Origin of the sequence: Bradyrhizobium sp. UFLA01-814 (genome assembly GCF_046718885.1) — a bacterium.
In the GTDB taxonomy this organism is placed as follows: Bacteria; Pseudomonadota; Alphaproteobacteria; order Rhizobiales; family Xanthobacteraceae; genus Bradyrhizobium; species Bradyrhizobium elkanii.
In genome coordinates this window covers 1-55810 of sequence record NZ_JAQOSR010000013.1, presented here as the reverse complement: position 1 = coordinate 55810, position 55810 = coordinate 1, and the positions used below count along the sequence as shown (strand labels likewise).

Annotated in this window: 59 protein-coding genes (1 of these 59 cut by a window edge); 28 read left to right on the top strand and 31 right to left on the bottom strand. The window is 65.5% G+C overall.

Annotation, left to right across the window (positions count from 1 at the left end; genetic code table 11):
- The 4 genes from PMN64_RS06565 to PMN64_RS06550 all read right to left on the bottom strand — a co-directional run.
- Positions 1-725, bottom strand: partial view of a Cj0069 family protein gene (locus tag PMN64_RS06565; RefSeq protein ID WP_411780118.1) — the 5' portion only. 364 nt of this gene lie to the left of the window's left edge; only the first 725 of its 1089 coding nucleotides appear in the window; it begins with the start codon at positions 723-725; its stop codon lies beyond the left edge, outside the window.
- Positions 726-873: 148 nt separating this feature from the next.
- Positions 874-1944: a nickel/cobalt efflux transporter gene (locus PMN64_RS06560; protein WP_411780117.1), complete on the bottom strand. Its 1071-nt coding sequence runs from the start codon at positions 1942-1944 to the stop codon at positions 874-876.
- A gap of 5 nt (positions 1945-1949) precedes the next feature.
- Positions 1950-2228: a metal/formaldehyde-sensitive transcriptional repressor gene (locus tag PMN64_RS06555; RefSeq protein ID WP_016847064.1), complete on the bottom strand. Its 279-nt coding sequence runs from the start codon at positions 2226-2228 to the stop codon at positions 1950-1952.
- A gap of 99 nt (positions 2229-2327) precedes the next feature.
- Entirely contained in the window at positions 2328-2684 is a 357-nt protein-coding gene (locus tag PMN64_RS06550; RefSeq protein WP_240536796.1) for a hypothetical protein, read from the bottom strand.
- Positions 2685-3069: 385 nt separating this feature from the next.
- On the opposite strand from PMN64_RS06550, the gene PMN64_RS06545 reads away from it, so the two are divergent.
- The 7 genes from PMN64_RS06545 (at position 3070) to PMN64_RS06515 (ending at position 9451) form a co-directional block, all read left to right on the top strand.
- Positions 3070-3888, top strand: a complete 819-nt coding sequence (locus PMN64_RS06545; RefSeq protein ID WP_411780116.1) for a chromate resistance protein ChrB domain-containing protein — start codon at positions 3070-3072, stop codon at positions 3886-3888.
- Positions 3885-5276, top strand: coding sequence for a chromate efflux transporter (gene chrA / locus PMN64_RS06540; RefSeq protein ID WP_411780115.1), 1392 nt, complete (start codon positions 3885-3887; stop codon positions 5274-5276). Before PMN64_RS06545 ends, chrA begins: the two co-directional genes overlap by 4 nt.
- 58 nt (positions 5277-5334) lie before the next feature.
- Complete coding sequence (locus PMN64_RS06535) at positions 5335-5568, top strand: hypothetical protein (RefSeq protein WP_411780114.1); 234 nt, start codon at positions 5335-5337, stop codon at positions 5566-5568.
- Positions 5569-5640: 72 nt separating this feature from the next.
- The gene (locus PMN64_RS06530; RefSeq protein ID WP_411780113.1) at positions 5641-5946 is read left to right on the top strand and encodes a hypothetical protein; all 306 of its coding nucleotides are present in this window, start codon (positions 5641-5643) and stop codon (positions 5944-5946) included.
- Between the two features lie 46 nt (positions 5947-5992).
- Positions 5993-6937, top strand: a complete 945-nt coding sequence (locus PMN64_RS06525) for a DUF1259 domain-containing protein (RefSeq protein ID WP_411780112.1) — start codon at positions 5993-5995, stop codon at positions 6935-6937.
- 251 nt (positions 6938-7188) lie between these two features.
- A complete protein-coding gene (locus PMN64_RS06520; RefSeq protein ID WP_411780111.1) occupies positions 7189-8616 on the top strand; it encodes a hypothetical protein in 1428 nt (475 codons plus the stop codon).
- 25 nt (positions 8617-8641) lie between these two features.
- Entirely contained in the window at positions 8642-9451 is an 810-nt protein-coding gene (locus PMN64_RS06515) for a hypothetical protein (RefSeq protein WP_411780110.1), read from the top strand.
- On the opposite strand, the gene PMN64_RS06510 is transcribed toward PMN64_RS06515, so the two are convergent.
- The 3 genes from PMN64_RS06510 to PMN64_RS06500 form a co-directional block, all read right to left on the bottom strand.
- Positions 9452-9742 (bottom strand): hypothetical protein, encoded by a 291-nt coding sequence (locus tag PMN64_RS06510; RefSeq protein ID WP_304497455.1) that lies wholly within the window; start codon positions 9740-9742, stop codon positions 9452-9454.
- Positions 9743-9851: 109 nt separating this feature from the next.
- Positions 9852-10541 carry a glutathione S-transferase family protein gene (locus PMN64_RS06505; RefSeq protein WP_411780109.1) on the bottom strand — a complete coding sequence of 230 codons (690 nt, stop codon included), beginning with the start codon at positions 10539-10541 and terminating at the stop codon, positions 9852-9854.
- Positions 10542-10564: 23 nt separating this feature from the next.
- Positions 10565-10690 carry a hypothetical protein gene (locus PMN64_RS06500; protein ID WP_411780108.1) on the bottom strand — a complete coding sequence of 42 codons (126 nt, stop codon included), beginning with the start codon at positions 10688-10690 and terminating at the stop codon, positions 10565-10567.
- A 242-nt stretch (positions 10691-10932) separates the two neighbouring features.
- On the opposite strand from PMN64_RS06500, the gene PMN64_RS06495 reads away from it, so the two are divergent.
- The 3 genes from PMN64_RS06495 (at position 10933) to PMN64_RS06485 (ending at position 13766) form a co-directional block, all read left to right on the top strand.
- Positions 10933-11865, top strand: a complete 933-nt coding sequence (locus PMN64_RS06495; RefSeq protein WP_411780107.1) for a transcriptional regulator GcvA — start codon at positions 10933-10935, stop codon at positions 11863-11865.
- A 90-nt stretch (positions 11866-11955) separates the two neighbouring features.
- Positions 11956-12930 carry a magnesium transporter CorA family protein gene (locus tag PMN64_RS06490; RefSeq protein WP_411780106.1) on the top strand — a complete coding sequence of 325 codons (975 nt, stop codon included), beginning with the start codon at positions 11956-11958 and terminating at the stop codon, positions 12928-12930.
- Positions 12931-13049: 119 nt separating this feature from the next.
- Positions 13050-13766, top strand: a complete 717-nt coding sequence (locus PMN64_RS06485; RefSeq protein WP_411780105.1) for a dihydrofolate reductase family protein — start codon at positions 13050-13052, stop codon at positions 13764-13766.
- A 6-nt stretch (positions 13767-13772) separates the two neighbouring features.
- On the opposite strand, the gene PMN64_RS06480 is transcribed toward PMN64_RS06485, so the two are convergent.
- A complete protein-coding gene (locus PMN64_RS06480) occupies positions 13773-14489 on the bottom strand; it encodes a TetR/AcrR family transcriptional regulator (protein WP_411780104.1) in 717 nt (238 codons plus the stop codon).
- A 223-nt stretch (positions 14490-14712) separates the two neighbouring features.
- Here PMN64_RS06480 and PMN64_RS06475 point away from each other — a divergent pair, with 223 nt between their 5' ends.
- Together PMN64_RS06475 and PMN64_RS06470 are read left to right on the top strand one after the other, a co-directional pair.
- The gene (locus PMN64_RS06475) at positions 14713-15978 is read left to right on the top strand and encodes an HlyD family secretion protein (RefSeq protein WP_411780128.1); all 1266 of its coding nucleotides are present in this window, start codon (positions 14713-14715) and stop codon (positions 15976-15978) included.
- Positions 15978-17576, top strand: a complete 1599-nt coding sequence (locus PMN64_RS06470; RefSeq protein WP_411780103.1) for a DHA2 family efflux MFS transporter permease subunit — start codon at positions 15978-15980, stop codon at positions 17574-17576. The genes PMN64_RS06475 and PMN64_RS06470 overlap by 1 nt, the downstream gene beginning before the upstream one ends.
- Before the next feature lie 54 nt (positions 17577-17630).
- On the opposite strand, the gene PMN64_RS06465 is transcribed toward PMN64_RS06470, so the two are convergent.
- The 9 genes from PMN64_RS06465 to coxB form a co-directional block, all read right to left on the bottom strand.
- Entirely contained in the window at positions 17631-18182 is a 552-nt protein-coding gene (locus PMN64_RS06465) for a GrpB family protein (protein ID WP_411780102.1), read from the bottom strand.
- Positions 18183-18243: 61 nt separating this feature from the next.
- Positions 18244-19014 (bottom strand): SURF1 family protein, encoded by a 771-nt coding sequence (locus PMN64_RS06460; protein WP_411780101.1) that lies wholly within the window; start codon positions 19012-19014, stop codon positions 18244-18246.
- Entirely contained in the window at positions 19011-19397 is a 387-nt protein-coding gene (locus PMN64_RS06455; RefSeq protein ID WP_026191934.1) for a DUF983 domain-containing protein, read from the bottom strand. Before PMN64_RS06455 ends, PMN64_RS06460 begins: the two co-directional genes overlap by 4 nt.
- A 64-nt stretch (positions 19398-19461) precedes the next feature.
- Entirely contained in the window at positions 19462-20358 is an 897-nt protein-coding gene (locus PMN64_RS06450; RefSeq protein WP_028338984.1) for a cytochrome c oxidase subunit 3, read from the bottom strand.
- A gap of 55 nt (positions 20359-20413) precedes the next feature.
- On the bottom strand, positions 20414-21043 hold the full coding sequence (locus tag PMN64_RS06445) for a cytochrome c oxidase assembly protein (protein ID WP_411780127.1): 630 nt from the start codon (positions 21041-21043) through the stop codon (positions 20414-20416).
- A 5-nt stretch (positions 21044-21048) separates the two neighbouring features.
- Positions 21049-21213, bottom strand: coding sequence for a hypothetical protein (locus PMN64_RS06440; RefSeq protein ID WP_018269059.1), 165 nt, complete (start codon positions 21211-21213; stop codon positions 21049-21051).
- A 37-nt stretch (positions 21214-21250) separates the two neighbouring features.
- Entirely contained in the window at positions 21251-22189 is a 939-nt protein-coding gene (locus PMN64_RS06435; RefSeq protein WP_411780100.1) for a heme o synthase, read from the bottom strand.
- A 64-nt stretch (positions 22190-22253) separates the two neighbouring features.
- Positions 22254-23870 carry a cytochrome c oxidase subunit I gene (ctaD, locus tag PMN64_RS06430; RefSeq protein ID WP_028338987.1) on the bottom strand — a complete coding sequence of 539 codons (1617 nt, stop codon included), beginning with the start codon at positions 23868-23870 and terminating at the stop codon, positions 22254-22256.
- A gap of 81 nt (positions 23871-23951) precedes the next feature.
- On the bottom strand, positions 23952-24791 hold the full coding sequence (coxB, locus tag PMN64_RS06425; protein ID WP_028338988.1) for a cytochrome c oxidase subunit II: 840 nt from the start codon (positions 24789-24791) through the stop codon (positions 23952-23954).
- A 282-nt stretch (positions 24792-25073) separates the two neighbouring features.
- Between coxB and PMN64_RS06420 the strand changes: the two genes are divergently transcribed.
- Together PMN64_RS06420 and PMN64_RS06415 are read left to right on the top strand one after the other, a co-directional pair.
- Positions 25074-25364, top strand: coding sequence for a hypothetical protein (locus tag PMN64_RS06420; RefSeq protein WP_411780099.1), 291 nt, complete (start codon positions 25074-25076; stop codon positions 25362-25364).
- Between the two features lie 12 nt (positions 25365-25376).
- Entirely contained in the window at positions 25377-25925 is a 549-nt protein-coding gene (locus PMN64_RS06415; RefSeq protein ID WP_411780098.1) for an invasion associated locus B family protein, read from the top strand.
- Positions 25926-26060: 135 nt separating this feature from the next.
- Here PMN64_RS06415 and PMN64_RS06410 read toward each other — a convergent pair whose 3' ends face one another.
- From PMN64_RS06410 to PMN64_RS06400, 3 genes are read right to left on the bottom strand one after another with little or no spacing between them, the layout of a single operon-like run.
- Positions 26061-26663, bottom strand: a complete 603-nt coding sequence (locus tag PMN64_RS06410) for a redoxin domain-containing protein (RefSeq protein ID WP_411780097.1) — start codon at positions 26661-26663, stop codon at positions 26061-26063.
- Positions 26664-26698: 35 nt separating this feature from the next.
- The gene (locus PMN64_RS06405) at positions 26699-27217 is read right to left on the bottom strand and encodes a hypothetical protein (RefSeq protein WP_411780096.1); all 519 of its coding nucleotides are present in this window, start codon (positions 27215-27217) and stop codon (positions 26699-26701) included.
- A 10-nt stretch (positions 27218-27227) separates the two neighbouring features.
- Complete coding sequence (locus PMN64_RS06400; RefSeq protein WP_411780095.1) at positions 27228-27620, bottom strand: DoxX family protein; 393 nt, start codon at positions 27618-27620, stop codon at positions 27228-27230.
- A gap of 134 nt (positions 27621-27754) precedes the next feature.
- Between PMN64_RS06400 and PMN64_RS06395 the strand changes: the two genes are divergently transcribed.
- From PMN64_RS06395 to PMN64_RS06375, 5 genes are all read left to right on the top strand, one after another.
- Entirely contained in the window at positions 27755-28210 is a 456-nt protein-coding gene (locus PMN64_RS06395) for a winged helix-turn-helix transcriptional regulator (RefSeq protein ID WP_411780094.1), read from the top strand.
- A gap of 271 nt (positions 28211-28481) precedes the next feature.
- Positions 28482-29906, top strand: coding sequence for a metalloprotease TldD (gene tldD / locus PMN64_RS06390; RefSeq protein ID WP_016847098.1), 1425 nt, complete (start codon positions 28482-28484; stop codon positions 29904-29906).
- Positions 29906-30676 carry a signal peptidase I gene (gene lepB, locus PMN64_RS06385; protein WP_411780093.1) on the top strand — a complete coding sequence of 257 codons (771 nt, stop codon included), beginning with the start codon at positions 29906-29908 and terminating at the stop codon, positions 30674-30676. Before tldD ends, lepB begins: the two co-directional genes overlap by 1 nt.
- A gap of 109 nt (positions 30677-30785) precedes the next feature.
- Entirely contained in the window at positions 30786-31133 is a 348-nt protein-coding gene (locus PMN64_RS06380) for an MmcQ/YjbR family DNA-binding protein (RefSeq protein WP_411780092.1), read from the top strand.
- Positions 31130-31696, top strand: a complete 567-nt coding sequence (locus PMN64_RS06375; RefSeq protein WP_411780091.1) for a nucleotidyltransferase family protein — start codon at positions 31130-31132, stop codon at positions 31694-31696. The genes PMN64_RS06380 and PMN64_RS06375 overlap by 4 nt, the downstream gene beginning before the upstream one ends.
- A gap of 52 nt (positions 31697-31748) precedes the next feature.
- On the opposite strand, the gene PMN64_RS06370 is transcribed toward PMN64_RS06375, so the two are convergent.
- The 3 genes from PMN64_RS06370 to PMN64_RS06360 form a co-directional block, all read right to left on the bottom strand.
- On the bottom strand, positions 31749-32303 hold the full coding sequence (locus PMN64_RS06370) for a PAN domain-containing protein (protein ID WP_411780090.1): 555 nt from the start codon (positions 32301-32303) through the stop codon (positions 31749-31751).
- A 143-nt stretch (positions 32304-32446) separates the two neighbouring features.
- On the bottom strand, positions 32447-33817 hold the full coding sequence (locus tag PMN64_RS06365; RefSeq protein ID WP_212054777.1) for a glutamate--cysteine ligase: 1371 nt from the start codon (positions 33815-33817) through the stop codon (positions 32447-32449).
- 93 nt (positions 33818-33910) lie between these two features.
- Positions 33911-34435 carry a MarR family winged helix-turn-helix transcriptional regulator gene (locus PMN64_RS06360; protein WP_028338998.1) on the bottom strand — a complete coding sequence of 175 codons (525 nt, stop codon included), beginning with the start codon at positions 34433-34435 and terminating at the stop codon, positions 33911-33913.
- A gap of 130 nt (positions 34436-34565) precedes the next feature.
- Between PMN64_RS06360 and gstA the strand changes: the two genes are divergently transcribed.
- Positions 34566-35183, top strand: coding sequence for a glutathione transferase GstA (gene gstA / locus PMN64_RS06355; protein WP_028338999.1), 618 nt, complete (start codon positions 34566-34568; stop codon positions 35181-35183).
- Positions 35184-35417: 234 nt separating this feature from the next.
- Positions 35418-35726, top strand: coding sequence for a hypothetical protein (locus PMN64_RS06350; protein ID WP_244435780.1), 309 nt, complete (start codon positions 35418-35420; stop codon positions 35724-35726).
- Positions 35727-36244: 518 nt separating this feature from the next.
- On the opposite strand, the gene PMN64_RS06345 is transcribed toward PMN64_RS06350, so the two are convergent.
- From PMN64_RS06345 to PMN64_RS06330, 4 genes are all read right to left on the bottom strand, one after another.
- A complete protein-coding gene (locus PMN64_RS06345) occupies positions 36245-38458 on the bottom strand; it encodes a 3-hydroxyacyl-CoA dehydrogenase NAD-binding domain-containing protein (protein ID WP_411780089.1) in 2214 nt (737 codons plus the stop codon).
- A gap of 18 nt (positions 38459-38476) precedes the next feature.
- Positions 38477-39685, bottom strand: coding sequence for an acetyl-CoA C-acetyltransferase (locus tag PMN64_RS06340; protein ID WP_283065077.1), 1209 nt, complete (start codon positions 39683-39685; stop codon positions 38477-38479).
- Between the two features lie 138 nt (positions 39686-39823).
- Positions 39824-41611 (bottom strand): acyl-CoA dehydrogenase C-terminal domain-containing protein, encoded by a 1788-nt coding sequence (locus PMN64_RS06335; protein ID WP_411780088.1) that lies wholly within the window; start codon positions 41609-41611, stop codon positions 39824-39826.
- A gap of 108 nt (positions 41612-41719) precedes the next feature.
- On the bottom strand, positions 41720-42136 hold the full coding sequence (locus tag PMN64_RS06330) for a nuclear transport factor 2 family protein (protein ID WP_229191371.1): 417 nt from the start codon (positions 42134-42136) through the stop codon (positions 41720-41722).
- A 164-nt stretch (positions 42137-42300) separates the two neighbouring features.
- On the opposite strand from PMN64_RS06330, the gene PMN64_RS06325 reads away from it, so the two are divergent.
- From PMN64_RS06325 to PMN64_RS06305, 5 genes are all read left to right on the top strand, one after another.
- Complete coding sequence (locus PMN64_RS06325; protein WP_411780087.1) at positions 42301-42888, top strand: PadR family transcriptional regulator; 588 nt, start codon at positions 42301-42303, stop codon at positions 42886-42888.
- A 373-nt stretch (positions 42889-43261) separates the two neighbouring features.
- Positions 43262-46759: a hypothetical protein gene (locus PMN64_RS06320; protein WP_411780086.1), complete on the top strand. Its 3498-nt coding sequence runs from the start codon at positions 43262-43264 to the stop codon at positions 46757-46759.
- 115 nt (positions 46760-46874) lie between these two features.
- Positions 46875-47717, top strand: a complete 843-nt coding sequence (locus PMN64_RS06315; RefSeq protein ID WP_411780085.1) for a hypothetical protein — start codon at positions 46875-46877, stop codon at positions 47715-47717.
- Between the two features lie 265 nt (positions 47718-47982).
- Positions 47983-48912 (top strand): sulfite exporter TauE/SafE family protein, encoded by a 930-nt coding sequence (locus PMN64_RS06310; protein WP_028339007.1) that lies wholly within the window; start codon positions 47983-47985, stop codon positions 48910-48912.
- Positions 48909-49691, top strand: a complete 783-nt coding sequence (locus PMN64_RS06305) for a TIGR02186 family protein (protein ID WP_411780084.1) — start codon at positions 48909-48911, stop codon at positions 49689-49691. Before PMN64_RS06310 ends, PMN64_RS06305 begins: the two co-directional genes overlap by 4 nt.
- A 1-nt stretch (position 49692) precedes the next feature.
- Here PMN64_RS06305 and PMN64_RS06300 read toward each other — a convergent pair whose 3' ends face one another.
- Positions 49693-51003, bottom strand: coding sequence for an aspartate aminotransferase family protein (locus PMN64_RS06300; RefSeq protein WP_411780083.1), 1311 nt, complete (start codon positions 51001-51003; stop codon positions 49693-49695).
- Between the two features lie 147 nt (positions 51004-51150).
- On the opposite strand from PMN64_RS06300, the gene PMN64_RS06295 reads away from it, so the two are divergent.
- Positions 51151-51642, top strand: a complete 492-nt coding sequence (locus PMN64_RS06295; protein ID WP_411780082.1) for an Lrp/AsnC family transcriptional regulator — start codon at positions 51151-51153, stop codon at positions 51640-51642.
- 14 nt (positions 51643-51656) lie between these two features.
- On the opposite strand, the gene PMN64_RS06290 is transcribed toward PMN64_RS06295, so the two are convergent.
- The 3 genes from PMN64_RS06290 to PMN64_RS06280 are packed head-to-tail and all read right to left on the bottom strand — an operon-like array spanning position 51657 to position 54730.
- Positions 51657-52988, bottom strand: a complete 1332-nt coding sequence (locus PMN64_RS06290) for an NRAMP family divalent metal transporter (protein ID WP_411780081.1) — start codon at positions 52986-52988, stop codon at positions 51657-51659.
- Between the two features lie 57 nt (positions 52989-53045).
- Positions 53046-53810 (bottom strand): MBL fold metallo-hydrolase, encoded by a 765-nt coding sequence (locus PMN64_RS06285; RefSeq protein ID WP_411780080.1) that lies wholly within the window; start codon positions 53808-53810, stop codon positions 53046-53048.
- Positions 53807-54730 carry a DMT family transporter gene (locus PMN64_RS06280; RefSeq protein ID WP_411780079.1) on the bottom strand — a complete coding sequence of 308 codons (924 nt, stop codon included), beginning with the start codon at positions 54728-54730 and terminating at the stop codon, positions 53807-53809. The genes PMN64_RS06285 and PMN64_RS06280 overlap by 4 nt, the downstream gene beginning before the upstream one ends.
- A gap of 98 nt (positions 54731-54828) precedes the next feature.
- Between PMN64_RS06280 and PMN64_RS06275 the strand changes: the two genes are divergently transcribed.
- The gene (locus PMN64_RS06275) at positions 54829-55692 is read left to right on the top strand and encodes a LysR family transcriptional regulator (RefSeq protein WP_304497488.1); all 864 of its coding nucleotides are present in this window, start codon (positions 54829-54831) and stop codon (positions 55690-55692) included.
- Positions 55693-55810 lie beyond the last annotated feature (118 nt).

Here is a 55810-nt window from a genome sequence, read left to right as displayed (position 1 = left end):
AAGCCCGCGACCTTCGATCCGCTGACATAGCAACGGATCATGCCCTCGGGCAGGCGCGGCTGGAATGCCTGATCGACGATACAGCCGCCCCAGCCGAAATACGGCTCGCAGCGCGCCATGAAGTCAACCAGCGACATCTCCTCCGGCCGGCTGCCACGCAGCGCATGAAGCACGCGAATCGTCGCGTCGGTGTTCGGCACGGTTTCCACCTTCCAGACGCCCTGCCCGCCATTGCCGCGGTTCTGCTTGAGCACGCGCGGACCGCCCGCGCGCAAGCGCGCGGGAAATTCGGCGCGGAACGCATCGACCGTGGCGTATCGATGGGTGTCGGCGCCCCAGCCCAGGCGACGCGTCCGGTACAGCACGTCCTTGACGCCCATCTTGAGGATGACGTCGGGATGCGCGCTGACCCACGGTCCCTTCGCCGCGACCTCGCGCAGCAGCGGATCGAGGGCCGCGCGCGTCTTGCCCTGATGGATCGGATCGACCCAGACGAGAACGCCGTCCATGGTCAGCAATTGGTCGCGAACGGCATCGGCGAATGTCTCGTCATAGACGACGGGAACGGCCTCGATGCCGGAGGCGGCGAGCGCTTCGAAGACGCGGGCAAAACGGCTGTTTTGCGCCGTCGCCTCTCGGCGCGACGCGGCGTCGCCACGCGACAGGATAGCGATCCTGCAACGACGATTTTCGGAACGAAGAAGTGTGTGTGGTTCGGTGTCCATGTGAAAGCTCCACGACGGTGAATGTCGCGCAGAGCTTGGACCGAGGTCTCACGGGGAGTCTGCCTTGTCCCCTTGAGGCAAATCTAGACCACCTCGCGCAGGTTTCAAGATGCAAGCGGGGCGAAGTGGATCAGGCCGTGATCCCGGATCACGCCGTGATCCCGTGCAACCCGAGCCAGCCCGTGTAGAGGCCGACGAGCACGATCAGCGCCGCCGACACGTAGGGAGCGCGATGGGCAAAGCGGCTGAAGCCGGCCCAATGGCGCTCGACATGACGCAGGCTCAGCGCGGCCGCAACACCGGCGGAGACCATGGTGATCGCAAGCCCGATGCCGAAGCAAAGCACCAGCACGAAGCCGAGGCTGAACTGCTTGAGCTGGAGACAGAGCAGCAGCACGGTGATCGCCGCCGGACACGGAATCAGCCCGCCGGTCAGGCCGAACAGGATGATCTGCCAGGTCGTGACGGTGCGCCCGGCAAAGCGCTTGCGGATGTCGGCTGCGTGCGCGCGCGCATGCGCGTCGTCCTCGTCGCCGAGATCCATATGCGCATGGTCGTGTTCCTCGAACAGGACTTCCGCCGTGTCCGCCCGCACCAAGACGCGCGCCTTGAACGCATGCGGCTCCGGAATTTCGTCGATGCTTTCCAGATAGCCGTTGTGGCCGGCGAAACGAAAGCGTTGCTCGCTGCCGTCGGGACGGATCGTCACGACGACAACGTCGCCGGCCGCCGGCAGCACACCGGCCTCGCTGCGCAACCGCCAGCGCGGCGGCACGCCTTCCTCGAAGACCTCGAGCGACAGCGCTTGTCCGGCCAGGACCAGCCGGCGCGTTTCGTCGTGATGATGGTGATGATCGTGATCGTGTTCGGCAGCCTGCTCGCGCCAGGTGCGCCAGGCCATCCAGGCCGCGATCGCGATGATGATCACCGCCGACACCAGTTGCAGCCAGGCCTCGCTGCGTTCTCCGGACCATTGCTGGCCGAAATGAAGCCCTGCGAGCGCGACAATCCAGACGATGGCGGTGTGCGAGATCGTCGCCGCCAGGCCGAGCAACACCGCCTGCACCACGGTGCCGCGGATCGCGATGATGAAGGCCGCCATCATCGTCTTGGAGTGGCCGGGCTCGAGCCCGTGCAGTGCGCCGAGCAGGATCGCGCTGGGCACGAACAGCCACGCATGCGCGCTGCTCTGCTGGAGCAGCTGAGACAGGTCGGTCATGGCACTCACTTCAAATAGGTACGAACGACGTCGATCAGGTCCGCGGCGCCCTGCGCCTTCTCGGGATCCTTTTCACGGGCAGGATCCACGACGTGGTGGCGGATGTGATCCTCGAGCAATTCCGCGGTCAGCCCGTTGATGGCGCCGCGAACCGAGGCCACCAGCATCAGCACGTCGGCACAACCAATCTCGGACTCCAGCGCGCGCTCGACAGCCTCCAGCTGGCCCTTGATGCGGCGAACCCGGCCGACGAGCTTGGACTTGTGCTTGATGGTATGCGACATGATTGTAATATAGGGGGGTACCCTATATTGGTCAACCACGCTGTCGGCCGGCTGGGCGCGCATCGAGGCATGGCGGGCGCGGGATGTCAGCGACGGGCGTCAGCCCATGCTTCCAGGCATGAAGCAACGCGCCTTCGGGTGACCGTCTATGTAGTAGGGCCACACGATGGGTCGGCCGGACAGGTTCGGCCCGGGCACGACGGCTTCGTTCGGAACGTCAACCCACTCACCATCGATGCGCACCCGATAATGGCCGTTCCTGGTTTCCCAGTCGACGTCGTCAATGTGCTGCGCATCCGTGCCATCGCAGCAGGGCCCCTTGCTGCTGTGCAAGCCCTCATACCAACCGTTCAAGTCGGGGTGCTGATGATCGTGGGCGAGAGCGCCGCCGGTTGTTGTGATGAGCAGCATGGCGACAAGCGCAACAGGCGTCGCATGCCAATAATGACTGTCCATCAATCGGCATTGCTCCAATGAATGCAGGCGGGAGCGCGACACGTTCGCAGTGTCCGGCGTCTACCTGAGCTGGTCCCTGCCACCGCGCAACTCGGCAACGAATTGTATGTTCCTATTCGCAACTCGCCGGAGATGGAGAGGTGACCCATCGGCGCGAGCCAGCTTCGGTTGGCGATTGAAGGGGGCAGCCTGCCGCTCCTGCGGCGGACGTTCGTTCCAAACTGCCCGATGAAGTTTTCGTGACTGTCGATCGGCGATTGCTGCGGATTCGGCAAAGTCCGGTTGACAGCCCGGAGATCAGGGTTTTTGATGCGGCTACGGGGATGTGCGATCTCCCCGCGAGGCGACATGCCCAAGAATCGCGTCCTGTCACCAAGGGCGCACCATGTCGTCATACACATCGATCTCATCCGAAAAATTGTCCCGTCTCATCGGCACGGCCAAGGCGCCGACGCTCGTCGACGTTCGCCTCGATGAAGATTTCGCCGCCGATCCGCGCCTGATCCCGGGCGCGGTCCGCTACTCCCATCGCGATGTCCAGGACTGGGCTTCCCGCCTCACCGGCCAGTCCGTGGTCGTGGTCTGCCAGAAGGGGCAGAAGCTTGCCGAAGGCACCGCCGCCTGGCTCCGCTGCAGCAACATCACGGCCGAGATTCTCGAGGGCGGCCACCTCGGCTGGCGGGAAGCGGACCTTCCCACCGTTCCCGCCGACAAGATTCCGAAACGCGACGGGCGGGGCCGCACCGTCTGGGTGACGCGATCGCGGCCGAAGATCGACCGCATCGCCTGTCCATGGCTGATCCGCCGCTTCGTCGATCCCGCGGCGGTGTTCCTGTTCGTCACATCGGCGGAGGTCGAGGCGGTCGCCGAACGGTTCGACGCCACGCCGTTCGACATCGAGAACGTGTTCTGGAGCCATCGCGGCGAACTCTGCACCTTCGACGTGATGGTCAAGGAATTCGGCCTCGCGACGCCGGCGCTGGAGCGGCTCGCGACCATGGTGCGGGCGGCCGATACCGCGCGGCTCGAGCTTTCGCCGGAGGCGCCCGGGCTGCTCGCCGCCTCGCTCGGCCTGTCGCGCATGTTCGACGACGACCTCGAGCAGTTGAGCGCCGGGCTGCTGCTCTACGACGCCTTCTACCGATGGTGCCGCGACGCGACCAAGGAGACGCACAACTGGCCGACCAGCAAGGTGAAGCCATGACCGACGTCGCAACGACAGCGAAGGCGCGCGGGCACGAGCCCGCGCACGGCATCTCCTTCAACGAGGCGCTGCTGGTCTGGATGCGGGTCGCCATCCTGAGCTTTGGCGGACCGGCCGGCCAGATCGCGGTGATGCATCGCATCCTGGTCGAGGAGAAGAACTGGATATCGGAGGGGCGTTTCCTGCACGCCCTCAACTACTGCATGCTGCTGCCGGGGCCGGAGGCGCAGCAGCTGGCGACCTATATCGGCTGGCTGCTACACCGGACGCTCGGCGGCATCGTGGCGGGCGGGCTGTTCATCCTGCCCGGCGTCTTCGCCATCATGGGCCTCAGCTATATCTACGCGGCATACGGCAATGTCGGGTTTGTCGAGGCGCTGTTCTTCGGCCTGAAGGCCGCGGTGCTGGCCATCGTGATCCAGGCCGTGGTGCGGGTCGGCAAGCGCGCGCTGCGCAACCGGGTGATGATCGCGCTCGCCGCGATCGCCTTTGTCGCGATTTTCTTCTTCGCCGTGCCGTTTCCGCTGATCATCGGAGCCGCCGCGGTTACAGGGCTGGTCGGCGCACGCCTCGGCAGGCCGGAATTTGCGGCAATCGAGCATGGCGGCGAGAATTCCGCCGTGATCGACAGCATGCTCGGTGAAGCGGTGCCGGATCATGTCCGTCCCAACGCATCGCGCACCTTGCGGGTCGGCGCCATCTGGCTCGCGCTCTGGCTGGTGCCGGTGTTCACCCTGCTCATTGCGCTCGGGCCCGGCGACGTGTTCACGCAGATCGCGATCTTCTTCAGCAAGATGGCGATGGTGACGTTCGGCGGCGCCTACGCCGTGCTCGCCTATGTCGCGCAACAGGCCGCCGACTATTATCACTGGGTCAGCCCGCGCGAGATGCTGGACGGGCTCGGCATGGCCGAGACCACGCCCGGCCCGCTGATCATGGTGGTGCAGTTCGTGGGCTTCATGGCCGCGTTCCGCGAGCCGAGCGGGCTGTCGCCGATGCTTGCCGCCACGCTCGGCGGGCTGCTCGCGACCTGGGTGACGTTCACGCCGTGCTTCCTGTGGATCTTCGTCGGGGCGCCCTACATCGAGGCGCTGCGCGGCAACAAGGCGCTGGCGGGCGCGCTTTCGGCGATCACCGCCGCCGTGGTCGGCGTGATCCTCAATCTGTCGATCTGGTTCGCGCTGCACACGCTGTTTCGGCAAACCTCGCCGGTGCATGGGCTTGGCCTGTCGTTCGACGCGCCGGTGCCCGATAGCGTCGACTGGCCGGCGCTGGCGCTGTCCATCGCCGCCGCGATCCCGATCTTCCGCTTCAATGTCGGGATGCTCAGTGTCCTCGCCGCGTCCTGCATCACGGGCGTGCTGCTGCGCCTCGCGGGCATCATCTGAGCGGAGCGGCACGCATCGGAAGAACCTGGGGCAGCACAACACAACCAGGAGAACAACCATGCAGAGACGAAGACTCTCCCACTTGATTCTCGCACTGACGATCGTGGGTGCGGCCATGCCGGCCCATGCCCTGACGCAGGACGAGCTGGTCGCGAAACTTCGCGCCGCCGGCTACGCCCAGGTCACCGACGTCAAGTCGACGGCCGAAGGCACGACGGCGAAGGCGATGAAGAACGGCAAGCCGGTGCGGCTCGTGATCGACAGCAGCGGCCAGGTCCAGGAGCGGGACTGAGCTTGCGCGCGCGAAAGCCGCCGACCGATCGATGGAGAGACAATCATGATGAGAGCTATTGTGGCCCTGTGCATGGCGGTGCTGTGGCCGGGCGCAACCCTGGCAGTACCGGCCGCCCTCGACGAGCAGCAGGACGCGGCCGTCACATTGCAGGCGGCGACGGTCCATCCGCAGGCGAGCGAGACGCTGCGCGGCGTCGTCGATCGCGTCGATGAACGCAACGACGCGCTGCTGATACAGCTGTCTCCGGACCGGATCGAATCGTTCAAAGTTCAGGACGGCCTGATCTTCAATGCCGTCCGCTTCGGCGATCCCGTCGAAATCGCGGTGCAGAGCATCGCCGGGTTCCGAACCATCGTCGGGCTCTCGAAGCAATAGAGCCGGGCTCCGACGCATCGAAAACCAGGTTCAAGGGAGCAATCCAATGCGACACACGATTTCGGCGCTGATCGGCGTCGGTGCGTGCCTCTTCGCCACGGGCGGAAGCGCGCAAAAGATCGACTGGCAGGTGTTCACCGAGCCGTTCGTCTCGTCGGCCCATGCGCAGGCGATCGACTGGCAGAAGGTCGACGACGTGCTGGGCAGAAAACCCGCCGTCACCGGCGACGTGCATCGCTACGGCTTTCCGCGGAGCGATCTTGCGGTGACGCTCGACGGCGTCACCATCAAGCCGGCGCTGGCGCTCGGTGGCTGGGTCGCCTTCAAGCCCATGCACGACGGCGTCATGGCGATGGGCGACCTGGTGCTGCTCGAATCCGAGATCAACCCTGTGATGCTGAAGATGATCGGAAACGGCCTGCAGATCACGGCCGTGCACAACCATTTGCTTGGCGCGAGCCCGGCCACCTTCTACATGCACGTCGCCGGCCACGGCGACCCGGTTAAGATCGCCGCCGCGATCCGGGATGGCCTCGCGGAAAGCAAGACGCCGCTCACGGCAGCGGCGACGGCCGCGCCGCCGCCGGCCATCGATCTCGACACCGCTCAGCTCGACCAGATCATCGGCGTCAAGGGCCAGGCCAATGGCGGCGTCTATCAGTTCAACGTGCCCCGCCGCGATCCGATCACCGAACAGGGCATGGCATTGAGCCCGGTCGGTCCGATGGGCGTCGCCATCGGCATCAACTTCCAGCCGACCGGCGGCGGCAAGGCGGCGATCACCGGTGATTTCGTACTGACGAATGACGAGGTCAACCCCGTCATCATGGCGCTGCGGACGCACGGCATCGACGTCACCGCGCTGCACAGCCACATGCTGGATGAACAGCCGCGCCTGTTCTTCATGCATTTCTGGGCCAATGACGACGCCATCAAGCTCGCCAAGGGCCTGCGCGCCGCGCTGGACAAGACGGCCACGACAAAAAGCTGACTCTGGTCTTGGAGGGATCAACGATGCGAAGCCTCACGATCATGTCCATGGTTGTCGTCGGAGTTCTCGTGGGGATGGACGCTGCGATCGGCCAGACCAGCTGTCGGGTCTGCGCCGATCAGCAAAAGGCGTGCATGAAGAACTATGCCGGGCCGACCTGCGAGTCCGAGTATCAGATGTGTAAGAAAGCCTGCAAGAAATGACAGGGGCGCCCTTGCAACCGGCGTGGGTGCTAACCGGGCTGAAGTGAGATGCTGACGACGCGAACGCTGCTCAGGAGTGCCCAGGCGACGCTGCGCGTTGCCGCCATATTGCTTGCGATCGCGCTGACATCGGCTCGGCCGGCGCCGGCGGACGATGGCAAGATCGTTGTCTTTGTCTGCCTGCACGGCGTAGTGAACAGCCAGATGGCGGCGGCCTATTTCAACAAGGCTGCCCAGGAGCGCGGATTGCGATTCAGGGCGGTCTCACGCGGCATCGACCTTTATCGGTCGGTGCCGGTCAGGGTCCAAGATGGCCTTGCACTCGATGGTCTGGAGGCGGCCAACGCGCCGCAACAGCTGACCGTGGACGACACGGCCGCGGCGGACCAGGTGGTGGCGTTCGATCAGATCCCCGCCGAGCGGCACGGACGGGCCGACGTGACCTACTGGTCCGGCATTCCCTTGGGTATCGATGATTATGAGTCGGCTCGGGATCAGATCGTCCGGCGCATCGACGCCCTCATTCCGACGCTGGCAGCGGCAACTGAATCGGCAGGAGACAAAACGCCCCTTCAGCTCGAAACGAAAATCCTGCTCGGCGATGTCCGCGGTCGGATTGATCACCTGGCGGTCGACCTGAACCGGCAGCGACTGTTCGTGGCCGAGCTCGGCAATGACAGCGTCGGCGTCGTCGATCTGGCTGCGCGCAGTTTGCTTCGAACCATTACCGGATTGAGCGCCCCCCAAGGCGTCGGCTATGAGCCGTCGACCGACACCCTCTACGTCGCCAACGCCCGCGACGGATCGGTGCAGCTGTACGAAGCCAACGAGTACAAGGCGACCGGGCGAATCGAACTCGGCAGCGACGCCGACAATATCCGGGTCGACGCGGCGGCCAAGCGCGTCATCGTCGGCTATGGCGATGGTGGCCTGGCGGTCGTCGACCCATCCACCCGGACAAAGGTTCGGAGCCTACTCCTTAAGGCACATCCGGAAAGCTTCCAGCTTCAGCCCGATAGTGGGCGCATCTTTGTCAATCTGCCTGACGCGCGAGCCGTCGCGGTGGTGGACGTTGCTTCCGGGAAACAACTCACCAGCTGGCCGTTGGACAAGGGCGGTAATTTCGCGATGGCCATCGATCACGAACGAAGTCGCGTTCTCCTGGTGTATCGCAGCCCAGCCGAGCTTGCAGCCTTTTCGACCGACGGCAAGGTGATTGCAGCCACCGGTACTTGCGGCGATGCCGACGACCTCTTTGTAGATGCAAAGCGCGGACGCATTTATGTGAGCTGCGGCGGTGGATACGTCGACGTATTTGAGATTGATGAAGCGGCCTATCGACTGATCGCGCGCCTGCCGACGGCGACGGGCGCACGAACATCGCTCTTTGTGCCGGAGATGGACCGTATGTTTGTTGCGGTCCGCGCGGGGCCTGCCGGACCGGCGGCAATCTGGGTGTTCAAGCCAATGCCTTGAGATCGACTTTGTGGGGAGACGGCGCATGTGGAAACGCAGCCGGGGCTTTCGCAGCTCGAGACGCCTTGCGCCTCGCTTCATGGTCGCTCTTGGACTGATCGCCTGGTCTGACCCCGCCTCGGCCTATCGCCCCTTCGATGCCACCGATGCCGCCGTTGCCAAGAAAGGTGAGATGGAGGTCGAGCTGCAGCCGGCCGGACGTTTGCGTGATGAGAGTGGAACGAGCCTGATCGCGCCGGCCTGGGTTCTCAACTACGGTTTGAGCGAGAGTTGGGAAGCCGTCTTCGAAGGCCAGGGACAAACGTCGCTCTCTCCGCCCGGGCTGACCAGCCTGACTGCAGCCGGAGCGTTTCTCAAGCACGTGGTCGTACCCGGTAGCCTGCAGGACAAGACCGGTCCGAGCATTGCGACCGAATTTGGCGTCCTTCTTCCTGACAGTACCGGCAATTCGGGCGTTGGCGTAAGCTTGGCCGGCATCGTCTCGCAGCGCTGGGATTGGGGCACCATTCACCTGAATGCCGAGACAGCCATCACTCGCGACCATCATGGCGACGTGTTCGTGGGTGCTATTGTCGAAGGACCGATGACCTGGACGGTGCGCCCCGTCGCCGAGATCTTCTACGAGAACGAGTTTGGCAAGGAGGAGACGTTCTCGGGGTTGGTCGGGCTGATCTATCGTGTGCGCGACGACCTCAGCTTCGACATCGCGGTCCGGCACGCGCTCACAGGAGGCCATCCGGTAAACGAGATACGTGCGGGATTGACCTTCGGCTTTCCGCTTTCCTTCTTCGAAGGTCACGCCGCGCACCAAGCGTCGCCAATTCCGCCTCGATAGCTACTGGCGGTCCCGGTTCTCTGGATGGGCTCGCCAGTCTCGACCGACAGTCTGATGGCTGTCGTCAGGTGTTGCCTGGCCGGCGTGGTCCTTCTCGCCGCCTTGAGCCTTCCAGTCACGCCCGATCTTGACGTCCTCGGCGCGACTGCGATCCTGCTCGCGGGTTTGCTCCGACTGCTGAGGCGGCTGGGCCTGTTGGACAGGCGTAGACTGTGCTTTTGCATCGCTTCCGGCGAATGCGAAGGTCATTGCGACCGCGGAGATGAACGCAACCGATATGGAATTCTTCATGGTGTTGTCCCTTCCTCTTGCTCTGCGCTAACGCTCCGTCATCGCCTTTGTTCGGAAACAAACGGGTTTCTGGCCCGGAACCGGGCGCTCTGCACGCGAACAGAGACGGTCAATATTTCGGCCGGTGCGAAGTAGCCCATTCGCGCGCGTGTTCGATCGGCACCCGTTGCACGGCGGCGCGAACCTTTTGCGTTGCGGGCAGATTGTCCATGCGTTCCCGCCAGCGGCAGAATGCCGGGAATTTCGGATACATCGACTGCCCTTCGGCAGTGAGGCTGAAGGCGAACGTGCTCGGCAGCAGATAGAAATCCGCAATCGAGAGTTCGTCCCCGAGCAAAAAATCCTTGTCGTGCGCAAGCTGGCGCTCGGCCACCGCAAGCCCGGTCTCGACCTTGGGCAGCGCATGTGCCACGACCTTCTCGTCCGGGGCAATGCCGAGCTCCGGGAAAACCAGACGCTCATGCGTCACGTGATAGATCATGTAGGGGTAGTAATAGTTGTTAACAGCGCTGATCCACTGGTTCATACGCGCCCGCGCCTTGATGTCTTTCGGTGTCAGCGATACGCCGCCAAAGGCCTCGTCGACATACGCGGCGATTGCGCTCGTCTCGTAGACGGTGAGATCGCCGTGTTTCAGAATTGGGACACGGTTGAACGGGTGCAGCGCCAGGTGATCGGGCTTGCCCATGACCGGTTCAAGGTCGTGGAATTGGTAAGCTACGTCCTTGTGCGTGAGGATCAAGCGGACGATGTTGACAAAACTGCTGCGTGGGAAACCGTAGACGATCGGATCGGACATCCGTTTCTCCTTTCTGTTTGGTCTCAGCGCCAGAACGGCCTGGAGGCCTCGCGCAGCGCCTCTTCGCGCGTCAGGCCGAGATCGCGAAGCAGATGCGGGTCATCGGCAATCGCGCGCAGCGCCATGCGCTGAAACGGCCGGTCAAGCAAGCTCCACCATCCGGGGCGCGGAGCGCCTGGCGACGTTCCTGAGCTGGATTGATGATGTGGAGTGGCCGGGTCGGCGGCGGGCACCGGCGGGATCGACCATGTATCGGTTAATAGGACGGACATGACGGGGCTCCAAATTGCTTGAAAATGCTGCACTGGAGCTGTTCAATAATGGCGCGGGGCGGTTTCCCGCAAAGCATCGTTTCTCGTGCCTGCCCTAATTTTTCTCATGAAGTATTGCGATGCGCCCACGCCTGCCGCAGCTCAATGCCCTGAAGGCCTTCGAGGCGGCCGCGCGCCACGAGAGTTTTACGCGCGCGGCCGAAGAGCTTTGTGTCACGCAGGGCGCGGTCAGCCATCAGGTGAAAGCGCTGGAAGCGGAGCTCGCGATCAAGCTGTTCAACCGCGAGCGCCAGCGCCTGATCATCACCGAGGCCGGACGCGACTATCTCGCTGTCGTGCGCGACGCACTCGATCGCATCGCGATCGGCACCGAGCGGCTGTTGCAGCGGCAGAATACCGGTGTGCTCACGGTTTCGACCTCGCCGGATTTTGCGGCGAAATGGCTGGTGCACCGGCTCGGCCACTTTGTTGAGGCGCATAGCGGCATCGACCTGCGCGTCTCCGCCACGCTGCACCACGTCGACTTCGCGCGCGAGGAAGTGGATCTCGCGGTACGCCATGGCGACGGCAACTGGCCGGGGCTTGACGCGGTGCGGCTGAGCCCGGAGCAGCTATTTGCCGTGTGCAGCCCAAAGCTATTGTCCGGCAAGCGACGCCTGAACAACCCCGCTGACATCCTGAAGTTTCCGCTGATCCATATGGACAGTCGCGCCGACTGGAAGAACTGGCTTCAGGAAGCGGGACTTGACGATGCTGCCGCTACGCATGGCCCGGTCCTCAATCGCGCCAGCATGGTGATTGATGCCGCCATCAATGGGCAAGGCATTGCGCTGGCGCGCACCACGCTGGCGGCATGGGACCTCATCAACGGTCATCTGGCGCGGCCGTTTCCGCAGTCGCTGCCGTTGTCGAAGACCTACTGGATCCTCTGCCCGAAGGCGACGGCAAACCTGCCGAAGATCGTGACGTTTCGCGATTGGTTGCTCTCGGAGGCCGCAAGCGACCTGCGTCGGCTGAGAAAGCTCGGCGGAACCTCTCATCGACTGAAGTGAGTGCCGGCAGGCTTCCAAATGCATGGAACGGCCCTGCGGCCCTCGCGATTGTCGTGGGACGCACGACCCACCATGCATGGAGCCCGATCATTGCTGAAGCTGTACAGGTCGGCGACCTCTGATTGGCGAAGCATCGGCGCGGAATTGCCGTCCGAGATCATCTGGATCGATCTGCTCGATCCCACCGAGGACGAAAAGCAGTTCGTCGAGCGCGTGCTCGACATCCGCGTCCCGTCCGAGCGATCGTTGGGCGAGATCGAGGCGTCGAGCCGCCTGATCACCGACCATGACCGGCTCTATCTGAGCTCGCCGGCGGTGCGGCTCGACGACAACAACGAAGCCGAGATCACCAATATCGGCTTCGTGATCGGCCCCAAGGTGCTGGTCACCGTGCGGTTCGCGCAGCTGACCACGTTCGACGACGTCATGAAGCGGATCGGCACCGACAAGAGCCTGCAGAACGGCATGTGCGTGTTCACCGCGCTGCTCGAGGCCATGATCGATCGCGGCGCCGACGTGCTGGAGCATCTCGGCGCCAAGACCGACAGGCTGTCGCGGGGCGTCTTCAAGGGCGGCCTGGTACGGACCAAGCGTCCGGTGCGCTCCAGCCGCAGGCTGCGCGAGGCGCTGGAGAACATCGGCGAGCTCGCCGATCGGCTGGCGAAGGCGCGCGACGTGCTGCTCGGCGTCGGCCGGGTCGCGAGCTTCGCCGACGACGTCGGCAATGAATGGATCACATCGGCATCGAAGCGCCGGCTCGAAGCCGTCACCAAGGACGTCGCCTCGCTCGGCGACTACGAGACCCGGCTGTCGGACAAGATCCAGCTGCTGCTGGACGCCGTGCTCGGCTTCATCAACATCCAGCAGAACGACCTGTTCAAGATCCTGACCATCGTGTCGGTGGTCGGCGTTCCCCCGACCATCCTGGTCGGGGTCTGGGGCATGAACTTCAAGGCGATGCCGGAGCTGAGCTGGACGTTTGGGTATCCCTTGGCCTGGGCCGCGATCATCGCCAGCGGCATCCTGCCGGTGCTCTGGTTCAAGCGGCACGGCTGGTTCGATTAACAAGCGAAGTTGAATCGCCGCGGCGTTATCGGCGTTGAGAACCTGCCTGCGCGCCTATAAATCTGAAACCGCCCCACCCGCCCCTGCGGCGCGGTCATCCCCACCGAAGAGTTCAGCCTATGCGCCCCCACATCATCTGCCACATGGGCACGTCGATCGACGGCCGGCTGCATCCCAGCCGCTTCACCAAGGCCGCCGCCGGGATTCCGGCCGACGTGCTGCGCTCGCACTACGAACGGATCCATGACGGCTTCGATGCCGATGGATGGATCATCGGCCGCGTCACCATGAACGAGATGGCCAAGGGAACGGAGCGGCAGATCGCCAACCCACCGGGGCTGCCGCGCGAGGCGCATCTCGGCAATCGTAACGGCCGCAAGCTTGCTGTTGGCATCGATCCGTCGGGCCGCGTGCATTTCGGCAAGGACAATGTCGGCGGCGATCATGCCGTCGCGGTGCTGGGCGAACAGGTGTCCGACGCGCATCTCGCCGAACTGCGCGAGGACGGTGCGTCCTATCTGTTTGCCGGCACGAAGGGCGACGATCTGCCGGGCGCGGTGGCGCAGCTGGCCGCCCTGTTCGGCGCCAAGACGCTGCTGCTCGAGGGCGGCGGCGGGATCAACGGCGCCTTCCTCAAGCACGGGCTGATCGACGAGTTCAGCACATTGATCTTTCCGGCGGTCGACGGCGTCGCCGGATCGCAAAGCATCGTCGACTATCACGGCCCGGACGGCGACCGCCCCGGCGCCGGACAGTCGCTCCGGCTCACCCATTGCGAGACGCTGGAAGGCGGCATGGTCTGGCTGCGTCACACCGTGGAGCGCGCGCCGGACTGAGCATGCCTATGGCTTGGGATTCTCCACCCAGCCGGTCCGGCATGCAGCAACGAAAAACGCGACGCCGCGCGCGACATGGGCGTCGATCTCGGGATCGAGCGCCTTCAGATCCACCTCGAACAACGCCCGCAGCAGCATCGGCACGGCGATGATGTCGAGGAACATCCGCGCCGTGGTCGGCAGCTGTTCGGGCGCGAAGGCCGGCAGCTTGCCGAGCTTGTCGGATTGCGTCAGCTCGCGCAGCAGGTGAATGCCGAGCTCGGTGCTGAGCGCGCGCGCCCTGCGGTTGACGTTGGCGGCGAGATCCGGGAAGCGGTGCGCCTCCGCGATCGCGAGCCGCATCAGGCCGATCCGATCGGCGTCGAAGCCCCAATGCAGCAGGGTCGAGGCAACGCTGGTGAGGCGCTCCTCGATGGTCGCGCCAACCGGCGGATCGGCCTTGAACTCGGCGATGCGTGACAGGATGTCCCGCGTCACCACTTCCGTGAACAGCGCCCGCTTGTCGCGGAAGCGCGCATAGATCGTCCGCTTGCCGGAGCGCGCGGCTTCCGCGATCTCGTCGATGCTCGCGCCCTCGAACCCGCGCTGCAGGAAGACTTTGCGCGCGGCCTCGAGAATCCGCGCATCGACCTCGCCGGCGAGCTCCTTCGGCGGCCGCCCGGCGCGCACCTCCACCGGCCTGGCTTTGGCTGCCCGCGGCTTCTTCAGGGTACTGGTGGTCATCGCATCGACCCGGGTTCGATGGGCCGGTCAGGCCGGCAATATCAAGCAATATAGCCTTATCACATCTAGTTGTAAATAGAACGATACAGTTCCGTTCTTATTGACGCTGAGCCGCAGCGGGACTATTTGCCGCACAGAACGGAACGGTATCGTTTCCTTTTGCGAAGGCCCTCCGGACCTCGCTTATTAGCCAGGAGCAGCCATCATGTTCGAAGACACTGTTTTGGAGCGCGACCAACCGGGACATGAGGGCATCGAGGCGGCGTCCTCGGCGCCGGCCTCGCATGAGCCCAATGTCCCATCGGAGCGGCCGGAGATCACGACACGAGCTCCGGCGCAGGAGCGTCCCGCGGGCAAGCAGCCCGCCCCGCCGGCAACCGTCCCGCCCGAGGTCGCCGGCACGGCGCCGAAGCGTGGCTTCCTGCGCCGCCGTCCGGTCGTCTCCGCGATCGGCGCCGTGCTGCTCGCGGCGGCAATCGGCGGCGGCTATCTCTACACGGACTATAGCGGGCATTTCGAATCCACCGACGACGCCTTCATCGCCGCACGGCAGTCCGCGCTCGCGCCGAAGATCTCCGGCTACATCACCGCCGTCCCGGTCACCGACAACCAGCATGTCGCGGCCGGAGACGTGATCGCCCGGCTCGACGACCGCGACTATCGCGTCGCGCTGGCGCAGGCCGAGGCGCAGGTCGCGGCCGCCCGCGCCAACATCGAGAATGTCGATGCGCAGCTCGACGTGCAGCAGGCGCAGATATCGGCCAACCAGGGCCAGGTCGACCAGGCGCAGGCGGCGCTGGTGTTCGCCCAGCAGCAGGCGACGCGCTACCAGCATCTGGAGCAATCCGGCTACGGCACGGTGCAGAATTCCGAGCAGTTCACCTCGCAGCTGCATCAGCAGCAGGCTGCGCTGCTGAGCGCGCAGGCGACGCTCAACCTCGCGCAGCGCCAGGTCGAGTCGCTGAAGGCGCAGCGCAAGAGCGCGGTCGCGAACCTCGCCCAGGCCGAGGCGCAGCGTGACCAGGCCGAGCTCAATCTGTCCTATACGACGGTCACCGCCGCGCAGCCGGGCCGCGTCGTCAACCTCTCGGCCGCGGTCGGCCAGTTCGCGCAGGCCGGCACCAATCTCACGATGTTCGTGCCCGACCAGACCTGGGTCACCGCGAACTTCAAGGAGATCCAGCTCGACAAGATGCGCCCCGGCGAGAAGGTGACGCTGAAGATCGACGCCTATCCCGGCCGCACCATCCAGGGCCATGTCGAGAGCGTGCAGCCGGGCTCCGGCACCGCGTTCTCGCTGCTGCCGGCGCAGAACGCCACCGGCAACTACGTCAAGATCGTGCAGCGCGTGCCGGTGAAGATCGTGATGGACAACCCGCCGACCGACGTCGCGCTCGGCCCGGGCATGTCCGTCGTCCCGACAGTGCGGATCGATGCGGCGCCGTCCCTCGTCGAGCGCCTTGAGAAGTCGAGCTTCGGGAGGCTGTGATGAGTGCCGCCGCGATCGACGCCAAAGGCGTTCCGGTGCCGAGCGCCACCGTCAATCCCTGGCTGATCGCCATCGTGGTTGCGCTCGCGAGCTTCATGGAAGTGCTCGACACCACCATTGCCAACGTGGCGCTGCCCTATATCGCCGGCGGCATGGGCGTGAGCGAGGACGAGGCCTCCTGGGTGGTCACCACCTATCTGGTGTCCAACGCCATCATCCTGACCGCCTCCGGCTTTCTCGCCCGCACGCTCGGGCGCAAGACCTTCTTCCTGATCTGCCTCGGCATCTTCACCGTCAGCTCGATCCTGTGCGGCTTCGCCCCCAATCTGAACGCGCTGCTACTGTTCCGTATCCTGCAGGGTCTTGGCGGCGGCGGCATGGTGCCGGTGGCACAATCGATTCTCGCCGATGCGTTCCCGCCGGCCAAGCGCGGGCAGGCGTTCGCGGTGTTCGGCATTGCCGTCGTGGTGGCGCCGGTGGTCGGCCCGACGCTCGGCGGCTGGCTGTCCGATAACCTCTCCTGGCACTGGTGCTTCCTGATCAACGCGCCGGTCGGCGTGTTCGCGATCGCGCTGATCGCGGCCGTGCTGCAGGAGCCCGCGACCGCGAAAGCCAAGGGCGCGCAGCCCGAGGGCAACACGTTCGACTTCATCGGCTTCGCACTGGTCGCGACCTTCCTCGGCGCGCTCGAGGTGGTGCTCGACCGCGGTCTCGAGGACGACTGGTTCGCCTCGCCCTTCATCATCACTTTTGCGGTGATCTGCGCGACGGCGTTCGTGCTGATGATCCCGTGGGAGATGACCCGGCGCAATCCGATGATCGACCTGCGCATGGTCGCAACCCGGCAGTTCGGCGCCTGCTTCCTGGTGATGCTGGCGACCGGCGCCATCCTGCTCGCCACCACGCAATTCTTGCCGCAACTGGTGCAGCAGGATTTCGGATACACCGCGACCTGGGCCGGCCTCGTGCTCTCGCCCGGCGGCGTCGTCACCATGATGATGATGTTCGCGGTCGGCCGGCTCGCCGCCCGGGTGCAGCCGAAATACCTGATCGTTGCCGGCGCGCTGGTGATCGCCGCCTCGATGTACAGCATGACCAACGTCTATGGCGATCTCGGCTTCTGGTTCATGGCGCGCTCGCGCATGCTGATCGGCGTCGGCCTGCCGCTGATCTTCGTGCCGATCATGGCGGCGTCCTATGACGGCATTCCGCCCGACAAGACCGACCAGGCCTCCGCGCTGATCAACGCGGCGCGCAACACCGGCGGCTCGATCGGCGTCTCGATCGTGTCCAACGTGCTGACGCATCGCCAGCAATTCCACCAGAGCCGGCTGGTCGAGCAGGTGACGCCGTCCAGTCCGCAATACCAGGACACGCTGCACCAGATCACCGACTTCTTCGTCGCCCAGGGCAGTTCGCTGGCGCAGGCGCATCAACAGGCGATCCAGTGGATCGGGCAGCAGGTGCAGACCCAGGCCTCGTTCCTGTCCTACATGGACGCGTTCTGGGTCCTGATGCTGATCGCGCTGTCGGCGATCCCGCTGGCGCTGACCTTGCGCAAGGTCAGGCTTGGCGGCCCCGCCCCTATGGGTCATTGATCCCGGCGCGGCCATGCATGAGCTACGGCGGCATGCAGGCGTGGCAAGGCCGCACTATCGACCGGACGGATCCGCGCGCCACGCGCGGGCCTTCGCGGTCGTCTCCTCGACGAAGCGAGTTTTGCCGTTGCGATAGGCCGCGATGTCCTCCCTTGAGGAGGCAGCAAGGGCCTGCTTGATATCCGCATAGGCGCGGGCCGCCTCGGGGTGCGCGCGAAGATAGTCCCGAAACACCAGCAGCGTTTCCCAGCGCGGATTGGATGGCTCCATCACATGCAGATGATGGGTCCACGGTCCCGGAGGGCCCTTGCGGAAGAACAACTCGCCAGGCAGCCACGCCGCGTATTCCGGTATGTAGTTGTAGCCGAGCGCCTCGATCGGCTCGATGCAGCGCTCCCGTGCCTCCGCGAGGCTGGGAACACCGACCATCAGGTCGATGATCGGCTTCGACGGCAAACCCGGAACTGCGGTGCTTCCGACATGCTCGATGGCCAGGGCCAGCGAGCCAAGCGCATGCTCGATCCTCGCGCGCTCCGTCTCGAACATGGCCGGCCAGTTGGGGTCATAGTCCAGGACAACGATTGGCCCGGCGCCGTATTTCTCCATGGCACACCCTGATTTGCTCGCCGCGAAGTCTCCTTCGCGGGTCAATCAAACCATGATGAGACTAGGTTCGACCAGAGGCGCGCCGCCGGTGGCCGCGCCACCACAGGCCAAAGGCGATCGTGACCGCGGCGGCCAGCGAGAACCAGGTGATGGCGTACTGCATGTGGTCGTCCTTGAGACGCACCTTGAGCGGTCCGGGCTTCGGCGTGCCGCTGTCGGGCACCGGAGCCTCGAGGTCGATGTAGAACGGCGCGACCTGGCCCCAACCGAGCGCCTGCGCCATCGCGCGATGATCGCGCACGAACCACAGCCGCTTCGCCGGATCTTCCTTCGGCGTCAGCCGGCCCGGTGGCTCGGGAAAGCGGACATAGCCGGTAAGTTCAACCGGCGCGCCGGTGACGAGGCGGCCGACGACGCGGTCCTCGAAGGCGCGATCCTGCATCGTGTTCTGGACAAAGCCGGTGTTGATCACGACGGTCTCGCCGCTCGCGAGCTTCGCCGGCAGCAACGCCCAGGTGCCGGGACCCGAAATGTCGTCGCGCACCGCGGAGCCGGAGCTGAACACCATCGCGTCGGGCTGCTTCGCATAGGTCGCGGTCAGCGTGACGCGGCGGAATTCATCCTTGGCGGAGGTCAACGTCGGCCATGCCGACGGCGGCGGCAGCGCCTCGGTCGGGACGGCCAGCCGCGCGTCGAGCGCCGCGATCAGCGCGTGCTTCTCGACCCGGCGCTGCAATTGCCAGAGGCCGAGGGCGATAAACACCGCGATCAGGATCAACGTGAAAATGCCGAAGCCGGCCGCGCTCGGCCGACGCGTCGTCGTATCATTCATTTCGGGTCGCGCTCGATCAACTGGCCTTCGGCGGCCTTGTGGTGGAATTGCAGCGCGATCAGAAGTGCCTTCATCGATCGTAGCGGCAGGATCGTGGTGACCAGGATCAACGGCAGCCACAGCGCGGCGTGCACCCAGAACGGCGGCTGGTACTTCACCTCGACGATCAGCGCCGCCGCGACCACGATGGCACCGGCCAGCATGATGACGAAGATCGCCGGCCCGTCGCCGGAATCGATGAAGGCGAAGTCGAGGCCGCAGGCCTGGCAGCGCGGCGCCAGCGTCAGGAAGCCGGAATAGAGCTTGCCCTTGCCGCAGCGCGGGCAGCGGCAGGCGATGCCGCGCAGTGCGCTCTCAGTGACGGTCGGCGGGGTATCGGTCATCGGTTCTCTTCAAAAGCAAAAGGGCGGCCATTCGGCCGCCCCCTCTTAGCACGTCGGCCGGCAATTAGTGTGCGCCGTGGGCCATCGTCTCGGCGCCGTGGCCCCAGACGTAGATGCAGATGAACAGGAACAGCCAGACCACGTCGACGAAGTGCCAGTACCAGGCGGCAAACTCGAAGCCGAGGTGCTGCTTCGGCGTGAAGTGGCCGGCATAGGCGCGGATCAGGCAGACCAGCAGGAAGATGGTGCCGACCAGCACGTGGAATCCGTGGAACCCGGTCGCCATGAAGAAGGTCGCGCCATAGACGTTGCCGCCAAACGAGAACGTCGCATGGGCGTACTCATAGGCCTGCACGCAGGTGAAAAGGGCGCCGAGGATCACGGTGAGGATCAGGCCCTGCTTGAGGCCCTGACGGTCGTTCTCGAGCAGCGCATGGTGCGCCCAGGTGACGGTGGTGCCCGAGGTCAGGAGCAGCAGCGTGTTGAGCAGCGGCAGATGCCAGGGATCGAAGGTCTCGATGCCCTTCGGCGGCCAGGTGCCCGGAACCGAGCAGGCGCCCATCGCCGTGCCGGCGCCGCAGCCGAACACCGCATCGCGGGTGGCGTGCACCGCGTCGGCCGGGAACAGCGCCGAATTGAAGAAGGCCCAGAACCAGGCGACGAAGAACATCACCTCGGAGGCGATGAACAGGATCATGCCGTAGCGGTGGCTGATCTGCACCACGCGGGTGTGGTCGCCCTTGTACTGGGCTTCCTTGATCACGTCGCCCCACCAGCTCGCCATCGTGTAGAGCACGCCGATGGTGCCGACGCCGAACACGATCGGTGCCGCGGAGAACATGTGGTGCATCCAGCCGATCGCACCGAACGCCATGATGAAGGCCGAGATCGAGCCGACCACCGGCCACGGGCTCGGGTCGACGAGATGATAGTCGTGATGCTTGACTTGCGCCTCAGCCATTGCCGTCTCTCCATTCGCGTGCCGCAAGGCACGTCTTAAATCTCAAATTCCAGAACTAGCCGCCCTTGCGCTGCTCCGCCTCGCCGGCCGCCACGGGCTTCGGCGTTGCGTCGCGCACGGGGAAGAAGGTGTAGGACAAAGTGATCGTCTTCAGCGTGTCGTTCTCGCTGTCCTTGGCCAGCGCCGGATCGACATAGAACACCACGGCCATCTCGCGCTTTTCGCCCGGCGCCATGGTCTGTTCGGTGAAGCAGAAGCAGTTGATCTTCTGGAAATAGGCGCCGACCGTCAGCGGCGCGACATTGTAGGACGCCTGGCCGGTCGTGGTGCGCGCCGACTGGTTGGTGACGGTGTAGTAGACCGTGACCACCTGGCCGATCTTGACGTCGATCGTGTTCTGCTCCGGCTCGAACTTCCAGGGCAGGCCCGGCGCGACGTTGGAATCGAAGCTGACCGAAATGGTGCGCGCGAGCGGCGCATCCGAAGGCACCGAGGTCGCGACCTGGGTGGTGCCGTTGAAGCCGGTGGTGCGGCAGAACCAGTTGTAGAACGGTACGGCCGCGTAGGACGCGCCGACCATCAGCACCACGACGAAGCCGCAGATCGAGGCGACCACGGCGTCGCGCGTCAGCGTGCGGCGCGTGACCTTGGCGCCCTCACCCTGCTGCGGTCCCTGGTTCGCCATCTTACTCACAGCGGCCGCACCAGCACGGCTGGCCCCTTGACGAGGGTGACGGCGAAGAACAGCACGACCAGGATGCCGAGCGCGAGCGCGATGGCGATCGAGCGCTGGCGGCGGCTCCTGAGCTGTGCCTCGGTGAGGACGATTCCTTCTGGTTCGCGTTTCTCGTCCATTGATATCCCATGCGCCCCCATCTCGCCCCCCGGCTCCCTATCCGATGAAGACAGGCGCAATCGCGCGGACCACGACCTCGGCGAGGAGGACGGCAAACAGCGCGAACAGATAGAGGATCGAGAAGGCGAACAGCCGGCGCGTGGCGCGATTGGCAGCCGTGCCCTCGCAGCGGCGATAGACCTCGATGGCGAGCCACAGCATGCCGGCGCCGAGCGCCAGCGAGGTGACGCCGTAGATCGCGTCGAAATAGCCGAGCGGCCACGGCGCCAGCGCGATCGCGACCAGCACGATGGTGTAGAGCAGGATCTGCAGCCGGGTCGCGTCGGGTCCGGCGACGACCGGCAGCATCGGGATGCCGGCGCGCGCATAGTCGTCGCTGCGGAACAGCGCCAGCGCCCAGAAATGCGGCGGAGTCCAGAAGAAGATGATCAGGAACAGCAGGATCGGCTCGACCGAGAGCGATCCGGTCGCGGCGGCCCACGCCACCACCGGCGGCAGCGCGCCGGCGGCGCCGCCGATCACGATGTTCTGCGCGGTCCAGCGCTTCAGCCACATCGTGTAGATCACGGCGTAGAAGAAGATGGTGAAGGCAAGCAGCGCGCCCGCCACCCAGTTGACGAGGATGCCGAGCGTCATCACCGAGAAGAAAGCGAGCGTGATGCCGAACGCGGCCGCCTCGGTCGGCGTGATACGGCCGCGCGGGATCGGCCGGTTGGCGGTGCGCGTCATCAGCGCGTCGACATCGCCCTCATAGGCCATGTTGAGCGCGCCGGAGGCGCCTGCGCCGACCGCGATGCACAGGATCGAGGTGAACGCCAGCACCGGATGCACGTGCACCGGCGCGATCATCAGCCCGACCAGCGCGGTGAAGATCACCAGCGACATCACGCGCGGCTTCAACAGCGCGATGTAGTCGCCCACTTCGGCCTCGGAGATCCGGGGCAGTTCGATGGCGTTGTGATCGACAACCGACAAGATCAGGTCTCGCTTCTCTCAAAAGGCGCGGCGCACCCTTAAAGTGCGCCGCGTTGTCCTGGACTTACTGCACGCGGGGCAGCACTTCGAACTGGTGGAACGGCGGCGGCGAGGTCAGCGTCCACTCCAGCGTGGTCGCACCCGCACCCCACGGATTGTTCGCGGCCTGCTCCTTGCGGACGAAGGCATCGATCACGCCGTAGATGAAGATCAGAACGCCGATGCCCGAGATGTAGGAGCCCCAGGACGAGATCAGGTTCCAGCCCGCGAATGCATCCGGATAGTCGACATAGCGGCGCGGCATGCCCGACAGGCCGAGGAAGTGCTGCGGGAAGAACACCAGGTTGACGCCGATGAAGGTAAACCAGAAGTGCGCCTTGGCGATGGTCTCCGAGTACATGTAGCCGAACATCTTCGGGAACCAGTAGTACCAGCCGGCGAAGATGCCGAACACGGCGCCGAGCGACAGCACGTAGTGGAAGTGCGCCACCACGTAGTAGGTGTCCTGCAGCACGCGATCGACACCGGCATTGGCCAGCACGACGCCGGTGACGCCGCCGACGGTGAACAGGAAGATGAAGCCGATCGCCCAGATCATCGGCGCCTTGAACTCGATCGAGCCGCCCCACATCGTGGCGATCCAGGAGAAGATCTTCACGCCGGTCGGCACCGCGATCACCATCGTGGCGGCGACGAAATAGGCCTGCGTCGCCGAGGACATGCCGACGGTGTACATGTGGTGCGCCCACACCACGAAGCCGATGCCGCCGATCGCGACCATGGCGTAGGCCATGCCGAGATAGCCGAACACCGGCTTGCGCGAGAAGGTGGAGACGATCTGGCTGACCATGCCGAAGGCGGGCAGGATCAGGATGTACACTTCGGGGTGACCGAAGAACCAGAACAGATGCTGGAACAGCACCGGGTCGCCGCCGCCGTCAGCCGCAAAGAACGTGGTGCCGAAATTGCGGTCGGTCAGCAGCATGGTGATCGCACCGGCGAGCACCGGCAGCGACAACAGCAGCAGGAACACGGTCACCAGGATCGACCACACGAACAGCGGCATCTTGTGCAGGGTCATGCCCGGCGCGCGCATGTTGAAGATCGTGGTGATGAAGTTGATGGCGCCGAGGATCGACGAGGCACCCGCGAGATGGAGCGAGAGAATCGCGAAATCGACCGCAGGACCCGGATGGCCGGAGGTCGACAGCGGCGCGTACATGGTCCAGCCCGCGCCGACGCCGTTGGCGCCCGGCTCACCCTCGACGAAGGTGGACATCAGCAGCAGCGCGAACGAGGCCGGCAGCAGCCAGAACGAGATGTTGTTCATGCGCGGGAACGCCATGTCCGGCGCGCCGATCATCAGCGGCACCATCCAGTTGCCGAAGCCGCCGATCATCGCCGGCATGACCATGAAGAAGATCATGATCAGACCGTGCGAGGTCACGAACACGTTATAGGTGTGCGTCTCGTGGAATATCTGGACGCCCGGATACATCAACTCGGCACGGATCGCGATCGACATCGCAGCACCGATGATGCCCGCGATCACCGCAAAGACCAGGTACATCGTACCGATGTCCTTGTGGTTCGTGGAGTAGAGATAACGCCGCCATCCGGTCGGATGGTGGGCGTGATCATCATGGGCGTGATCGTCGTGTGTCGCTGCGCCTGTCGCCATGTTCAAAATCCTGCCTTGCAGTCCCTCTTGGACCTTGCGGTCCCGTCGCCCTTATTCCATCCGCGCCGTAAGCCGTGAGGCTTACTGCGCCGCCTGACCAGCCGAGGCGTAGGAATTCGCCGGGTTGGTCGCAAACTTCTTCTTCGCGCCTTCAACCCAGGTCGCGAATTCCTGGTCGCTGACGACCCGCACCGCGATCGGCATGAAGGCGTGGTCCTTGCCGCACAGTTCCGAGCACTGGCCGTAGAACACGCCGGTCTTGGTGGCCTTGAACCAGCTCTCGTTGAGGCGGCCGGGGACCGAGTCGATCTTCACGCCGAAGGCCGGCACCGCGAAGGAGTGGATCACGTCGGCGCCGGTGGTCTGGATCCGCACCACCTTGTTGACCGGGACCACCATCTCGTTGTCGACGCCGAGCAGACGGGGCTGCTTGTCCTTGTCGAGCAGCGAGTCGAACTCGAACTTGCCGTTATCCGGGTAGGCGTAGGACCAGTACCACTGCTTGCCGGTGACCTTCACCGTGAGGTCCGGCTTCGGCACGTCGAGCTCCAGGAACAGCAGGCGGAACGACGGCACCGCGATGCCGACCAGGATCAGGACCGGGATCAGCGTCCAGGCCACTTCGATCAGCGTGTTGTGGGTGGTCCTGGAGGGGACCGGGTTGGCCCGGGCGTTGAACTTCACCACCACGATGATGAGCAGCGCCAGCACGAACAGGGTGATGACGGTGATAAGCACCAGCAGGAAGTTGTGAAACCAGATGATGTTTTCCATCACCGGGGTCGCGGCTTCCTGCAGCGTGTGCTCCCACGGAGCCGGCTGCCCCATCTCGGCGAAGGCCGATCCCGCGGCGATCGACGCCACACCCGCTACCGCCAACCCCAGCAATTGCCTGCCCAACCGGCCAATCGACATCTTCATGCCGCTCGCGCTCCCTTGCATTATTCCCCAAAGCACCCCCGGCATGTGGCCGAAAATGCAGCACGATCCGCCCTGACAAACGGCCTTCCGGACATACCCGTCTCTGAGTCAAGGTGGGTACGGGAGCCAGATCGCTAGAACGCGTCGAAATCCAGCCTCTCAAACCATAATTCTCCGGCGCTCGCAATGCAGTAGTGGGGCCGAAAGCCATGCGCCTGCGATGAAGCTGCCGCATGCGATTTTTCGCGTAAAATCAAGCAAAAGCACTTGGACCAATTGTCCATGCCGCTTGACAGGGGGATTACCGGATGTACCCACAGGCGGGGTACCCTTCAGAAACCTGATTCGCTGCGGGCTGCCCCAATCCGGCGCGAGAATGGCTTCAAGATCGCCTTCAAGGCGCCGTCATTGCGGTATCAGTCGACGCCTGAGCATGATCCGGAAAAGTGGAGACCGGTTTCCCGAAAGATCATGCTCAAACAAGAAGATGAGATCATGATTCGCTTCCGGGAAGCGCATCATGGCGCGCGTGCTACCGGCGGCCGGACGGCCGGACCGACCGAACATCTATAAGGATCGACCCGGATGGGCGCTTCGAACATTCGTTTGACGATGGCCAGCCGGCTCGGCGGCCTCGCGATTCTGGCCCTCTGCCTTGGCCTTTCTGTTGGCCTTTCTCTTGGCCTGACCCAGCCGGCAAACGCGCAAGGCGCGGTGCGCTCGGTTCACGGCGACTGGCAGATCCGCTGCGACACCCCGCCCGGCGCCCAGGCCGAGCAATGCGCGCTGATCCAGAGCGTGGTAGCAGAAGACCGCTCCAACGCCGGCCTGACTGTGATCGTGCTGAAGACCGCCGACCAGAAGAGCCGCCTGATGCGCGTGGTCGCGCCGCTCGGCGTGCTGCTGCCCTCCGGCCTCGGCCTCAAGCTCGACAATCAGGACGTCGGCCGCGCCGGTTTTGTCCGCTGCCTGCCCAATGGCTGCGTCGCCGAGGTCGTGATGGACGACAAGCTGCTCGGCCAGCTCAAGAACGCTAAGACCGCGACCTTCATCATCTTCGAGACCCCGGAAGAGGGCATCGGCTTTCCGCTCAGCCTGAATGGCCTGTCGGAGGGGTATGACAAATTGCCCTAGGGGTTAGGCCGGCGTCGCAAATGCAGAGGCCGTAGCCCGGATGAAGCGCAGCGCAATCCGGGACCGGCGTCAGCACAGGAGAGTGTCTTCCCGGATTTCGCTTCGCTTCATCCGGGCTACGCCAGGCAGATCGGCTCACCGCCCACCCGCCGCATAATAGTCGAACAATCCGCTCGCCTCGGCGGACAGCCAGTCCGCCTCTCCCGTCATGTAGCCTTCGACCTGTCCGGTGACGCCGATCAAGAATGTGATCGGCATGCCGTAGAGCGCGAACGGCGTATCGGCCTCGGCGGCGTCGACGCGCGACACGAGGCCACCCGGATCGAAGCCGATCGCGAGGTGGCGGAGCTTGAGCTGCTTGACGTAGGGCGCGACCGGCGCGCGGTTGCGATCGGTGCTGACAGCGACGACGACGAGATCGCTGCGGCCGCTCGCGGCAAGGCGGTCCAGCATCGGTAGCTCGGTCCGGCACGCCGCGCACCAGGTGGCCCAGAAGTTCACCAGCACCATCCTGCCTTTGAACGCGGTGAGATCGAGCGCGCCGCCGGCGAGCACGGGGATCGCAACCTGCGGCACCGGGCGGGCGCCTTCGACCTGCGTGAACTGGTGCCGGATGGTGCCGAACTGCGGCGGCCCCGACGCTGCGCGCACGGCTCCGGCGGGCATCACGAGCGAGGCGCCGGCGCCGATCATACCGGCGACGACGGCGCGGCGCGTCGGTGCGTGAGCTGACGTCATGATGGGTTCTCCACTTGGCTTGATCGCTGCATCGCTCAGGAGCGGATGTAGGACCAGCCGGCTTCCTGCAATTCGATGATGCGCCCGGGCCCGTTCGGCACCAGGACGACATTGTCGAGCAGGACCAGCGGATGTCCCTCGGCGCGCTCCATGCCGAGCTTGGTGGCTTCGCAGACCACGAAGCGGATGTCCGGCGTGAGCCCCCTCACCACCCGGAGCAGGTCCTTCACCGGCGAGGTATCGGCCCGCAGCATGTGGACGCCGGCATTGTAGGCGACGACCTCGATCTCGAACGGCTCATTGCGCTCCCGATAATATTTCGGGAGGTTGAGCGCGGTCGAGATCAGCGCCCGCATCGTGGTCGGGTCGTCGCTGTTGATCGGCAGCACCAGGCGGTGCACGCGCGGCTCCGGCTTGCTGGACTCAAGTTTCTTGGGCTCCGGCTTCGAGACCGCCGCGACCGAGCCGGTGAGCAGCATTGTCGCGGCGAACGGCACCGCGAAGGCCAGCACCAGCCCGGTCACGACCGCCAGCTTGCGGCGAGAGACGCGCATCGCGCTCACCTCACGGCGCGCTCGCGAGCAGGGCGAACTGGCTGCGCTTGGCGTAGGCGACGATTGCGCTCAATGTCAGCAGCACCAGGGCGGGCACCGGCGAGCCGCCGATCACGAACAGATGCGTGATGGTGGCACCGACCATGATGCAGCTGAGCAGCACGCCGCCGAACGCTGCGACCGGGGGCAGCAGGATCAGGATCGCGCCGAGCAGCTCCAGCGATCCGGTGAAATAGCGGAACCACTGACCAAGCCCGATATACTCGAATTCCTCGACCAGCATCGGCACGCCGTAGAGCTTGGCGGCGCCCGCGGCGGCAAAGGCTAAAGCGAGCAGCCCCCTGACGACCCAGAGGCTGACGGATTTCCAGCGCGACGGCGCCGCGGCAACTGCAACTGACATTGATGACTCCCGAGTTGTTCGTAAGGCCGGGCCGCGGGGCCACCCGACCGATCGGCGGCTGGCCCGCGGCTTTCGGTGGTCTAAATTCGGGAGTAAGATGAAAAGAACAAGTAGGATGCTTTTTGTGAGGTAGTATGAAAAAACTGACTATTGAGCCTGCTGAACCTCCGGCGGCGTCCGAGCCGTGCAACGGCGACCTGTCGGCGCAATTTCATCGCGCGCTGTCGGTGCTGGCCGGGAAATGGAAGGGCGACATCCTCTGGCAACTGGTCGAGCGCAAGCGGCGGTTCGGCGAGCTGCGCCAGTCGATCCCCGGCGTGACCCAGCACATGCTGACCACGCAGCTGCGCGATCTCGAGGCCAACGGCCTCGTCAAGCGCACCGTCTATCCCGAGGTGCCGCCACGGGTTGAGTACGAGATGACGCCGTCGGCCAAGGCGCTCAAGCCGGTGTTCGACGAACTGTACCGCTGGGCGCAGGAGCATGGCTTTCCGACCTCGGCGCAGGGCACCGCGCAGCCGAAGCCGCAATCGGGCGATGCAGACGAGCGCGAAAGCCAGCCGCGGAAGGCGGATCGGCGCTCAAGGTGATGACGACAAGGTGAGGACACCGACGGGGCACTGTGATCGACCGCATGGTCGCAGGCACTCCCGGTTTGCTACCCCAACCACTATCTTTGGTGATCGCCGTCCGGGCCTGAACCGGGACCGGTACAGGTTTCCGGGTTGTAAGATGAGTTTTCCGCTCGTCTCTGCTTCAATCCCCCGAAATCCCTGCTGCGGGTTCCCCACTGGCAATCAGTTGGGCTTCAGGCAAGGATGACCAGGAATCGCCAAGGAATCGCACTGCGTCGGAGTGACCATGACCAATCCCGCCACGACCTCCCTGCTCGACCGCGCCAATCTGGACCGCGATGCCGTCCGCCGCGAAGTGGCCCGCGGACTTGAAGGCGCCGACGACGGCGAGCTGTTCCTGGAGTTTGGGCAGACCGAGGCGCTGGTGTTCGACAACGGAAGGCTGAAGCAGGCGACCTATGACACCTCGCAGGGCTTCGGCCTGCGCGCGGTCAAGGACGACGCGGTCGGCTATGCGCATTCCTCCGACGTCTCGATCCCTGCGCTGATCCGCGCGGCGGATGCCGTCGCGGCCGTGCGCGGCGGCTATGCCGGCACTTTCGCCGCGGCGCCCGCCCACACCAACATCAAGCTTTATGGCGACGAGAACCCGCTGGACGGGCCGGCATTCGAGGCCAAGGTCAAGCTGCTCGGCGAGATCGACGCCTATGTCAGGGACAAGGACCCGCGGGTGCGGCAGGTCTCCGCCAGCCTCACCGCGACCTGGCAGGTGGTCGAGATCCTGCGGCCGGACGGCGAGAGCTATCGCGACATCCGCCCGCTGGTGCGCGTCAATATCTCCGTGGTCGCCGGCCAGGGCGACCGGCAGGAAAGCGGCAGCAAGGGCTATGGCGGCCGCGAGGGCTATGCCCGCTTCATCGAGACCAAGGCCTGGCGCGACGCCGCCGACGGCGCGCTGCGCGAGGCGCTGGTCAATCTCGAATCGGTGCCGGCGCCCGCCGGCGAGATGGACGTGGTGCTCGGCGCCGGTTGGCCCGGCGTGATGCTGCATGAGGCCGTCGGCCATGGGCTCGAGGGCGACTTCAACCGCAAGCAGACCTCCGCCTTTGCCGGCCTGATGGGCCAGCAGGTCGCCGCCAAGGGCGTCACCGTGGTGGATGACGGCACCATGGCCTCGCGCCGCGGCTCGCTCTCGATCGACGACGAGGGCACGCCAACCAACCGCACCGTCTTGATCGAGGACGGCATTCTGGTCGGCTACATGCAGGACCGTCAGAACGCCCGGCTGATGGGCATGAAGCCGACCGGCAACGGACGGCGGCAGAGCTATGCCCACGTGCCGATGCCGCGCATGACCAACACCTACATGCTGTCGGGCGACCGCGACCCGGCCGAGATCATCGCCTCGGTCAAGAACGGCATGTACGCCGCCAATTTCGGCGGCGGCCAGGTCGACATCACCTCGGGCAAATACGTGTTCCAGTGCACCGAGGCCTACAAGATCGAGAACGGCAAGCTCGGTGCGCCGGTGAAGGGCGCCATGCTGATCGGCAACGGACCGACCGATCTCCACAGGATCACCATGATCGGCAACGATCTTGCGCTGGATACGGGAATCGGCACCTGCGGCAAGAACGGCCAGGGCGTGCCGGTCGGCGTCGGCCAGCCGACGCTCAGGATGGAACGGATTACGGTCGGAGGAACGGGCTAGTGAGCAGCGGAAACGAAGTCGTGGCGGCCAAGCCGACCAGCTGGCGCGGGCAGGCCGTGCAACTGGCTGCGATCGTGGCCGTCGTGTTCCTCGCCAAGGGCGCGATCGCCGAGCCGTTCTACGTGCCGTCGGGATCGATGGAGCCGACGCTGCTGATCGGCGACGCGCTGGTCGCCTCGAAATATCCCTATGGCTACGGCGCGGCTTCGCTGCCGATCCAGATCACGCTGCCGGAAACCGGCCGCGTGTTCGGCGAGACGCCGAAGCGCGGCGACGTCGTCGTGTTCCGCTGGCCGGGCGACCGCTCGCAAGCCTGGGTCAAGCGCGTGGTCGGGCTGCCCGGCGACCGCATCCAGATGCGGCAGGGTCAACTCTTCATCAACGATCATGCGGCGACGCTGAAGCCCGACGGCACCGGCTTCGCCGAAGACGATCGCGGCGGCGGCGAGGAGGCGTATCGCTATATCGAGACGCTGCCGAACGGCGTCAACCACGCGATCTTCAAGATCCGCGACAATGGCCGGCTCGACAACACCCAAGAGGTGACGGTGCCGCCGGGCAAACTGTTCGTGCTCGGCGACAACCGCGACAATTCCGCCGATAGCCGCGTGCCGGTGCGCGACGGCGGCGTCGGCCTGTTGCCGATCGACAATCTGATCGGCCGCGCCGACGCCGTGGTCGGCTCCTGGGACCTCGGCATCCGCAGCCAGCCGGTCTGGACCTGGCTCTCAGGCTTCCGCCTCGCGCGCTTCTTCACCTCGGTGCAGTAGACGTGTAGCGCGTAGCCCGGATGAGCGCAGCGACATCCGGGGCATGTGTCGAGGCCGTCCCGGATATCGCTTCGCTCATCCGGGCTACATTCCCCGCGAGAGGTCAGTCGTGACCTTCGACGACATCAGGCACATCGCGCTGGCGTGGCCGGAGGTCGAGGACGGCTCTTCCTACGGCACGCCGGCGCTGAAGGTGCGCAACAAGATGCTGGTGCGGCTGAAGGAGGACGGCGACAGCCTGGTGATGCCGGGCGTGCCATCGGAGGAGCGCGACATCTTGGTCGAGCATCAGCCCAAAGTGTTCTACTTCACCGATCACTACCGCGATTATCCGACCGTGCTGATCCGCCTGTCGAAGGCCAACCGCGCCACCGTCGAGCCGTTGCTGCGCCGGCACTGGCGCGCGCTGGCATCGAAGAAGGCAGTCCGGGACTACGACGCGACCGCCTCGTCGTGACCCAGGACGAATTCCTCACCGCGGCGCTGCGCAACCCGGCCAATCAAGCCATCACCGACGAGCTGTACCGCCTCGGCTTGCCCGATGCGTGGCTGGTCGCCGGCTGCCTGGTGCAGACCGTGTGGAACGCGCTGACCGGCCGGCCGCTCGATCACGGCATCAGCGACCACGACATCTTCTATTTCGATCCGGATACCTCATGGGAGGCCGAGGATGCGGTGATCCGTGAGCTCAAGGCGCGGCTTGGCCATCTCGGTGTCGCGATCGAGGTGCGCAACCAGGCCCGCGTCCATCTCTGGTATCCCGACAAGCACGGCCTGCCCTACCCGGCGCTGTCGCGTTCGACCGACGGCATCGATCGCTTCCTCACCGAAAACACGCAGATCGGCATCCGCCGCACCACGCGCGGCTACGACGTCTATGCGCCGAACGGTTTCGACGATGTCGCCGGCATGATCGTGCGGCCAAACCGGACCGCGAATTTTTCGGCCGCGAACTATGCGAGGAAGGCTGAGCGGTGGCAGGCGCTGTGGCCGGAGCTCACGGTGCTGGCGGCGGAGTAGCCTGTCATAGCTTCGTAGCCCGGATGGAGCGAAGCGTAATCCGGGACCGGACTCACCGCACCACGCCCGACGTGAACCCCGCCTTGCGGCGCGGCGGCTTGATCTCCTTCTTCAGGAAGCAATGCGCGTCGCGGCCGGCATAGCCGGGGCGGGCGTAGGTCCAGGCGCGGCACTTGTTGTCGGCGGTGCAGGCGGCCTGGCAGGCCTCGTCGCCGTCGCTGCTCTTCAGTTCAAAATTCTTGTAGTCGCCGCCGAGGCGGTCGATCGAGGTTTCGATGGCGCCGTTGCGCGGTTCGACCACGCCCGCGCCGCGCACCCCGGAGACGCAGCAGACGTCCTGCACCCGCGGCGGCACCGTGTTCTTGAGCCAGCACACCGCGCCGTTGTTGGCGTCGGTCGGGTAGTTGAAGCTCCAGGCGCGGCAGCGGCGGTCGCGCTCGCAGGTCAGCGCGCAATCGGCCGGATCGCCCGTCGTCACCGGCGCGTTGAGATAGTCGCCGCCGGGACGGTCGAAATTGGTTTGCGCCAATGCCGGGCGCGCGACGACAGCGGCCGCAAGGACCGCAAACATCACCACACACGCCCTAAAGTGGCGGCCTATCCCCATGAGATTGCTTTCAAATTCGCGCAGCCCCGCGCGTTTAGCGGGTCGTCATTTGAACGCCATGAACCTGTACGGCGGATGAACGGAGGGTGCGACACCACCGCCGTTCGCGCGCGTTTCGGGCCCGGATTGGGGCCAAGCGGGGACTAAAACGCGTACTCCTGATAGGCCGGTTCCACCGAGCCCTTCCAGGGACCGTTGAACTTCTCCAGCATCTCCTCCGCCGGCGAGCGGCCGGCCTCGATGATGCGCTCGAGCGGTTCGAGGAAGCGGCTCTCGTCGCGTCCGAGATGATCGATCCGGCCGCGCCGTCGCAATCCGGCATGCGACAGGATCAGGCACTCCTTGGCGATCTCGAACAAATAACGGTCCTTGATCCGCGACTTGAAGCCGAAACGCGGCACGTCGTCACGCAGCGCCTGCCGCTCCGGCGCGGTCCAGTGGCGGACGATGTCCCAGGCGGCATCGAGGCTGTCATTGTCGTAGAGCAGCCCGACCCAGAACGCCGGCAACGCCGGCAGCCGGCCCCACGGCACGCCGTCGGCGCCGCGCATTTCGAGGTAACGCTTCAGCCGCACCTCGGGGAAGATCGTCGAGAGGTGATTGGCCCAGTCCGACAACGTCGGACGCTCGCCCGGGAGGGCGGCATTCTTGCCGGCGAAGAAATCCCGGAACGAGGAGCCGGAGACGTCGATATATTCCTCGCCACGCTTGACGAAATACATCGGAACGTCGAGCGCGTAATCGACATAGCGCTCGAACCCCATGCCGTCCTCGAACGCGAACGGCACCATGCCGCTGCGCGCATTGTCGGTGTCGCGCCAGATCTCGGAACGGAACGACAGGAAGCCGTTGGGCTTGCCTTCGGTGAACGGCGAGTTGGCGAACAAGGCGGTCGCGATCGGCTGCAACGCCAGCGACACGCGCAGCTTCTTCACCATGTCGGCTTCGGAGGAGAAGTCGAGATTGGTCTGCACCGTGCAGGTCCGGAACATCATGTCGAGGCCGTATTTGCCGACCTTCGGCATGTAGTTTCGCATGATCTTGTAACGCCCCTTGGGCATCACGGGGATCTGCGCGCGCGACCAGGACGGCGTCATGCCGAGGCCGAGGAAGCCGATGCCGAGCGGGGTTGCGATCTCCCGCACCTGCGCCAGATGCGCCATCAATTCCGACTGCGTCTGATGCACGGTTTCGACCGGCGCGCCCGACAGTTCGAACTGCCCGCCCGGCTCGAGCGAAATCGCACCGCCGCCGGTGACGTCATAGAGGCCGATGATGTTGCCGCGCTCCATGATCGGCTCCCAGCCGAGCAAGAGCTTCATGCCCTCGAGCAGCGCGCCGATGCCCTTGGCGCCTTCATATGGCACGGGCTGATGGCCCTCGAGCGTGAACGGAGTCTTCTCGTGCTCGGTACCGATCCGGAATTCGGACTCAGGCTTCACGCCGGCTTCAAGCCACGCCACGAGTTCGTCGCGCGACTGCAGCGGCGTCATGTCGATCTGGTCACGCGCCATAGATAATCCAACTCAAGGGCGCTTCGATCGAAGGCGCGCGGTGGCAGGGACATCCGCGAGCCACAACGGCCGCGGATGATGGAATCAGCAATATCATCGGGCAGGCACGCCGTCTCGCGCAGGCGCAGCCTTGCTATCAGCCTTGGTCTCGTTCTTGACGTCGCCTTTAGCGTCGCCGCAAGCGCAGCCGAGCCGGTCGAGCAGACCGCACAGCCTGGTCGCGTCGGCGTCGGACAATTTGGAGCCGACATGCTTGTCGATCGCGGCGGAATAGGCGTTCCACATCTTCTTCTGCAGCTCGCGCCCGGCCTCGGTGATCTCGACGAACTGGCCGCGCTTGTCGATCTTGCATTCGCGCCGGGCGGCGAGCCCCTCGTCGACCAGCTTGTCGATCAGCCGCGAGGTCGAATATTGCGGGATCAGCATCTGGCGCTCGAGCTCGACCGGGCGCAGTTCGCCCGACGGCGCGCGCGACAGCTCGAGCAAGGCGTCATACCAGGCGAGCGGCGGAAAACCGGCCTTCTTCAAGTCCTGCTCGACGCAGTCCAGCACCCGGCTCGGCACCCGCATCAGGCGGATCCAGGCGGCCGTCGCCTCGCTCGATAGCTTGCGTTTCATGGTCTAGCCCAAAAGGTCCCGGAACCGAGTGTACCGCACTGAATGCATCTGCATCAATCTTGACTATTTCATGCAGGCGCATGTAGGCAATCCCTCTCCGGACGCCAAGAACAAGGGAAGGAATACCCCTATGAAGCTTTATTACACCCCTGGTGCCTGCTCCCTCTCCCCCCATATCGCCCTGCTCGAGGCCGGGCTCCCCTACGACCTGGTCAAGGTCGACCTGCGCGCCAAGAAGCTCGAAAACGGCGACGATTTCCTCCAGGTGAACCCTAAGGGCCAGGTGCCGGCGCTGGCGCTGGATACCGGCGAGATGGTCACCGAGGGCCCGATCATCATCCAGATGATCGCCGACAAGGCCGCCGACAAGAAGCTGGCGCCGGCGAGGGACTCCAACGAGCGCTACAAGCTGCTCGAATGGCTGAACTACACCACGACCGAGCTGCACAAGAATCTCGGCCCGATGTTCTCGCCCGTGCTCGCCGACGACGCCAAGGCGTTCTTCAAGGACCGCGCCATGGGCAAGTTCAAGTATGTCGAGAGCCAGCTCGCCGGACGCGACTATCTGATGGGCAACCAGTTCACGGTCGCCGACGGCTACCTCTTCACCATGATCATGTGGGCGCAGGACCGGCTCGGCTTCGATCTCTCCGGCCTGCCGAACGTGACCGCCTACAAGGCCCGCGTCGCGGCGCGCCCGAAGGTGCAGGAGGCGATGAAGAAGGAAGGCCTGCTCAAGGCGGCCTGAGCTCGCTCACCACAACCGCGATAGAGCCGGGTCGATCGATCCGGCTCTTTTTTGTTGTGGATTCGCCGATCCCCTTTCTCGACACCGGAGGCGGAAAGTCTCAATTTAACCTGCATTATAGCGATTAATACTAAGCCGGTGTAGTTCCGGCTGAGGGCGTGGCCGTCCTTGTTCGAGCGATCCAACTGACCGACTATGACCTGCGGCGCCCTCCGCTCCAACTGGTCTAAAAATGTGACGATCGCCTTTACCCTTTTATTGACCAGCACCCTGGTTGGGCTGGCAACCAGTTTGTACTTTCGGGTTTGGACATTGATGCTGGAGTCGCCGCTGATCGCGGTGCTCGCGGCGATCGTGCTCCAATCCGACGGCTTTTCCTTTGCCACCGGCGCTCCGATCGTCGTCGCCTGCCTCGCCTTCAACCAGTTCGCCTATCTCGCCGGCGCCTTGCTCTCGCCGGGGACCGACGGCTCAATGGCTGAAGAAATTGACGGCCTGCCAGACCGCCGCGGCGAGCACAATATCCGCGGCCAGAACGAGTAGCGCGAGGCCGGTCCATGACGGGCCCTTGCCCCGCAAACGCAGCGGCTTCCACCGCCGCGACGGCGGCAACGAAGGCAACGGATCCTTCGCCACGACCTCCGCGGCATTTTCCCTGAGCGCAGAACTCATCGCACGACACCCTCACGCTGATCGTCGCCCCGGCGATCGACCAGCAAGAGTGATGCCAGCAGCGTGGTGCCAGTGGGGAACGAGCGTGGCGGGACTTTGACCGGCATGACCGTCGCACAACAGGATCAAGTCGGATCGATGACTGTACCTCAGGTCGCAGCAGCGGACTCCGCATCACCTCGCCCCGCGTGCGGGGAGAGGTCGGATTGCATCGACAGATGCAATCCGGGTGAGGGGGAGTCGCCGCGAACTCGCTGCATCTAACTCGCGGAGATGGCCCCTCACCCCAACCCTCTAAGAGCGAGCTTCGCTCGTCTCGACCCCGTAAGAACGGGGAGAGGGAGCGGAGAGACCTCGCCATCTCATCGCGATTTTGAAAGGCGGCGACTTTACGCCGCCTGCTTCTTCGGCGGGAAGCGGCCGTAGAAGGTTTCGCCCTTGGCGGCCATCTCCTCGAGCAGCTTCGGCGGCGCGAAGCGCGAGCCGTACTTCTTCTCGAAGCTGTGGCAGAGCGCGACGAAGTTCTTGGTGCCCATGAAGTCGATGTAGGACAGCGCACCGCCGGTGAACGGCGCGAAGCCGAAGCCGAGGATCGAGCCGACATCGGCCTCGCGCACGTCGGTGATGACGTGATCCTCGACGGTGCGCGCGGCCTCCACCGCCTGCACCACCAGGAAGCGCTGCTTCAATTCCTCGACGCTGAGTGTGTCGGGATCGAGTCGCTTCGGCTGCAGATTGGCGAGCCCCGGCCACAGGCTCTTCTGGCCCTTGCCCTTCTCGGGATAGTCGTAGAAGCCCTTGCTGTTCTTGCGGCCGAAGCGGCCCTGCTTCTCGACCATCTCGACCATCAGCTTCTTCTGCGCCTGGTCGATCGCGTTGGGGCCGAGATCGGCCTCGGTCGCCTTGGTGATCTTCAGGCCGAGATCGAGCGCGACCTCATCCTGCAGCGACAGCGGCCCGACCGGCATGCCGGCCATCTTGGCGGTGTTCTCGATCATCGCCGGCGGCACGCCTTCGAGCAGCATCTCGTTGCCCTCGGAGATGTAGCGCATCACGCAACGGTTGGCGAAGAAGCCACGGGAGTCGTTCACCACGATGGGCGTCTTGCCGATCGCGCGCACATAGTCGAGTGCGGTCGCCAGCGCGACGTCGCCGGTGTTCTTGCCGAGGATGATCTCGACCAGCATCATCTTCTCGACCGGCGAGAAGAAGTGGATGCCGATGAACTTGCCCTGGTCCTTGAACTCCTCGGCCAGCGAATTGATCGGCAAGGTCGAGGTGTTGGACGCGAAGATGGCGCCCGGCTTGAGCAGCGGCTGCGCCTTGGCATAGGTGTCGGCCTTGACCTTGCGGTCCTCGAACACGGCCTCGATGACGAGGTCGCAGTCTGCGATCACGTTGTAGTCGGCCGTTGTCGAAATCCGCGCCAGGATGGCGTCGGCCGCGTCCTGCTTCATCCGCCCCTTGGCTATCAGGCCGTCAACCACGGTCTTGGCGTGGCCCTTGCCCTTGTCGGCGCTCTCCTGGTCGCGATCGACCAGCACGACGTCGATGCCGGCCTGCGCCGAGACATAGCCGACGCTGGCGCCCATGAAGCCGGCGCCGATCACGGCGAGCTTCTTGACCTTGGTCGGCGGCACGCCCGCCGGGCGGCGCGCCCCCTTGTTCAATTCCTGCATCGACAGGAACAGCGAGCGGATCATCGCCGCGGCTTCCTTCGAGCGCAGCACCTTGGTGAAGTAGCGCGACTCGACCCGCAGCGCAGCGTCGATCGGCAGCTGCAGGCCTTCATAGACGCAGCTCATGATGGCGCGCGCGGCCGGATAATTGTCGCAGGTCTCGCGCCGATAGATCGCGTTGCCGGCCGGGAACATCTGCATGCCCATCTTGGAGAAGACGGGACCGCCGGGCAGCTTGAAGCCCTTCTCGTCCCACGGCGCGACCGCCTTGCCGCCGCCCTTGATCCAGTCCTTGGCGGCCTTGATCAGGTCTGTCGCGGGCACCACGGCGTGAATCAGGTTGAGTGCCTTGGCGCGGGTGAGATTGACCGCCTCACCCTTGAGCAGCAATTGCATCGCGTCCGCCGGCTGCACAAGACGCGGCACGCGCTGGGTGCCGCCGGCGCCGGGGAACAGGCCGACCTTGATCTCGGGCAGGCCGAGCCGGGTCTTCGGGTTCTCGGCCGCGACGCGGTAGTGGCAGGCCAACGTGATCTCGAAGCCGCCGCCGAGCGCAAGGCCGTTGATCGCGGCGACCCACGGCTTGCCCGAGGTCTCGATCGCGCGGAACGATTGCGACATCCGGCGGCTCTGCTCGAACAGCATCTGGTTCGCCGCCTCCTCGCCCTTCTGCTGGAAAAGCTGCGCGTAGCTGCGGTTCATGCCCTCGAGCATCGAGAGGTCGGCGCCGGCGCAGAACGCCTCCTTGGCCGAGGTGACCACGACGCCCTTGATCGCGGCATCGTCGGTCGTCTGCTTGATGATCTCGTCGATTTCCTGGGTCGAAAGCTCGTCGAACACGTTCATCGAACGATTCGGGATGTCCCAGGTGACGAGCGCAATGCCGTCGGCGTCGACGTCGAACTTGAAATTCTTGTAAGCCATGTTGCTCGCTCCCTCGCCTCAGACGCGCTCGATGATGGTGGCGGTGCCCATGCCGCCGCCGATGCACAGCGTCACCAGGGCGGTTTCCTTGTTGGTGCGCTCGAGCTCGTCGAGCACGGTGCCGAGGATCATCGCGCCGGTCGCCCCTAACGGATGGCCGAGCGCGATCGCGCCGCCATTGACGTTGATCTTGGCGTTATCGATGTCGAACGCCTGGATGTAGCGCAGCACCACCGAGGCGAAGGCCTCGTTGAGCTCGAACAGGTCGATGTCCGACTTCTTCATGCCGGAGCGCTCGAACAGCTTCTCGGTGACGTCGACCGGGCCGGTCAGCATCATCGCTGGCTCCGAGCCGATATTGGCGAACGCGCGGATTTTCGCCCGCGGCTTCAACCCGTGCTTGGCGCCCGCCTCCTTGCTGCCGAGCAGCACGGCGCCGGCGCCGTCGACGATGCCGGAGGAATTGCCGGCGTGATGCACGTAATTGACCTTCTCGACCTCGGGATGCGACTGGATCGCCACCGCGTCGAAGCCGGCCATCGCCGCCATCGCCGCGAATGACGGCTGCAGCTGCGCCAGCGACTGCATCGTCGTGGTCGGGCGCATGTGCTCGTCCTTGGCGAGGATGGTCAGGCCGTTGACGTCCTTGACCGGCACCACCGACTTGCCGAAGCGGCCCTCGTCCCAGGCCTTGGCCGCGCGCTGCTGGCTCTGCACCGCGTAGGCGTCGACATCATCGCGCGAAAAGCCGTATTTGGTCGCGATCAGATCGGCCGAGATGCCCTGCGGCATGAAATAGGCCGGCACCGCCATCGAGGGATCCATCGGCCAGGCGCCGCCGGAGGCGCCGATGCCGACACGGCTCATCGATTCCGCGCCGCCACCGATCACGAGCTCATGCTGACCGCTCATGATCTGGGCTGCGGCGAAGTTCACGGCGTCGAGGCCGGAGGCGCAGAAGCGGCTGATCTGCACGCCCGGCACCTTCTCGCCGAGGCCGGCGTTCAGCGCCGCGAAACGGGCGATGTCGGAGCCGGCCTCGCCGACCGGATCGACCACGCCGAGCACGACGTCGTCGACGGAATCCTCGGGAAGATTGTTGCGCTCCTTGAGCGACTTCAGCGGCACCGTGGCGAGCGCCAGCGCGGTGACCTCGTGCAACGCGCCGTCGGCCTTGCCGCGGCCGCGCGGGGTACGAACGTGATCGTAGATGTATGCCTCAGGCATGACGCCCTCCTTGATATGAGGATCATAATATATACGGAAGAACCCGCCGCCGCAGCGATGCGGCGGCAATTTTTCAAGGCTTTCTTGTTTGACGCGTTTTCTTCACGCGAACCGGTCTCCACTTCGCTGGAAAACGCTTCAGAACGCTTCCGCGGCCAATTCCATCGTGGTGGCGCTGCCGCTCTGGATCCGGGCCAGATGCACGGCGGTCTCCGGCAGCAGCTTCTCCATGAAGAAGCGGCCGGTCACGAGCTTGGTGTTGAGGTACGGCGTGGTGCCGGCGGCGGCCTTGTCCTGCGCCACCTTGGCCATCTTCGCCCACATGTAGCCGAGCGCGACGAGGCCGAACAATTTCATATAGTCGGTCGCCGCGGCGCCGGCATTGTCGGGCTTGGTCAGCGCGTTCTGCATCAGCCAGCCGGTGGCCTGCTGCAGATGACCGAGCGCGGTGGAGAGCGGGGTGATGAACGGCTTCATCGCCTCGTCGGCGCCATGCTCCTTGGCGAAAGCGCCGACCTCGCCGAAGAACGCCATCGCGGCACGGCCGCCGTCGCGCGGCAGCTTGCGGCCGACCAGGTCGAGTGCCTGGATGCCGTTGGCGCCCTCGTAGATCATCGCGATGCGGGCATCGCGCACGAACTGCTCCATGCCGTGCTCGGCGATATAGCCGTGACCGCCGAACATCTGCTGCGCCGAGACCGTGTTGGCGAACCCGGTGTCGGTCAGGACGCCCTTCAGCACCGGCGTCATCAGGCCCATGTGATCGTCGGCGGCCTGGCGATCCCCGGCGTCGTTGGAGCGGTGCGCGACGTCGCTCTTCAGCGCGGTCCATACCACCATGGCGCGTGCCGCCTCGTTGAAGGCGCGGATGGTGAGCAGCGTGCGGCGCACGTCGGGGTGCACGATGATCGGATCGGCCGGCTTCTCGGGCTCCTTCACGCCGGTCAGCGAGCGGCCCTGCAGGCGCTCGCGCGCATAGGCGACCGCGTTCTGATAGGCGACCTCGGACTGCGCGAGGCCCTGCACGGCGACGCCGAGGCGAGCCTCGTTCATCATCACGAACATGCCCTGCATGCCCTTGTTCTCTTCGCCGATCAGCCAGCCGGTGGCGTTGTCGTAGTTCATCACACAGGTGGAATTGCCGTGGATGCCCATCTTGTGCTCGATCGAGCCGCAGCTGACGCCGTTGCGCTGCCCGAGCGAGCCGTCGGCATTGACCAGCACCTTCGGCACCACGAACAGCGAGACGCCCTTGATGCCGGCCGGCGCGCCTTCGATGCGCGCCAGCACGAGATGGATGATGTTCTCCGTGAGGTCGTGCTCGCCGGCGGAGATGAAGATCTTGGTGCCCGTGATCCTGAAGCTGCCGTCGGCCTGGCGCACCGCCTTGGTGCGGAGCAGGCCGAGATCGGTGCCGCATTGCGGCTCGGTCAGGTTCATGGTGCCGGTCCACTCGCCGGCAATCATCTTCGGCACATAGGTCTTCTTCTGCTCGGGCGTGCCGTGCACCAGCAGCGCCGCGGTCGCGCCCATGGTCAGGCCGCCATACATCGAGAACGCCATGTTGGCCGAGATCTGGAATTCGTTGACCGCCTGCGAGAGCGTCACCGGCAGGCCCTGGCCGCCAAATTCCGTCGGCGCCGAGAGGCCGAGCCAGCCGCCCTCGGCGACCTGCTTGAAGGCGTCCTTGAAGCCCTTCGGCGTGGTGACGCTGCCGTCGTCATTGCGCTTGCAGCCTTCGAGATCGCCTGTGCGATTGATCGGCTGCAGTACCTCTTCGCTGAGCTTGGCGGCCTCGCCGAGGATCGCCTCGCGCACATCGGCCGACGCATCGGTGAAGCCGGGAAGATTGCCGTAGCGGTCGATCTGGAAAACGTCGTTGAGCAGGAAGCTGACGTCTTCGACGGGGGCTTTGTAGGTTGGCATGCTGGTCTCCCGGCTGGCACGTGGCCGCATGTGCGACGGACGCTGCGCAGCGTGTCCTTGGGTTTGTTGGAGCGGACCTTATCCGGTTCCGGAGGTCCGCGGCAGATGCTATCGCGACTGTGATTGCGACGTTGCGCCGCTTTGCTTCATCAACTCCTCGCCCATCATCCGATGCAGCAGGTTGATCGCCTTGAGCGGACGCACCATCACCTTGAAATGCGTGATCCGGCCGTCACCATCGAATGTGATGATGTCGACGCCGTTGAGCTTGATGCCGTCGATCTCGTTCTCGAATTCGAGCACCGCGCCGGTGTCATTGCGCCACTCGCCGAGATACTTGAAGGTCGGACCGCCGAGCACCTTGGCGGCGCTGGTGAGATATTTGAAAGTGATGTCGCGGCCGCGCTGCGGCGTGTGCACGACCGGGCTTTCGAACACCGCGTCGGGATGCAGCAGATCCCACAGAGCGGCGGTGTCGTGGGACTTCATGTAGGCGTACCACTTGTCGAGGCCCGGCTTGCTCATTCGGACGTCTCCTGCGGCGGGGTTTAAGAAAAGCCTGAACCACCGGCGCGCGCGACAGGGCGGCACGCCGATCACCATATGCATATTGACGCATATGCACAGTAACGCATAAAGTCAAGCGAACTTCAGAATGGCCTTTTGGGGAACTGAGATGGAGGTGGGCGTTGGCACTCGGTGACGCAATCCTCGCATGCCTCACGGAACGTCCGATGACGGGCTATGAGCTCGCCAAGACGTTCGACGCCTCGATCGGCTTCTTCTGGAAGGCCGACCATCAGCAGATCTACCGCGAGCTCTCGCGGCTGCGCGACAAGGGTCACGTCCAGGGCCGCGAGGTGGTGCAGTCCGGCAAGCCGAACAAGCTGGTCTACACGCTGACGGCCGAGGGCCGCGCGGCGCTGAAGCACTGGGCGGCGCGGCCGAGCGTTCCGCCCTCGATCAAGGACGACCTCTTGGTCCGGCTCTATGCGCTCGACTGCGTCGACATCGAGCCGCTGCGCACCGACCTGATGGCGCGGCTGGAGCATCACCGCGACCGCTATGAGCGCTACGAGCGCCTGCTCAACAAGCGCTTTCCCGACGGCACCGCGCCGCCGGCCGATGTCGGCAAGATGCTCAGCCTGCGCCTCGGCATGCGCCATGAGCGCATGGTGGTGGAATGGTGCGAGGAGGCGCTCGACGCGCTGTCGGCGATGTCCGGCCGCAGCAACGTCTTGCCGCTCGACGACGGCAAGCGCGAGAGCAACGGCTAGAAACAAATCTCCGACCTCCCCTTGAAAGGGGGAGGTCGCTTTGCTCGCAGAGCAAGCGGGTGGGGATCATCTCTCTCCACACGCAGCAGTGTGTGCGGCACCCCCCCATCCCGACCTTCCCCCTTTCAGGGGGAAGGAGAAGTTCGGCGGCAACGCAAGTCGCCGTCGCTGTCCTGATCCGGCGCAACAGGTTCCCGGATTCCCTAACTTTAGAGCCCGTCGGCCGCATTCCTTAACCCGTTATTTACCGTGACGGGAAAAAGTCAGCAGCTGAGGCAGACGCCCAGCGCAGAATTCGATTGTCTCTTAACGGGAATGCGCGGGGAGGCTGCGGGCGCAGGGTGTAGCGCCGGAGTCGGGACCGGACGGAATCATGAATTCGCGCGTATCGTGGAGTGTTGACGGCATCGATCCCTCCGTCCGCGAAAGGGCCGAGGCGGCTGCGCGCCGCGCCGGCATGTCGCTGAACGACTGGCTCAACTCCACCGTCGGCGAACCGAGCCCGCCGGATTGGCGCATGGAGCAGCGGCAGCCGATGCCGAGCCGGGAAAGCCGCGAGGTCGCCGATATCCACCAGCGGCTCGATGCCATCACCCGCCAGATCGAACAAATTGCAAAGCCGGTGACGCGCGCCGAAGCGGTGCGCGCCGAAGTGCCGCGCGGCCAGCCCGCCGTCGCACGACAGCTGAACGACGCGATTTCGCGCCTCGATGCCCGGCTGTCGCAAATTTCGCGGCCGCAGCCGATGCGTGAATCGCAGATGCAACGTGAGTCGCAGATGCATGACCGGCAACTGGAGGAGCGGCTGCGTCAGGCGGAGGCGGTCGAGCGCGCCGCGGCCCAGGTCTATCGCCCCTCGCCGCCGCTGAGCCCGGCCTCGTTCGATTCCGCGATCGCGGAGATCGCCGCGCGCCAGAACGAGCTCGATGTATCAGCACAACGGCAAATGCCGCCGCGCAGCGCGCCGCCGATGCCCGCCTATGCGCCGCCGCCGGCCGGGCCCGACTTCTCCTCGCTCGAGCGTCATCTGCTCAAGATCACGAGCCAGATCGAGGCGCTGCAGCGGCCCGACCATATTGAGCAGTCGATCGCGGCCTTCCGCGGCGAGCTTGCGGAAATCCGCCAGGCGATCACCGAGGCGATGCCGCGCCGGGCGATCGAGTCGATCGAGAACGAGATCCGCTCGCTGCATCACCGGATCGACGAGATCCGCCAGGAGGGCCGCAACGGCCAGGGCCAGGCGATCGCCGGCATCGAACGCGCGCTGTCGGAAATCCGCGAGGCGCTGCGCACGCTGACGCCCGCCGAGCAGCTCACCGGCTACGACGAGGCGATCCGCAATCTCGGCGCCAAGCTCGACATGATCCTGCGCGCCAACGACGATCCGTCGACGGTGCATCAGCTCGAGAGCGCGATCGCCGCGCTGCGCGCCATCGTCTCCAACGTCGCCTCCAACGACGCGCTGCTCCAGCTCTCCGGGGACGTGCATGCGCTGGCCGCGAAGGTCGACCAGCTGTCGCAGATGTCGCGCGCCGAGACCTATGGCGATGCCTTCGCCGGGATCGAGCAGCGCATTGCCGCATTGGCCTCGACGCTGGAGGCCCGCGAGCGGCCGGCCGGCTATGACAACACCGATGCCATCGAAGGCGCGCTGCGCTCGCTGTCGGAGCGGATCGACCGCCTGCAGGTCGGCAACGACAGTTCGTCGGCATTCACCCATCTCGAGCAGCGCGTCTCCTATCTGCTCGAGCGCCTGGAGTCCGCCGACCAGCGCTCCGGCAATCTCGGCCGGGTCGAGGAAGGGCTGCATGACATCATGCGGCACCTCGAGGCGCAGCACGCCCACATCGCCTCGCTCGCCGACGCCGCCCGCAACGTCAGCTCCTCGCCGCAGTCGATGATGGACAGCGGCATCGTCGACATGGTGAAGCGCGAGCTGTCCGACATCCGCTTCAGCCAGTCGGAGACCGACCGCCGCACCCAGGACTCGCTGGAGACCGTTCACAACACGCTCGGCCATGTCGTCGATCGTCTCGCGATGATCGAGAACGATCTGCGTACGGTGCGCACCGCGCCGCCAGCTCCCGCGCCGGCCGAATCGCGGATGGAAGCTCCGCGGATGGAGATGCCGCGCGCGGCGATGTCGCAGCCGGTCGCGCAGCCCAAAGCTGAAGCGTACAAGCCTGAATCGTACAGGCCCGAACTGCCCAATCCTGCGCTGGCGCAGGAGCACTTCATGTCCGCGCCGCGCGAATTCCATGCCGCGCAGCCGGTCGAGAGCGCGCCACCGCCGCCGCTGCCGCCGCGCGCGATCAGCGAGATCCTCGAGCCGCATGCGGCGTCCGCACGCGCCGCGATCGCACCGGAACTGCCGCCGGATCATCCGCTCGAACCGGGCACACGCCCCTCCGGCCGCGTCGCTTCGCCGTCGGAGCGGATCGCGGATTCCGAGCGCGCGATCAGCGACCTTCCCGCCGGCAAGAAGGAGCCGGTCTCGACATCGAGCTTCATCGCCGCCGCGCGCCGCGCCGCGCAGGCCGCTGCCGCGCAACCCGTCAACGAGAAGGCGGCGCGCGCCGCGAGCAAGGCTGCAGCCAAGGCCAAGGAGAAGGCCGACAAGGCCGCGAAGGCGGTTGCCGCCAAGGCCGGCACGGCCGCGGCCGGCGCGACGGCGACTGGCGCGCCGGAGGCACAGCCTTCGACCATCACCTCCAAGATCCGTTCGCTGCTGGTCGGCGCGAGCGTGGTCGTGATCCTGCTCTCGACCGCCAAGATGGCGATGAACCTGCTCGACACCAGCTCCGCGCCGCAGATGCCGGCGATCGAGCACAGCGAGCCGGCCACGCAGCCGCCTGCCGAGAATTCCGCAGCCCCCGCACCGGCTGCGCCGTCCGGCGTGGGCGGGCCGTCAGTGCCGGGGCCATCGATGACCTCGCCAACCCCGCTCGGCCGCCAGTCCAACAACACTCCGGCGCCGAACACGCTCGACAGCGCGCAGGTGACGATTCCACCGGCAACCGCGCCCGCACCCGCCGCCGCGCCTGAGCCGGCTGCGACGCCAACAGCCGCCGCCAATGACGTCACCGGCACGATTCCGACCGCACCGCCGCTCGGCGGCAAGCTCGCCATGGTCCAGATCCCGGCGGGCGAGAAGCTGCCCGATGCAATCGGCGGTCCGGCGCTGCGCACCGCCGCGATCAAGGGCGATGCGGCCGCGGCCTATGAAGTCGGCGTCCGCTTTGCCGAGGGCAAGGGCGTGACCGCCAATGTCGACGAAGCCGCCAAATGGTATGCCCGCGCGGCGCAGGCCGGCGTGGTGCCCGCGATGTTCCGGCTCGGCACCTTCTACGAGAAGGGCCTCAGCGTGAAGCGCGACTTCGATGTGGCGCGACGCTACTATGTGCAGGCCGCCGAGCGCGGCAACGCCAAGGCGATGCACAATCTCGCCGTGCTCGACGCCGATGGCGGCGGCAAGGGCGCCGACTACAAGAGCGCCGCACAGTGGTTCCGCAAGGCGGCCGATCGCGGCGTTGCCGACAGCCAGGTCAATCTCGGCATCCTCTATGCCCGCGGTATCGGTGTCGAACAGAACCTCGCCGAGTCCTTCAAGTGGTTCAGCCTCGCGGCCGCGCAGGGCGACGCCGACGCCGGCCACAAGCGCGACGATATTGCCAAGCGGCTCGACCCGCAGTCGCTGGCCGCCGCGAAGCTGGCGATCCAGACCTTCACCGCCGAGCCGCAGCCGAGCGATGCGGTCAACGTGCCGGCCCCCGCCGGCGGCTGGGACGGCGCTGCCGCGCAGCCCGCCGCGGCGAAGCCGGTCAAGCAACCCTCGAAGCGGACCGCGGCGCTCGCCGCTCCGGCTCACTAGGTTCGAGACGGCTGCGGCGCCTTGACGGCGCCGCTGTCCTATACCTCCAGCCTTCCGCCGTGTAGACAGTCGCGCAGTTCCGCGCCGTCGGCGCACGCGTTCCGGAGGGTCAGGCTTGTCCGTCGACGATCGCCAGGATGATGGAACGGGCCACCGTTCGTCGCCGACCGGTCCCCGCGTTGCGCCGCCGCGGCAGGCGCCGTCTCCATTTGCCCGGCGCCCCTCGGCCCCGCCTCCGCCGACACCCCAAGGGAACGTGGCGTCGCCGCCCCGCGCGTTCCGGTTCTCGCTCTGGTCCATCATCATCTTCGTGCTGCTGTTGTCGAGCGTCGCCATCCAGGCTTACCGGGACCTGTCGACGCCGGGCGCCTGGGACTTCTGGCGCGAGACCTACATCGCGGCCAGCATGACGTCGGCCGTGATTCCCGACGTCGACATCGACGGATCGGGCCGCGGCCGGCGGGCGCTTGCGATCAGCGGCAAGATCGGCTCAGCCAGCGCGAGCTGGTTCCGCGACCGGCTCAGCGAGGCGCGTCTCGCACCGGGCGACGTCGTGCTGCTGTCGTCGCCGGGCGGCGCGCTGAACCAGGCCGCCATCATGGGCGAGGTCATCCGCACGCGCGGGCTGGTCACCGCGGTCGCCACCGCCGGCGCCTCGGGCAAGCTCCGCCCCGCGTCCTGCGCCAGCGCTTGCGTCCTGGTCTATGCCGGCGGCCAGACCCGCTATGGCATTGCGGGCTCGCGGCTCGGCGTGCATCGCTTCACGACGAGCACGCCCGTCAGCGATCCCCTCGCCGAGGCACAACGCATCCAGGGCATGGTGCTGGGCTACATGACCAAGATGGGCGTCTCTTCCGGGATCGTCGAGGCGATGTCGCAAACCTCCGATATCCGCTGGCTGAACCCGAAGGAAGCGCTCGCGCTGAACCTGATCACCAGGCCTGTCGATCGGCCGTGAGGCGACACGGGCATCATTAATCTGAATTATCAACCACGTCCGCAGACGGCGGCCGAGTGCGGCGAAAAATGCCCCCGGGAGCGGATTCTTTAGTCCCTCCCCCCGCCGATTTCAGTTATGCAAGAACGCGGCAATCGACCCGCGTTCGCCTGCTTCTTGCGCGCCGACCGGATTCGTTCAGCCGGAGAATGCCCGACCAGAACGACATCACGCCGTGATGCGGCCTTGCGCCGATCGCGCGGCGAACCGACAAGAAGCGACGCGCGTGCAGCTCTACCTCCCGATCGCCGACATTCCGGTCAATGTCTTCCTCATCCTGGCGATGGGCGCGGCGGTTGGATTCGTCTCCGGCATGTTCGGGATCGGCGGCGGCTTCCTGATGACGCCGCTGCTGATCTTCGTCGGCATCGCGCCCGCGGTCGCGGTCGCCTCCGTCGCCAGCCACATCGCGGCCTCCTCGTTCTCCGGTGCCATTTCCTATTGGCGCAGGCGCGCGATCGACCCGCTGCTGGCGGCGGTGCTGCTGGTCGGAGGCACGCTCGGCACCACGCTCGGGGTGTGGACCTTCACCTTCCTGCGCTCGCTCGGCCAGCTCGACCTGATGATCGCGCTGTCCTACGTCATCCTGCTGACGACGGTCGGCGGGCTGATGTTCTGGGAAGGCCTGCGCGCGATGCTGCGCGCCCGCGGCGGCCGCCCCGTCACCCTGCGCAAGCCCGGCAGCCATGGCTGGATCCACGGCCTGCCGCTGAAGCTGCGCTTCAAGCGCTCCAAGATCTACCTCTCCGTCATTCCGATCGTCGTGGTCGGGCTCGCGATCGGCTTCATCGGCGCGGTGATGGGGATCGGCGGCGGCTTCATCCTGGTGCCGCTGATGATCTATGTGCTGCGGGTGCCGACCTCGACCGTGATCGGCACCTCGATGGTGCTCACCCTCGTCACCATGGTGTTCGCGACCATGCTGCACGCCGTGACCAACCATCTGGTCGACGCCGTGCTGGCACTGATCCTGATGGTCGGCGGCGTCACCGGCGCGCAGTTCGGCGCCCGCGCCGGCCAGAAGATCCGCGGCGAGCATCTGCGCCTGCTGCTCGGCCTGCTCGTGCTCGCGGTCGGCATCCGCTTTGCGGTCGAGCTGGTGATCCGGCCGCAGGACCTGTTCAGCATCCGCGAAACCGGCGGAGCCCCGCCATGAGGCTGCGCGCGGCGCTTGCGATCATCGGCCTCGCCGCCGCCGGCCTGGCGGCCGCGCCCGCTCATGCCGAGCGGCTGATCGTGTCGGTCTCCAACCACCGCGTCACGGTGACGCCGAACTATTCCGGCGGCGAGCTCGTGCTGTTCGGCTCGGTCGAGAAGGACGACAAGACGCCGGCCAATCGCAACAATTACGACCTCGTCGTCACGGTGTCCGGCCCGCGCGCCGACATGGTCACGCGGCGCAAGGAGCGCAAGTTCGGCATCTGGATCAACACCGACTCGCGCCAGTTCCTGCAGGTGCCGGGCTATCTCGCGCTGTTTTCCAATCGCCCGTTCGACCAGATCGCCTCGCCCGAGGTGCAGCGGCGGCAGCAGCTCGGGCTCAACAACGTGCTGCTGATGCAGCGGGTCGGGCCCGACTATGCCGACGTGGTGCCGAACGACCCGTTCCGCAGCGCCTTCGTGCGGCTGCGTTCCGAGCACGGGCTATACCGTGAGGCGACCTCGGCCGTGACCTTCCTGACGCCGACCCTGTTCCGCACCGGCATCCCGCTGCCGGCGGAGGTGCCGATCGGTACGTATAATGTCGAGATCAAGCTGTTTGCCGACGGCGCGCTGGTGACCAAGGCCGAGACCGCGTTCGAGATCGTCAAGGTCGGCTTCGAGCAATTCGTCGCCACCACCGCGCGGCAGAACGGCTTTGTCTACGGCCTGATCACCGCGTTCATGGCGCTGATGACCGGCTGGATGGCCTCGATCGTGTTCCGCAAGGATTGATTTAGCCAGCCCTGCTTTGCAACGCACCTTCGAACGCGTCGCCGAGGATCGCAAGGCCAAGGTCGATCTCGTCGTCGCTGATCGTCAGCGGCGGGGCGATGCGGAACACGCTGCCCATGCCCGGCAACTGAACGATGTTGGTGCTCAGTCCAAGCTGCATGCAGCGCTGGGAGACACGCGTTCCGAGCGCTTCATCAGGCTCCTTGCTGTAACGGTCGCGCACGATCTCGATGCCCTGCATCAGCCCCCTGCCGCGCACGTCACCGATGCATTCGAACCGGTTCTGAAGTGCGAGGAGCCCATCCCTCAGCCGCGCGCCCGCTATCCTGGCGCGCTCGACCAATCTGTCGCGAAGGATGATCTCGATGACCTTCAGCCCGACCGCGGCCGGCATCGGGTCCGACACGTGCGTCGTGTAGAACAGGAAACCACGTTCATGACACCGCTCTTCGATCTCGGCGGAGGTGATGACCGCAGCCAGAGGCAGGCCGGCACCGAGCGTCTTCGACAAGGTCAGGATGTCAGGCACGGCGCCGTCGCGCTCGAACGCGAACATGGCGCCGGTTCGGCCGAGGCCGGTCTGTGCTTCGTCGACGATCAGCAGCATGCCGCGTGCCCGGCACAGCTCTTTGAGCTCGGCAAGGTAGCCTTCAGGCAGGTCGATCAGCCCGCCGGAGCTGAGGATCGGCTCGGCGATCATGCAGGCGAGCGAGCCGGTCGATTGGCGATCGATCAGATCGAACGCGTAGGCGAGCTCGGCCCGCCAATCGGCCGTGTTGCCGAAGCGCGGGCGATAGGGGTTCGGCGTCGGGATCGCGAGCGAGCCGACCGGCGCGGGACCATAGCCCTTGCGGCCAGCCGAATAGGTCGTTCCGGCCGCACCAGACGTCATTCCGTGCCAGGACTGTGCGAACGCGACGGTCTCGAATCCGCCGGTGGCGAGCTTGGCCATCTTGATCGCCGCTTCGTTCGACTCGCCGCCGGTGCTGAGCAGCATGACGCGATCAAGCCCCGGCGGCAGCAGGCCCGCGAGCTGTTCGGCCAGCGCGACGACCGGGCGCGTCAGCATGCCACTGAAGAGATGGTCGAGCCGTTCGGCATGCTCGCTGATGGTCTGGACGATTTCCGGGTGACCGTGACCGAGCACGGCGCTCATCTGCCCGGACGTGAAATCCAGGATGGCCCGGCCATCGGCATCATAGACGAAGGATCCGGAGGCGCGCTCGATGATGACGGGAGCGAACGTCCCGCCATAGCGAATGAGGTGCCGCCGCGCGCGATCCCAAAAGGACTTGTCGTCATTCCCGGCCATGCCCGCTCCTTGCTGCTCGGTCGCAGCGATAAAAGAACCCTCACACCGCATCTTATGCGCGCGCGAGGGCAATGACATTGCGATTTGAGATGCATTTCATCCCTTCTTCTGCAATCAATTGCGCAAAAGATGGAAAATGCGAAAGAAATGGGAACCGCGATCGTGATTGACGAGATCGACCGAAAAATCCTCGACGTGCTGCAGGTCGAGGGGCGCATCACGAATCTCGAGCTGGCCGAACGGATCGGCCTCTCGTCCGCCCCCTGCATGCGACGCGTTCGCACCCTCGAAGAGGCTGGCGTCATCAATTCCTATGTGGCGCTGGTGGACCCAACGCGTGTTGGACTCGGGTTCGACGTGATCGTCGAGGTCCGTCTCAAGCAACAGAACAGGGAATCCTTCGCGCGCTTCGAGAGGAAGGTGATCGACCTTCCGGAGGTCGTCGAATGTTGCATGATTGCCGGCGATTGGGATTACTCGCTACGGATCGTGTCCTCGGACCTCGCGCGCTATCAATCCTTCATCCTCGACCGCCTCATGCATCCGGACACCGACATCGCGAGCTACCGCACGACGATCATCCTGCGAAAGGTCAAATCGACGACCAAGATCGATAGCTCGCTGTTCGGCGAGGGTTGAGCAGTTCGAACGAGCTACAGCAGGAATCCGATCCCCATCGCGATCACGCTGAGCGCCATCGCGCCGGTCGAGAGCCAGCCGAGCCAGTACAGCCAGCCGCCGACCACAAAGCGGTCCATGACGTCCCGGTGGCGGGCCATGAACATCAGCAGCACCATCACGGGCACCGCGAGCACGCCGTTGACGACCGCACTCCAGTACAGCGCCGCGATCGGATCGATCGGCGTGAAGTTGAGCGCGATGCCGATGCCGCCCGACAGCGCCAGCACCGAATAGAACGCAATCGCCTCCTTCGGCCTGCGCGTCAGCCCAACGGGCCATCGCCGGCCCTCGCCGACCGCATAGGCCGTCGCACCCGCGAGCACCGGGATCGCCAATAGGCCGGTGCCAACGATGCCAAGCGCGAAGATCACCTCGGCAAACGGCCCGGCGATCGGGCGCAGCGCCTCGGCGGCCTGCGCCGAGGTCTGGATGTCGGTCTTGCCGGTGGCATGCAGCGATGCGGCGGCGGTGACGATGATCGACAATGCGATCAGGTTCGAGAATGCCATGCCGGTGATGGTGTCGGCACGGATGCGCGAGAATTCGCGCCGGGCGCCGTAATGCCGCTCGATCAGCGGATGCTTGGTGACATCGACCCGCTGCTCCTCCGCCTCCTGCGAGGCCTGCCAGAAGAACAGATAGGGCGAGATCGTGGTGCCGAGGATCGCAACGATGGTCGTGAAATAGTCCGCGCTCCAGCTGATGCGCGGCAGCAGCACGCCGGCCAGGGCCTCCATCCACGACACCTTGGCAAAGACGAGCGCCGCGACATAGGCGAACAGGCTGAGCGTCAGCCATTTCAGGATCGCGACGTAGCGCCGGTAGTTCATGAAGATCTGCGCGGCCACCGAGGTGACGCCGAACAGCACCACATAGAGAATGGCCGGACCGCCGATCAGGAGCTTTGCTGCATCGGCCATGGCCGAGAGGTCGGCCGCGATGTTGATGGTGTCGGCAATCGACAGCAGCGTCACCACGACGGCGAGCAGCCAGCCTGGATAATGCCGGCATACATTGCCCGCGATGCCGTGCCCGGTGACGCGGCCGACCCGCGCCGAAATCTCCTGGATCGCGCTCATCAGCGGAAACGTCAGCAGCATGGTCCAGCCAATGCCGTAGCCGAGTTGCGCGCCGGCCTGGCTGTAGGTGCCGATCCCCGAAGGGTCGTCGTCGGATGCGCCGGTGATCAGGCCGGGGCCGAGCGTCTTCAGGACGCGGTTGAAACTGAACGGCTGGCGCCGGGGCTTCGCCGCCGGCGCATCGTCATGTTTGTCGTGTGGTGAGATTGTCCCTTGCCGCGTCATGTCCGGTTCCAGCCGTCTGACAACGAGCCGGATACCGGCAAGTTCCTGAGGCGAAACCTACGGCTCGATGACCGTGGCGACGCCGGGTTCGAGGATGCGCAGACGGCGGCCGAAGCCGAGCGTATCGAAGCTCGCGCGCAGGTCGCTCGCGCTCTGCCGGAAATGCGCCCAGCCGTCGGTATGAACCGGCACGATCACCGCGTCCGCAAAGGCGCGTGCGGTTTCGATCGCGTCATTGGTGTCCATGGTGAGATGGAAGGGGCCGCGGGTTTGCGCCGCGCCGGCGAACGGCAGCACCGCGCCGCAGTCGAAGCGCCGCGCGACCTCGGCGACGCCGTCGAACCAGGTGGTGTCGCCGCTGACATAGACCGGACGGCCCGGTTTTGCCGGCTGCAATACGAAGCCGATGACGTCGCCGGACAACGGCTCGATCCCGGCCGGTCCGTGCCGCGCCGGCGCCGCGGTGATGGTGAGCGTCCGGCCGCTTTTCTGCAACTCGGTCGAGGCCCAGGGCGCAAACCCCTCGGCGTTGCCGCCGAGCCGCCCGGCGCCGGCCTCCGTCGTCAGCACGCGCTTCGCGCTTTTAAGGAAATCCCGGCCGGAATGGTCGAGATTGTCGAAATGCTGGTCGTGGCTCAGCAGCACCGCATCGATCGCACCGACATCGCGCGCGCCGAGCGCGGGACCCGTCAATTTCTCCAGTTTAACATGCGGCAGTTGATACTCGCCGGGTGCATCGAAGGTCGGATCGGTGAGCAGGCGGAACCCGTCGATCTCGATCAGGGCGGTTGGGCCTCCGATCAGGGTGATGGTGATGCTCACGTCATACTCCTGCTGGTGGGGGCCGCCGGGCGGGTCACCAGGTAAATGCCGAGCGCGACCGGAACGATCCCGACCAGGTCGCGAAATTCGACATGCTCGCCGAGCACGAGATAGGCGAACAGCATGCCGAGCGGCGGCATCAGGAAGTGATAGGCGCTTGCGGCGGTCGCGCCACACACTTTCAGGAGGTGAAACCAGAGCAGATAGGCAAGGATCGAGCCGCCGAGCACGAGGAAAGTGAAGGCGCCGGCGAGACGCATGCTGGGCACGATGTCGCCAAAGCTGGAGAGGGTGAAGGCGAACGGCATCACCGCAAGGCCGCCGGCGATGTTCTGGATGCCGTTGCCGATCCACAGGCTGCCCTTCGGCGCCAGCAGCTTGAACAGGATAGTGCCGGCCACGATCGAGGCGAGCGAGGCCAGCGTGAACAGGATGCCGTGCGGGCTGTCCGATCCGACCGACATGCGATGCCAGACGATGAAGGCGACGCCGACGATGCCGAGCACGAGACCGATCACCTTGCGCAAGGTCATGCTCTCGCCGAGGAACAGCGCCGCCAGCATGGCGGTGAACACCGGATTGGCTGAGACGATCAGCGCGCCAAGCCCGGCGGAGACCGTCTTCAGGCCGGTATAGCCGAGGCCGAGATAGAGCGCGTTGTTGGCGACGCCGAGCACGGCAAACACCGCCGCATCGCGCCAGGTGAGATCCCATTGGTCGCGGCGCAGCCAGGAGATGGCGAGGATCAGAACCCCGGCGAGCGAAAACCGCGCGGCGAGCAGGATCAGCGGCGGGCAATCGGTGACGCCGATCTTGCCGGCGACGAAGGCGTAGCTCCAGAGCAGGCAGAACAGGGCGATCAGCAGCGGCAGGGTGTTGAAGCGGGCGCGCGGGGCGGCCATCGAGGTTGCGGCGGACATGGGCGAATTCTCCTTCAGCCATGATCTAGGCCAGCGCCTTGATATTTGGAAATTAAATGATAGACTGGCGTGCAGTGGATTTATAAATGGAGGCTGCGATGCTCGACCTGGAGCTGTTACGCAGTTTCGTCTCGGTGATCGATGCCGGCGGCTTCACCCGCGCCGGAGAGCGTGTCCACCGCACGCAGTCGACGGTGAGCCAGCAGATCAAGCGCCTGGAGGAGGATGTCGGCCAGCCGCTGCTGATCCGCAGCGGCAAGGACGTCACCCCGACGGAAGCCGGCGAGCGGCTGCTGACCTACGCGCGGCGGCTATTGTCACTCGCCGAAGAGGCTCGCGACGTGCTCTCGCGGCCCGGCAGCGAAGGCGCGATCCGGATCGGCATCACCGAGGATTTTGCCGCCTATCGGCTGACAAAGCTGCTCGCGACTTTCGCGCGCAGCCATCCCAACTTGCGGCTCGACGTGCGCTCCGGCCAGAGCTTGTTCCTGTACCGCGATCTCGAACGCGGCGATCTCGATCTCGCGCTGATCAAGCGCGCCGCCAATGAGAAGGGCGGCATCGCGGTGTGGCCTGAACGCGTGCACTGGGTCACCAGCAAGAGCCACCCGCGCGATACGACGGCCGGCTCGGTTCCGCTGATCGGTTTCGCCTCGGGCTGTCTCTACCGCGCCCGCGCCATCCATGCGCTGGAGAGCGCCGGCCGCAACTGGCACATGGCCTACACCTCCTCCAGCCTCGCCGGCATCCAGGCCGCGGTCGCCGCGGGCCTCGGGCTCAGCATTTTGTCGGAAATGTCGATCCAGCCCGAGCATCGCGTGCTGACCGCAAGGGACGGCTTTGCGCCGATCGACCGCACCGAGGTCGCCCTCGTCGCCGCCCCCGAAGCCAGCCCGGCGACACTGCGGCTGGCGGACAGGCTCGCGGAGTATTGCGAGAGCGTGCAGGCGAAGGCGGCGTGAAGCAAAGGCTGCGCCGCTGCTCCGCTGTCGTCCCTGCGAAGGCCGGCAACTGTTATGTTGGTTTGGTCTGCAGGTACGGCTTTCGGTCTCGCATCATGGCATTGAGGACCGTGAGCAG

Bases quoted from the DNA above. Each gene is read 5' to 3' on its own strand.
- PMN64_RS06395 (WP_411780094.1), top strand. From the start codon at position 27,755: ATGAAAAAACTGACTATTGAGCCTGCTGAACCTCCGGCGGCGTCCGAG.
- PMN64_RS06345 (WP_411780089.1), bottom strand. From the start codon at position 38,458: ATGGCTTACAAGAATTTCAAGTTCGACGTCGACGCCGACGGCATTGCG.
- PMN64_RS06560 (WP_411780117.1), bottom strand. From the start codon at position 1,944: ATGACCGACCTGTCTCAGCTGCTCCAGCAGAGCAGCGCGCATGCGTGG.
- PMN64_RS06535 (WP_411780114.1), top strand. From the start codon at position 5,335: ATGCAGAGACGAAGACTCTCCCACTTGATTCTCGCACTGACGATCGTG.
- PMN64_RS06410 (WP_411780097.1), bottom strand. From the start codon at position 26,663: ATGACGTCAGCTCACGCACCGACGCGCCGCGCCGTCGTCGCCGGTATG.
- PMN64_RS06330 (WP_229191371.1), bottom strand. From the start codon at position 42,136: ATGAGCAAGCCGGGCCTCGACAAGTGGTACGCCTACATGAAGTCCCAC.
- PMN64_RS06340 (WP_283065077.1), bottom strand. From the start codon at position 39,685: ATGCCTGAGGCATACATCTACGATCACGTTCGTACCCCGCGCGGCCGC.
- PMN64_RS06445 (WP_411780127.1), bottom strand. From the start codon at position 21,043: ATGGCGAACCAGGGACCGCAGCAGGGTGAGGGCGCCAAGGTCACGCGC.
- PMN64_RS06370 (WP_411780090.1), bottom strand. From the start codon at position 32,303: ATGGGGATAGGCCGCCACTTTAGGGCGTGTGTGGTGATGTTTGCGGTC.
- PMN64_RS06480 (WP_411780104.1), bottom strand. From the start codon at position 14,489: ATGACCACCAGTACCCTGAAGAAGCCGCGGGCAGCCAAAGCCAGGCCG.
- PMN64_RS06530 (WP_411780113.1), top strand. From the start codon at position 5,641: ATGGCGGTGCTGTGGCCGGGCGCAACCCTGGCAGTACCGGCCGCCCTC.
- PMN64_RS06280 (WP_411780079.1), bottom strand. From the start codon at position 54,730: ATGTCCGCCGCAACCTCGATGGCCGCCCCGCGCGCCCGCTTCAACACC.
- PMN64_RS06525 (WP_411780112.1), top strand. From the start codon at position 5,993: ATGCGACACACGATTTCGGCGCTGATCGGCGTCGGTGCGTGCCTCTTC.
- ctaD (WP_028338987.1), bottom strand. From the start codon at position 23,870: ATGGCGACAGGCGCAGCGACACACGACGATCACGCCCATGATGATCAC.
- PMN64_RS06275 (WP_304497488.1), top strand. From the start codon at position 54,829: ATGCTCGACCTGGAGCTGTTACGCAGTTTCGTCTCGGTGATCGATGCC.
- PMN64_RS06335 (WP_411780088.1), bottom strand. From the start codon at position 41,611: ATGCCAACCTACAAAGCCCCCGTCGAAGACGTCAGCTTCCTGCTCAAC.
- PMN64_RS06420 (WP_411780099.1), top strand. From the start codon at position 25,074: ATGCCGCTTGACAGGGGGATTACCGGATGTACCCACAGGCGGGGTACC.
- PMN64_RS06305 (WP_411780084.1), top strand. From the start codon at position 48,909: ATGAGGCTGCGCGCGGCGCTTGCGATCATCGGCCTCGCCGCCGCCGGC.
- PMN64_RS06320 (WP_411780086.1), top strand. From the start codon at position 43,262: ATGAATTCGCGCGTATCGTGGAGTGTTGACGGCATCGATCCCTCCGTC.
- PMN64_RS06300 (WP_411780083.1), bottom strand. From the start codon at position 51,003: ATGGCCGGGAATGACGACAAGTCCTTTTGGGATCGCGCGCGGCGGCAC.
- tldD (WP_016847098.1), top strand. From the start codon at position 28,482: ATGACCAATCCCGCCACGACCTCCCTGCTCGACCGCGCCAATCTGGAC.
- PMN64_RS06510 (WP_304497455.1), bottom strand. From the start codon at position 9,742: ATGAAGAATTCCATATCGGTTGCGTTCATCTCCGCGGTCGCAATGACC.
- PMN64_RS06465 (WP_411780102.1), bottom strand. From the start codon at position 18,182: ATGGAGAAATACGGCGCCGGGCCAATCGTTGTCCTGGACTATGACCCC.
- PMN64_RS06415 (WP_411780098.1), top strand. From the start codon at position 25,377: ATGGGCGCTTCGAACATTCGTTTGACGATGGCCAGCCGGCTCGGCGGC.
- PMN64_RS06520 (WP_411780111.1), top strand. From the start codon at position 7,189: ATGCTGACGACGCGAACGCTGCTCAGGAGTGCCCAGGCGACGCTGCGC.
- chrA (WP_411780115.1), top strand. From the start codon at position 3,885: ATGACCGACGTCGCAACGACAGCGAAGGCGCGCGGGCACGAGCCCGCG.
- PMN64_RS06515 (WP_411780110.1), top strand. From the start codon at position 8,642: ATGTGGAAACGCAGCCGGGGCTTTCGCAGCTCGAGACGCCTTGCGCCT.
- PMN64_RS06505 (WP_411780109.1), bottom strand. From the start codon at position 10,541: ATGTCCGATCCGATCGTCTACGGTTTCCCACGCAGCAGTTTTGTCAAC.
- PMN64_RS06295 (WP_411780082.1), top strand. From the start codon at position 51,151: ATGGGAACCGCGATCGTGATTGACGAGATCGACCGAAAAATCCTCGAC.
- PMN64_RS06555 (WP_016847064.1), bottom strand. From the start codon at position 2,228: ATGTCGCATACCATCAAGCACAAGTCCAAGCTCGTCGGCCGGGTTCGC.
- PMN64_RS06495 (WP_411780107.1), top strand. From the start codon at position 10,933: ATGCGCCCACGCCTGCCGCAGCTCAATGCCCTGAAGGCCTTCGAGGCG.
- PMN64_RS06360 (WP_028338998.1), bottom strand. From the start codon at position 34,435: ATGAAACGCAAGCTATCGAGCGAGGCGACGGCCGCCTGGATCCGCCTG.
- PMN64_RS06405 (WP_411780096.1), bottom strand. From the start codon at position 27,217: ATGCGCGTCTCTCGCCGCAAGCTGGCGGTCGTGACCGGGCTGGTGCTG.
- PMN64_RS06365 (WP_212054777.1), bottom strand. From the start codon at position 33,817: ATGGCGCGTGACCAGATCGACATGACGCCGCTGCAGTCGCGCGACGAA.
- PMN64_RS06450 (WP_028338984.1), bottom strand. From the start codon at position 20,358: ATGGCTGAGGCGCAAGTCAAGCATCACGACTATCATCTCGTCGACCCG.
- gstA (WP_028338999.1), top strand. From the start codon at position 34,566: ATGAAGCTTTATTACACCCCTGGTGCCTGCTCCCTCTCCCCCCATATC.
- PMN64_RS06485 (WP_411780105.1), top strand. From the start codon at position 13,050: ATGCGCCCCCACATCATCTGCCACATGGGCACGTCGATCGACGGCCGG.
- PMN64_RS06455 (WP_026191934.1), bottom strand. From the start codon at position 19,397: ATGACCGATACCCCGCCGACCGTCACTGAGAGCGCACTGCGCGGCATC.
- PMN64_RS06470 (WP_411780103.1), top strand. From the start codon at position 15,978: ATGAGTGCCGCCGCGATCGACGCCAAAGGCGTTCCGGTGCCGAGCGCC.
- PMN64_RS06550 (WP_240536796.1), bottom strand. From the start codon at position 2,684: ATGGACAGTCATTATTGGCATGCGACGCCTGTTGCGCTTGTCGCCATG.
- PMN64_RS06440 (WP_018269059.1), bottom strand. From the start codon at position 21,213: ATGGACGAGAAACGCGAACCAGAAGGAATCGTCCTCACCGAGGCACAG.
- PMN64_RS06545 (WP_411780116.1), top strand. From the start codon at position 3,070: ATGTCGTCATACACATCGATCTCATCCGAAAAATTGTCCCGTCTCATC.
- coxB (WP_028338988.1), bottom strand. From the start codon at position 24,791: ATGAAGATGTCGATTGGCCGGTTGGGCAGGCAATTGCTGGGGTTGGCG.
- PMN64_RS06460 (WP_411780101.1), bottom strand. From the start codon at position 19,014: ATGAATGATACGACGACGCGTCGGCCGAGCGCGGCCGGCTTCGGCATT.
- PMN64_RS06400 (WP_411780095.1), bottom strand. From the start codon at position 27,620: ATGTCAGTTGCAGTTGCCGCGGCGCCGTCGCGCTGGAAATCCGTCAGC.
- PMN64_RS06290 (WP_411780081.1), bottom strand. From the start codon at position 52,988: ATGACGCGGCAAGGGACAATCTCACCACACGACAAACATGACGATGCG.